At 66.9% G+C, this 57671-nt stretch carries 51 protein-coding genes (2 of these 51 running past the window's edge); 26 read left to right on the forward strand and 25 right to left on the reverse strand.

All coding sequences use genetic code 11. The features are described from left to right. The 4 genes in view from LZC94_42870 to LZC94_42885 are tightly spaced (at most 14 nt apart) and all read right to left on the reverse strand, a layout consistent with a single transcriptional unit that may run on beyond the window. Positions 1–46, reverse strand: partial view of a hypothetical protein gene (locus LZC94_42870; protein WXB14556.1) — the beginning only. Its footprint begins 614 nt before the window's first position; 46 of the gene's 660 nt are visible here — the first part of the coding sequence; the start codon lies at positions 44–46; the stop codon falls past the left edge of the window. Beyond that, entirely contained in the window at positions 43–963 is a 921-nt protein-coding gene (locus LZC94_42875; GenBank protein WXB14557.1) for a hypothetical protein, read from the reverse strand. Before LZC94_42875 ends, LZC94_42870 begins: the two co-directional genes overlap by 4 nt. 14 nt (positions 964–977) lie before the next feature. Then, entirely contained in the window at positions 978–1865 is an 888-nt protein-coding gene (locus LZC94_42880) for a hypothetical protein (protein WXB14558.1), read from the reverse strand. Then, complete coding sequence (locus LZC94_42885) at positions 1862–4513, reverse strand: TonB family protein (protein WXB14559.1); 2652 nt, start codon at positions 4511–4513, stop codon at positions 1862–1864. Before LZC94_42885 ends, LZC94_42880 begins: the two co-directional genes overlap by 4 nt. 109 nt (positions 4514–4622) lie before the next feature. Here LZC94_42885 and LZC94_42890 point away from each other — a divergent pair, with 109 nt between their 5' ends. Together LZC94_42890 and LZC94_42895 are read left to right on the forward strand one after the other, a co-directional pair. Further along, complete coding sequence (locus tag LZC94_42890; GenBank protein ID WXB14560.1) at positions 4623–5153, forward strand: hypothetical protein; 531 nt, start codon at positions 4623–4625, stop codon at positions 5151–5153. Continuing rightward, the gene (locus LZC94_42895; GenBank protein ID WXB14561.1) at positions 5150–6859 is read left to right on the forward strand and encodes a hypothetical protein; all 1710 of its coding nucleotides are present in this window, start codon (positions 5150–5152) and stop codon (positions 6857–6859) included. The genes LZC94_42890 and LZC94_42895 overlap by 4 nt, the downstream gene beginning before the upstream one ends. 8 nt (positions 6860–6867) lie before the next feature. Here LZC94_42895 and LZC94_42900 read toward each other — a convergent pair whose 3' ends face one another. After that, entirely contained in the window at positions 6868–7506 is a 639-nt protein-coding gene (locus LZC94_42900; GenBank protein WXB14562.1) for a hypothetical protein, read from the reverse strand. Between the two features lie 132 nt (positions 7507–7638). Between LZC94_42900 and LZC94_42905 the strand changes: the two genes are divergently transcribed. Continuing rightward, complete coding sequence (locus tag LZC94_42905) at positions 7639–8244, forward strand: hypothetical protein (protein WXB14563.1); 606 nt, start codon at positions 7639–7641, stop codon at positions 8242–8244. Between the two features lie 305 nt (positions 8245–8549). On the opposite strand, the gene gstA is transcribed toward LZC94_42905, so the two are convergent. Continuing rightward, the gene (gene gstA / locus LZC94_42910; protein WXB14564.1) at positions 8550–9164 is read right to left on the reverse strand and encodes a glutathione transferase GstA; all 615 of its coding nucleotides are present in this window, start codon (positions 9162–9164) and stop codon (positions 8550–8552) included. 107 nt (positions 9165–9271) lie between these two features. Then, the gene (locus LZC94_42915; GenBank protein ID WXB14565.1) at positions 9272–10261 is read right to left on the reverse strand and encodes a hypothetical protein; all 990 of its coding nucleotides are present in this window, start codon (positions 10259–10261) and stop codon (positions 9272–9274) included. Between the two features lie 391 nt (positions 10262–10652). Here LZC94_42915 and LZC94_42920 point away from each other — a divergent pair, with 391 nt between their 5' ends. After that, on the forward strand, positions 10653–10997 hold the full coding sequence (locus tag LZC94_42920) for a hypothetical protein (protein WXB14566.1): 345 nt from the start codon (positions 10653–10655) through the stop codon (positions 10995–10997). Positions 10998–11130: 133 nt separating this feature from the next. Here the strand turns inward: LZC94_42920 and LZC94_42925 are convergent, their stop codons facing one another. The 3 genes from LZC94_42925 to LZC94_42935 all read right to left on the reverse strand — a co-directional run bounded on the left by LZC94_42925 (position 11131) and on the right by LZC94_42935 (position 15719). Then, the gene (locus LZC94_42925) at positions 11131–12909 is read right to left on the reverse strand and encodes a HAMP domain-containing histidine kinase (GenBank protein WXB14567.1); all 1779 of its coding nucleotides are present in this window, start codon (positions 12907–12909) and stop codon (positions 11131–11133) included. A gap of 125 nt (positions 12910–13034) precedes the next feature. Further along, positions 13035–14282 (reverse strand): formylglycine-generating enzyme family protein, encoded by a 1248-nt coding sequence (locus tag LZC94_42930; protein ID WXB14568.1) that lies wholly within the window; start codon positions 14280–14282, stop codon positions 13035–13037. Next, on the reverse strand, positions 14283–15719 hold the full coding sequence (locus LZC94_42935) for a sigma-54 dependent transcriptional regulator (GenBank protein WXB14569.1): 1437 nt from the start codon (positions 15717–15719) through the stop codon (positions 14283–14285). A 69-nt stretch (positions 15720–15788) separates the two neighbouring features. Here LZC94_42935 and LZC94_42940 point away from each other — a divergent pair, with 69 nt between their 5' ends. Continuing rightward, the gene (locus tag LZC94_42940; protein ID WXB14570.1) at positions 15789–16370 is read left to right on the forward strand and encodes a Uma2 family endonuclease; all 582 of its coding nucleotides are present in this window, start codon (positions 15789–15791) and stop codon (positions 16368–16370) included. Between the two features lie 81 nt (positions 16371–16451). Beyond that, positions 16452–17588, forward strand: coding sequence for an iron-containing alcohol dehydrogenase (locus LZC94_42945; GenBank protein ID WXB14571.1), 1137 nt, complete (start codon positions 16452–16454; stop codon positions 17586–17588). Between the two features lie 48 nt (positions 17589–17636). On the opposite strand, the gene LZC94_42950 is transcribed toward LZC94_42945, so the two are convergent. Together LZC94_42950 and LZC94_42955 are read right to left on the reverse strand one after the other, a co-directional pair. Beyond that, positions 17637–19469: an outer membrane protein assembly factor gene (locus LZC94_42950; protein ID WXB14572.1), complete on the reverse strand. Its 1833-nt coding sequence runs from the start codon at positions 19467–19469 to the stop codon at positions 17637–17639. Beyond that, on the reverse strand, positions 19466–20539 hold the full coding sequence (locus LZC94_42955; protein ID WXB14573.1) for an agmatinase family protein: 1074 nt from the start codon (positions 20537–20539) through the stop codon (positions 19466–19468). Before LZC94_42955 ends, LZC94_42950 begins: the two co-directional genes overlap by 4 nt. A 52-nt stretch (positions 20540–20591) precedes the next feature. On the opposite strand from LZC94_42955, the gene LZC94_42960 reads away from it, so the two are divergent. After that, on the forward strand, positions 20592–21953 hold the full coding sequence (locus LZC94_42960) for a glutamine synthetase family protein (GenBank protein ID WXB14574.1): 1362 nt from the start codon (positions 20592–20594) through the stop codon (positions 21951–21953). Here LZC94_42960 and LZC94_42965 read toward each other — a convergent pair. Both LZC94_42965 and LZC94_42970 read right to left on the reverse strand, forming a co-directional pair. After that, on the reverse strand, positions 21935–23371 hold the full coding sequence (locus LZC94_42965) for a hypothetical protein (protein WXB20382.1): 1437 nt from the start codon (positions 23369–23371) through the stop codon (positions 21935–21937). The genes LZC94_42960 and LZC94_42965 overlap by 19 nt on opposite strands. Next, entirely contained in the window at positions 23353–23925 is a 573-nt protein-coding gene (locus LZC94_42970; protein WXB14575.1) for a hypothetical protein, read from the reverse strand. The genes LZC94_42965 and LZC94_42970 overlap by 19 nt, the downstream gene beginning before the upstream one ends. Positions 23926–24042: 117 nt before the next feature. On the opposite strand from LZC94_42970, the gene aspS reads away from it, so the two are divergent. The 3 genes from aspS (at position 24043) to LZC94_42985 (ending at position 28037) form a co-directional block, all read left to right on the forward strand. After that, on the forward strand, positions 24043–25932 hold the full coding sequence (gene aspS, locus LZC94_42975) for an aspartate--tRNA ligase (GenBank protein WXB14576.1): 1890 nt from the start codon (positions 24043–24045) through the stop codon (positions 25930–25932). 5 nt (positions 25933–25937) lie between these two features. Next, complete coding sequence (locus LZC94_42980; GenBank protein ID WXB14577.1) at positions 25938–26456, forward strand: hypothetical protein; 519 nt, start codon at positions 25938–25940, stop codon at positions 26454–26456. Positions 26457–26606: 150 nt separating this feature from the next. Then, the gene (locus LZC94_42985; protein ID WXB14578.1) at positions 26607–28037 is read left to right on the forward strand and encodes a VWA domain-containing protein; all 1431 of its coding nucleotides are present in this window, start codon (positions 26607–26609) and stop codon (positions 28035–28037) included. A gap of 175 nt (positions 28038–28212) precedes the next feature. Here the strand turns inward: LZC94_42985 and LZC94_42990 are convergent, their stop codons facing one another. Beyond that, on the reverse strand, positions 28213–29223 hold the full coding sequence (locus tag LZC94_42990) for a hypothetical protein (GenBank protein ID WXB14579.1): 1011 nt from the start codon (positions 29221–29223) through the stop codon (positions 28213–28215). 26 nt (positions 29224–29249) lie between these two features. Between LZC94_42990 and LZC94_42995 the strand changes: the two genes are divergently transcribed. Genes LZC94_42995 through LZC94_43005 form a run of 3 tightly spaced genes read left to right on the forward strand, consistent with a single transcriptional unit; the run spans position 29250 to position 32527 of the window. Continuing rightward, a complete protein-coding gene (locus LZC94_42995; GenBank protein WXB14580.1) occupies positions 29250–30251 on the forward strand; it encodes a hypothetical protein in 1002 nt (333 codons plus the stop codon). Positions 30252–30274: 23 nt separating this feature from the next. Next, a complete protein-coding gene (locus LZC94_43000; GenBank protein WXB14581.1) occupies positions 30275–31921 on the forward strand; it encodes an ATP-binding protein in 1647 nt (548 codons plus the stop codon). Positions 31922–31954: 33 nt separating this feature from the next. Beyond that, complete coding sequence (locus LZC94_43005; GenBank protein WXB14582.1) at positions 31955–32527, forward strand: redoxin domain-containing protein; 573 nt, start codon at positions 31955–31957, stop codon at positions 32525–32527. On the opposite strand, the gene LZC94_43010 is transcribed toward LZC94_43005, so the two are convergent. Then, on the reverse strand, positions 32511–33347 hold the full coding sequence (locus tag LZC94_43010; protein ID WXB14583.1) for an ABC transporter ATP-binding protein: 837 nt from the start codon (positions 33345–33347) through the stop codon (positions 32511–32513). The genes LZC94_43005 and LZC94_43010 overlap by 17 nt on opposite strands. Before the next feature lie 158 nt (positions 33348–33505). Between LZC94_43010 and LZC94_43015 the strand changes: the two genes are divergently transcribed. The 3 genes from LZC94_43015 (at position 33506) to LZC94_43025 (ending at position 35897) form a co-directional block, all read left to right on the forward strand. After that, positions 33506–34171, forward strand: a complete 666-nt coding sequence (locus LZC94_43015) for a polyhydroxyalkanoate synthesis regulator DNA-binding domain-containing protein (protein WXB14584.1) — start codon at positions 33506–33508, stop codon at positions 34169–34171. Positions 34172–34245: 74 nt separating this feature from the next. After that, on the forward strand, positions 34246–35004 hold the full coding sequence (locus LZC94_43020) for a sigma-70 family RNA polymerase sigma factor (protein WXB14585.1): 759 nt from the start codon (positions 34246–34248) through the stop codon (positions 35002–35004). Positions 35005–35009: 5 nt separating this feature from the next. Then, positions 35010–35897, forward strand: coding sequence for a zf-HC2 domain-containing protein (locus LZC94_43025; GenBank protein WXB14586.1), 888 nt, complete (start codon positions 35010–35012; stop codon positions 35895–35897). Positions 35898–36023: 126 nt separating this feature from the next. Here the strand turns inward: LZC94_43025 and LZC94_43030 are convergent, their stop codons facing one another. The 4 genes from LZC94_43030 to LZC94_43045 form a co-directional block, all read right to left on the reverse strand. After that, complete coding sequence (locus tag LZC94_43030) at positions 36024–37385, reverse strand: aspartate aminotransferase family protein (protein ID WXB14587.1); 1362 nt, start codon at positions 37383–37385, stop codon at positions 36024–36026. Then, entirely contained in the window at positions 37382–38308 is a 927-nt protein-coding gene (locus tag LZC94_43035; GenBank protein WXB14588.1) for a hypothetical protein, read from the reverse strand. Before LZC94_43035 ends, LZC94_43030 begins: the two co-directional genes overlap by 4 nt. 4 nt (positions 38309–38312) lie before the next feature. After that, the gene (locus LZC94_43040; GenBank protein ID WXB14589.1) at positions 38313–39767 is read right to left on the reverse strand and encodes an aldehyde dehydrogenase; all 1455 of its coding nucleotides are present in this window, start codon (positions 39765–39767) and stop codon (positions 38313–38315) included. Positions 39768–39837: 70 nt separating this feature from the next. Further along, a complete protein-coding gene (locus LZC94_43045; protein ID WXB14590.1) occupies positions 39838–40641 on the reverse strand; it encodes an acetoacetate decarboxylase family protein in 804 nt (267 codons plus the stop codon). A gap of 81 nt (positions 40642–40722) precedes the next feature. Here LZC94_43045 and LZC94_43050 point away from each other — a divergent pair, with 81 nt between their 5' ends. Then, complete coding sequence (locus LZC94_43050; protein ID WXB14591.1) at positions 40723–41625, forward strand: fumarylacetoacetate hydrolase family protein; 903 nt, start codon at positions 40723–40725, stop codon at positions 41623–41625. Positions 41626–41653: 28 nt separating this feature from the next. Next, a complete protein-coding gene (locus LZC94_43055; GenBank protein ID WXB14592.1) occupies positions 41654–43090 on the forward strand; it encodes a glutamine synthetase family protein in 1437 nt (478 codons plus the stop codon). Here the strand turns inward: LZC94_43055 and LZC94_43060 are convergent. Both LZC94_43060 and LZC94_43065 read right to left on the reverse strand, forming a co-directional pair. Continuing rightward, positions 43072–43596: a MarR family transcriptional regulator gene (locus tag LZC94_43060; protein ID WXB14593.1), complete on the reverse strand. Its 525-nt coding sequence runs from the start codon at positions 43594–43596 to the stop codon at positions 43072–43074. The genes LZC94_43055 and LZC94_43060 overlap by 19 nt on opposite strands. Before the next feature lie 5 nt (positions 43597–43601). Beyond that, positions 43602–45371: a gamma-glutamyltransferase family protein gene (locus LZC94_43065; GenBank protein WXB14594.1), complete on the reverse strand. Its 1770-nt coding sequence runs from the start codon at positions 45369–45371 to the stop codon at positions 43602–43604. Here LZC94_43065 and gshB point away from each other — a divergent pair. The 3 genes from gshB (at position 45370) to LZC94_43080 (ending at position 48951) form a co-directional block, all read left to right on the forward strand. Next, entirely contained in the window at positions 45370–46341 is a 972-nt protein-coding gene (gshB, locus tag LZC94_43070) for a glutathione synthase (GenBank protein WXB14595.1), read from the forward strand. The genes LZC94_43065 and gshB overlap by 2 nt on opposite strands. 22 nt (positions 46342–46363) lie before the next feature. Next, positions 46364–47461: an FHA domain-containing protein gene (locus LZC94_43075; GenBank protein WXB14596.1), complete on the forward strand. Its 1098-nt coding sequence runs from the start codon at positions 46364–46366 to the stop codon at positions 47459–47461. 68 nt (positions 47462–47529) lie between these two features. Continuing rightward, entirely contained in the window at positions 47530–48951 is a 1422-nt protein-coding gene (locus LZC94_43080; GenBank protein ID WXB14597.1) for an aminotransferase class I/II-fold pyridoxal phosphate-dependent enzyme, read from the forward strand. A 6-nt stretch (positions 48952–48957) separates the two neighbouring features. Here the strand turns inward: LZC94_43080 and LZC94_43085 are convergent, their stop codons facing one another. Beyond that, positions 48958–50310: a divalent metal cation transporter gene (locus tag LZC94_43085; protein ID WXB14598.1), complete on the reverse strand. Its 1353-nt coding sequence runs from the start codon at positions 50308–50310 to the stop codon at positions 48958–48960. A 337-nt stretch (positions 50311–50647) separates the two neighbouring features. Here LZC94_43085 and LZC94_43090 point away from each other — a divergent pair, with 337 nt between their 5' ends. Genes LZC94_43090 through LZC94_43110 form a run of 5 tightly spaced genes read left to right on the forward strand, consistent with a single transcriptional unit; the run spans position 50648 to position 55088 of the window. After that, positions 50648–51571, forward strand: a complete 924-nt coding sequence (locus tag LZC94_43090; GenBank protein ID WXB14599.1) for a DUF4202 domain-containing protein — start codon at positions 50648–50650, stop codon at positions 51569–51571. Further along, positions 51568–52746, forward strand: a complete 1179-nt coding sequence (locus LZC94_43095) for a glycosyltransferase (GenBank protein ID WXB14600.1) — start codon at positions 51568–51570, stop codon at positions 52744–52746. The genes LZC94_43090 and LZC94_43095 overlap by 4 nt, the downstream gene beginning before the upstream one ends. A 2-nt stretch (positions 52747–52748) precedes the next feature. Then, positions 52749–53537: a nucleotidyltransferase family protein gene (locus LZC94_43100; protein ID WXB14601.1), complete on the forward strand. Its 789-nt coding sequence runs from the start codon at positions 52749–52751 to the stop codon at positions 53535–53537. Next, positions 53476–54204, forward strand: coding sequence for a TIGR04290 family methyltransferase (locus LZC94_43105; protein ID WXB14602.1), 729 nt, complete (start codon positions 53476–53478; stop codon positions 54202–54204). Before LZC94_43100 ends, LZC94_43105 begins: the two co-directional genes overlap by 62 nt. 14 nt (positions 54205–54218) lie before the next feature. Then, entirely contained in the window at positions 54219–55088 is an 870-nt protein-coding gene (locus LZC94_43110; GenBank protein ID WXB20321.1) for a glycosyl hydrolase, read from the forward strand. On the opposite strand, the gene LZC94_43115 is transcribed toward LZC94_43110, so the two are convergent. Further along, positions 55046–57076, reverse strand: coding sequence for a hypothetical protein (locus LZC94_43115; protein ID WXB14603.1), 2031 nt, complete (start codon positions 57074–57076; stop codon positions 55046–55048). The two genes, LZC94_43110 and LZC94_43115, sit on opposite strands and share 43 nt — an antisense overlap. Positions 57077–57079: 3 nt before the next feature. Then, positions 57080–57671: the 3' portion of a glycosyltransferase gene (locus tag LZC94_43120; GenBank protein ID WXB14604.1), read on the reverse strand. The gene runs 545 nt beyond the window's last position; only the last 592 of its 1137 coding nucleotides appear in the window; its start codon lies off the right edge, out of view — the gene reads right to left on this strand; the stop codon is at positions 57080–57082.

Raw genomic sequence — 57671 nt, forward strand, 5'->3', positions numbered from 1 at the left:
ACGCCGCGAACATCGACGCGGCGGCCAGGGGCAGCGCGCGCATCATAACGACTTCACCGTGCAGAGCCCCAAGCCGTTGACGTGCGCTTGCGATGCCGACGACGCGAGCACGAAGGAGGCGAGCGTGGACGACGCCAGCGGCACGCTGCCCGCGTTGTAGCGGATGGCCTTGCCCGCGTCGTCCTTGAGCGGGGTGCCGTCCAGGCCTCGAAGGTCGGTCAGCGACTGCGATCCGAGCTCGTCGAAGGTGATGTCCGTATCGTCGCGGGTGGCGGCGGCGATGGCGTCGAAGCGCATCGAGGACAGCTCGCTGCCGAGCGAGTCCCAGAAGAGATGGTCGACGTGGACGGTGATTTCGCCCGTGGTCACGCCGTTGTTGGTGACCACGAAGCCGTCTTTGCCGTCGACCCCGTTCGTGCAGTTGGAGTTCTGCGTGGGGTTTCGGAGGCCCCAGCGGAAGGAATACGACTTGCCGCCCTTCTCGGCCGCGCCCTCGATCCAATAGTTGTATTTTCCACGAATCATGGCATCGAGGTCCGCTTGGGCGACGCCGTTCACGTTCACCGCTGCGCCGGTGGGCGGCAGGATGCGAAAGTGGAAGCGGTCCCACCGGCGGACGGCCAGCTCACGGTACGTGGCGAGGACCGCGGGACCCTTGTGGAGATCGGCGACATAGGTTTCGCTGCCTTTGAACGCCTCTTTGCCGTCGGAGGTGTGCAGGTGCAGCGCGCCGACGGACACGATGAACTTCGAGAAGGTGACGCGCCAGCCATCGGCGAACGAGAGCCTGTGCCCGTTCTTGTCGTACGGGTAGCCGACCACGGCGGCGCCTTCGCCGCTCACCTGGATGGCCACCGTCCCCGATCCCGAGCCCTCGGTGCCGGTGTCTTCCCCGCAGCCGCCGAAGACCGAGAGGGCCAGGGCCGCGAGCGCCGCGGACGCGAATGTGCAAGCTGATTTCATGTTCGAAGCGCCTTTCATCGAGGCTCGCCGCCTCGGGTCATGTCCGCTGAAAAAGTTTTGTAAGCGCGGGCACCGGCGAACCACGCGGCCGCCACTTGGCTCTCGGCGGTGATGACGAAGCGGCCATCGGCGTTGCGCTCCGTCAGCCGGTCGAAGTGGGCGTCGTCGAACCATGCGCGCGTGTGCAGGCGCACGGTGATGCGAACGCCGTCGTCGAGCTGCGCGTCGAGGGGGATGCCGTCCACGGAGCGGAAGGTGCCTTTGTTCTCGATGTCGAGCCCTCCTTCGAAGGGGACCGTCGTTTCGCCCTTTCGGGCGGCTCCGCGCGCGTAGGCGTGGTGGCCACGAAGGCACGCCGTGTCTCCACGCGCCGTGGGCCGCGGGGGCAAGAGCAAGAGCGAGAACGAGCGGGCCGGGCCCGCGAGCCCATTGGTCGCACCGAGGTCGATGCCCGCGGGCGCCAGCGCGTCGAACGCCACCTGCTCGACCCACTCGCCGCGAACCTCGCCGCCGTTGTAGTGCGCGTCGCCGCCGTGCGCGAAGGCCGGGGGAACGAGCCAATCCGCTACGCGGCCGAGCGGTCCTCGCCGGTGCGTGGTTTCGGCCGGCGCGAGGAGCGAGGCTTCGGCCGGCGCGAGGAGCGAAGGGTTCGCGTAGAGATAGATCGGCCCGATGGCCATGCAGGCCTCCTCGAGGGTGACGGACCACCCCGTCGTGGTCACGAAGGTCGACACGGACTCGGGTGCCGGGGCGACGCCCATGGAAAAGCGAATCGCCCGGCCACCCGTGCCGCTGCTGCAAGCCGCGCCGAGGACGATGACCGTGGCGCTCATGGCCAAGAAAGAGCCACGCGTCTGCGCGCGTGCGCGTCCTCGATCGATGCGCGGAGGGTGCGCGCTCACGATGCACCTCCTGCGCCCGCGCGCGCGGACGCGTCGTTCGCACCTGTTGCACCGCCCGCGCCCGTTGCACCTCCCGCACCTGTTTCACCGCCCGCGCCCGTTGCACCGCCCGCATCGCTCGCACCGGTCGCGTCGTTGGCGTCGAAGTATACGGTGAGGGTGCCGAAGAACGTGCGCGGTGGGGCTGCCGAGAAGTGCTGCTGCGTCAGGTACGACGGCAGCGCGTCGGGGCCGCGGAAGTTCGAGGGGTAGTTGAAGATCGCGAGGCGGTTGCGGCGATCGAACAAGTTCGTGATCTCCAGGCCGGCCTCGAAGGCGCGCCATCGCACGCGGAGCGCGGCGTCCACGGTGAAGAACGAGGGGCTCTCCTGCTCGAAGGGGAGCGGCCGCGGCGCCACATAGGTCGCGCCCAGGGCCACGTTGTATTGAAAGGACTGTCCGCCGATGCGCAGAGGGCGCCGGAGCGAGCCATCGAAGCGGGTGACCCAGCGGGGAATGTACGGGAGCCGCGCGCCCGCGCCGATGTCGGTCCACGATGCGCCCGATGGCGGGAGGCGAGCCTCCGCATACGTGACGGCGAGCTGCATATCGAGCCCCCATGCCGAGGTGAATCGCGCGGTGGCCAGCGCTCCATAGCGGTTGGAGACGCCGGCCAGGACGTTGCGCCCGGCCTTTTCGTCGAACACCAGATCGCGATCGACGCGGGTGTAGTAGGCGACGGCGCGCGCGGTGAGGGTGCTTCCGTCGTCCCACCCGTGCGTCGCGACAACCCCGCTCTCGACCGCGCGCACCCGCCCGAACGGCGCGAACTCGCCGGCGGAGAGGGCGTGTGCATCGCTCGAGCGGGTCCCCACGCCAAAGCTGGTGATGAGATGAACGCCGGGGAGGGCCGCCACGTCGACCGACGCCTTGGGCTGCACGGCCACCCCGTACGCCTCGAGCGCTTCGGACGTTTCGCGCGAGCCCGAGCGATCGAGCGCGGGCCGGTTGCGATCGACGGTGGCGAACGCAAACGTGTCGACGCGCATGCCGCCGCGCAGGACCAACCACGGAAACAGCTTCACCCGCGCCGCGGCGTAGGCGGCGAGGTTGCTGATCCGGAGCTTGTCGTCGAAGTCGGTCCGATAGGGCGCTCCGCCTCCGAACCGGAGGCGTCGCTGTTTGGAGGCGCCCTCGTCGTAGCGGGCGAAGTAGCCGATTTCGAGCTCGTGTTTGCGCTCGAACGCGTCGAACGGCAGGGTGACACTGCCGCGGGCGCCCAACATCACCGTGTCGTAGATTTGCTCGACGCCGTCGCCGCGCTGTTCCTGCCCGGTGGTGCTCACGTCCGAGAGGTAGCCGGTGAAGTTTTGCCGGAGCCGAAGCTGCCGCACCGTGACGAAGGCGAGCTGCTCCAGGTTCGCGAGCTTCGTTCGGCGCGTCAGTCGCGCGGACACGCCATGGCGCGCGACACCCCCGCCTTGGTTGCCGTCGTAGTAGCAGAAGAACTGGCTGTCCTCGTCGGCGGGGCACTTGCTCAGCACACGGTTCGTGAAGTCGTCTTGCCGGATGACACCGGCCGAGTCGAACCGCGCGGCGTAGCTCGCGGCGGAGAGCGAGAGCGTGGTGCGCGCGTCGAGCGGGATCTCCACCTGCCCCATGACCCGCGCCGACGCGTGGGAGCGGTTTGGCCCGAAACCCGAGCCCTCGCGAAAGTCGACCCCCGCAAAGGTGCCGCTGGGGGTGCCGGCCGGTCCCCACAAGACGAGGAGGCGCTTGGTGTCGAAGGATCCGTAGCCGGTGGTGATCCGCACGCCGCGTTGGGGCAGGGCGAGCTTGTAGTCCACGCTGCCGGCGACGGCGAAGTCGCCCTGCCGGGGGTCGAAGGGGCCTTCGGTGAATCGAAGGCGGTGCACGAGCTCGGGGATGATGAAATGCGTGTCGGCGTAGCCATGTCCGTGCGCGTTCGAGGGCTCGTTCAACGGGATGCCGTCGAGGCGAAACTCGATGTCCTGCCCTTCGCCTGCGTCGAAGCCTCGTAAGAAGACCGCCGAGGCGTGGCCTTCCCCGCCGTGGTTGGTGAGCATCACGCCGGGCGCCAGCTGGAGTAAGTCTTCCGCGCTGCGCCGCGGGACGTCGTGCAATTGCCCCACGCGGATGTCGAAGTCGCTGGCCGCGACGGTGGGCGCGGGTTTCTCTCCGCGGACTTGCACTTGGTCCACCGGTGCCGGCGCCGGGGCGGCCGGGGGCGATGCGGCGGGCGCCGGGGCGGCCGGGGGCGATGCGGCGGGCGCCGGCGACGTGATGGTCGCGGGAGGGGGCGGCGCGGGGGGCTCGAAGGTGACCGCGACTTTGATCTTTGCCGGTACGGCGACGCCATCGCGCCGAGCCGGCGCAAAGGTCCATCGCGCGACGGCGGCCACCGCGGCGGACGCCAGCGCGGGAGGCGCACCTTCCTCGGCGGCGATCTCGCTCGGGGTCCCATCGGCGCCCACCACCAGGGTCACGGTGACCGACGCGCCATCCTGGCGCGGAAGCTCCGCCGGCCAGGTGGCAGGCGCGCCGCTCGTCTTCTCCGGGGGCGCGACCGCCGGCTGCGAAAAGGCCGGAGACGCCACGAGGAGGAGCGAAAGGACGAAGGCCGCCGAAATGCATCCGCGCAACTGCACGAGGTTACACGTAATTCAATTGCAACTGGTTCTCAACACTTAATGCAATTTGATTGCAACAATTTCTTCCGCGTGATAGGCGTCGCCCCTCATGACGTTGGGTGCTCGCGTGGCTCTCGGATGGGTATGTTTGGCGACCGCGGCGGCGGCCGGCGCCGCGTGCAGCGGGTCGGAAAGCAACAACGGCGGCGGCGGCGGCGCGTGCCCTCCGCCGTCGCAGAAGTACCCGCTCACGGCGGCGTACGCCGATCATGCGTGCCTGCACGTGCTCCATGGTCCATGGGAGAAATTTCCGGCCGATGCCGATCCCGCATCGACCAAGACGGAGCTGCGCAACACCCACTACGCCTACACTGTGGAGCTGCCATCGACGGCCGACGGCGCGCACGCAGGCGCCGTCTATTTCGAGCCGCGGAGCACCGAAGGTTTCGCGTTCTTCCGCACCAGCGATACCCCGTTCACCCTGCAGACGCGGGATGGCGCGCAGATTTGCCCAGTGGCGAGCTACGAGGTGAAAGCCTCGTGCTCCGAGCTGCGGAGGGTCGACTTCTTCGATCTCACCCGCAAGTCGGAGTACCCGCTGCGTTTGGGTCCCACATCGGAGTCTTCGGTCATGGTCATCGTCGAGGCTGCCCCATGAAGCTCGTTCACACGATCGGTTGCGCGCTCGTTGCGATGTCGGCGCTCGGTACCCTCGCCGTCGCCTGCAAAGACGATCCCTCGTCTTCCGGCAACGGTCCGCCGTCCGACGGCCCGCTTCGCCACACCTCGTGGCGCCGCGCGCGGTTGCTCATCTCCGACGCCAATGAGCGCAAGGTGCATATCTTCGACGTGGAGGACGACGAGGTGATCGGCACCTTGAACCTCGACGATCTCGGCCCGATCTCGGACGTCGCGTCATCCGAGAGCGGAAATCTCGGCATCCTTCGCGCCAAAGGTGGCACCGTCGCGGCGTTTGTCACATCCGGCGTGGCCATCATCGATCACGTCGATCACATCCATATCTACAAGTCGGCCCCCAAGCTCTTACCCTCCCGCCTCGAGGCGGAGCTCTCATTGCGCATCGTCGCGCGCGACGGTGCCCTGGGCGTCTTTCGGGAGAACCGCGATCAGGCGGTGCTCGCGCTCCTCAAAGAGGACGACGTCCTCGGCAACCGCGACGCATCCGCGCCCGACGCCTCCGATGCGGCCGACGCCTCCGATGCGGCCGACGCGGCCGATGCGGCCGATGCGCCCAACACGCGCAACGCGGCCGACGCCACCGATACGTCCAACGCGCGCAACGCCGCCGACGCCACCGATACATCCAACGCGCGCAACGCGGCCGACGCCACCGATACGTCCAACGCGCGCAACGCGACCGACGCCACCGATACGTCCAACGCGCGCAACGCGGCCGACGCCACCGATACGTCCAACGCGCGCAACGCGACCGATGCGTCCAACGCGCGCAACGCGGCCGACGCCACCGATACGTCCAACGCGCGCAACGCGACCGATGCGTCCAACGCGCGCAACGCGGCCGAGGCACCCAGCACGACCGATACGTCCAACACGCGCAACGCGACCTATCGCTCCCCGACCCAACTCGAGCCGCGCCATCGAGGCATCGTCGTCCCCATGCGCGGCGGTGCGCTGCGGACGAAACCCACTACGGAGGGCGCTCCCGATCGCGTATCCATCGAGCTGCAGTCGGCATCCGGAGCACCGGAACGAACCCTTGGCACGTGCACGTTCACGGGCGGAGCGGCGGCAACCCGCGACCACGTGATCTTCGCCTGCGCCGACGGCCTCCTTCGCCTTTCTTTCGCCGGCGACACGGGAGCCCCCGAACCCTCACGGCTCGCGTACCCGGCGGGCATGAGCAACACGCCGCACACCTTGCTGGCGCACTACGAACGGGGCGTAGCCATCGCGCAAACGGGCCCCCAGCAGTGGCTCCGAATCGATCCGGCAGGCGGCGCGACCGCCTTTTCGCTCCCCGCTGGATCCGGGGACGTGTGCACGATGGCCATCGAACCAGGGCGCGGTGAACAGGTGCTTGCCCTTACGACCGACGGCACCTTGCGCGCCATCGACATCGCCACGGGCAACGCCGTGCAGTCGCTCCTCGTCGTCGCCCCGTTTACCTGCGAGGCGGGCAGCATCCATCCGCACCTGGCGCTGGCCCCCGAACGCGCCTATGTCACGTCCCCGAGCACGGGCGAGCTGGTCGACATCGATCTGCGCACCCTGCGCATCGCCGCACGAAAGCGGATCGCGGGCGCGCCGAACGCCATCACCGCGGTCGGCCTCGACGTGAAGAACCTGAATGTCGCACCGGGTGCGGCGCACGACGGGTTCTAACGTCGAGGCTACGCGCGCAGCTCGTTGCGCAATGTCGCGTCCACGGCGATGGCGTGGCGCAAGGACGCGACGAGGGCTTCCGGCTCGTCGACGAAGAGCCGGATCTCGTCCGCGACGTACGGCACGTGAAAGATGCGACGAAGCACGACGGGGCGCCGCAGGTGAAGGACGACATTGGGCGCGTCCAGTGGGATGGGGGTAACCTCGGCCGCGCTCTTGCGCGGAACGAGCTCGCCCGAGGCGCGCGCGACGTAGGCAATCGCGCCGTAAGGCACCATGCCCTTCCAGCGTTCGCCCAAGGCGAGGGAGAGCCCTTCGGGCTCGAGCGTGTGCGCCGACTCACGCATGGCCCGCGCATCACCAATGAGCCAAACGCCGCCATAGACCGCGAAGACGAGGAGCACGCGCTCGAAAACCGTCTTCCAGCCGCCGGTGCCGAGCCACTTGGCCAGGAGCATGTGAGCGACGGGAACCTCGATGACGATGAGCATCACCAACACGAAGAGGATCGTTCCGTATTGACTCGTGCGCCGGATGGTCGCGGCGCTGTCATGCGCGTTCGCCGGCCGCTCGGGGATGGGGCGAAGTGCGATGGCGCGAACGAACGCTCGTACGATTCGGAGCTCGGAGTGGAGGAGCCGAATCATTCTCGACGAGCCTCCATCGTCGATGGCCTCGATGCAGCCGGACAGAAGACGACGACGATTTGGCGTAGACAGCGGAGCATGTAGCGCGTTCGCACGAGAAGGATCCGCGCGCACGCAGCGTACGAATCCCCCATGACATACCTTTTCAAATTCGCCCCCTCCTTCATTGCCGTCGCATCCATCTTAAGTATCGGCTGCTCCGCGACCGATGTTGCGTCCGACAATGAAGGCGCCTCCGTCGAAGATGGAGTCGCCGAAACATCTTCGGCGCTCCAATCCATCGACAGCAAGTTCACGAGCATCAAGCCACAAGGATGCACGAAGCTCGAAGAGGGGCCGGCCTACGTCAAGTTCGACTGCGGTGGGCTAGCCGGCTACCGCATCATCACGGAGGACGCCGATCTTCGCGCAAATGTGCAGGTCGCCACCGCCACGAAGGAGATGGATCTCAATGTTTGGAGCGGCAAAATCGGCAACGGCGGGTTCACGTCGTTGGGCGACACCGTCGACTGGCGCGGCGTCGTGAACGGCACGACGTTCACCCCATTTGCGATCACCTTTCGCGTAACCAGTCAGAACGTGCAGTACCTGGTGGTCTCCAAGATCTCGAAGACGCAGTCCTGCCAATTCAAGGTCTTCAACGCGTCCAAGCACCCCGACGCGAACACACTCGCACGCCAAACCGCCGACGCCGCGCGCACGGCCGCGTGCCCCACCAGCATCCCCGATCCAGAATAAGCGCTACGTCACCACGCATTTCGTGCCGCCGGCCACACGCAATATCCGCCGGCGGCACGAAGCCTTTCGCACGGCCGCTTTTCGTTTTCACATCTCGAGCCCGAATCAGCGAAATGCCGCTTCGGCATCCAGCGCCGCGCGAACCGCGGGGCGAGCGGAAATGCGCGCATCGAAGGCTTGCAGCGACGGCCACTGCGCGATGTCCAACGCGGGACCCTTCATCTTGTTCCACTCGAGGAGTTGAAGAGATACGCATCGGCGATGCTTTCGCACGGCCGTTTTCGTTTTCACATCTCGAGCCCGAATCAGCGAAATGCCGCTTCGGCATCCAGCGCCGCGCGAACCGCGGGACGAGCGGAAATGCGCGCATCGAAGGCTTGCAGCGACGGCCACTGCGCGATGTCCAACGCGGGACCCTTCATCTTGTTCCACTCGAGGAAATTGAAGAGGTATGCATCGGCGATGGTGAAGCGATCGCCGACGAGGTACGGCCGCTCGTCGAGGTGGCGGGCTGCGAGACCGTAGTTGTGAACGATGGTCTCGATGGCGGTCTTCTTCGTGGCCTCGGGGGAGTCCGGCCTCCAGAGCGGGTTGAATTGCTTGTGAATCTCGGTGGCCGTGTAGTGGAGCCACTCTTGAAGGCGAACGCGCTCCCAGCTTCCGGCTTTGGGGATCAGGTTCGCCTCCGGCTTCAGGTCCGCAAGATATTGGAGAATGACGGCGGCCTCGGTGAGCACCTCACCGTTGTCGAGGCGCAGCGCGGGCACCTTTCCCTTTGGGTTGATGGTGTAGAAGTCCTCGCCGCTGCGCGTCTTCTTCGTGCCGAGGTTGACGGTCTCCGTCTCGAACGGGATCCCGAGCTCGCGAAGAATGATGTGAGGGGCGAACGAGCATGCCTTCGGTGCGAGATAAAGTTTCATGCCCCATACTTTGGGAGCAGCTCACCTTTCGTCAAGTTGCTTCCCAAAAAGAAGCGATCACGGTGCGCGCGGCTATCTTGATGAGCTCGATAGCGATGGGCAGGTCTTCAACCCACGGTAAACATGGCGGCCGCCACCATGATGAGGATGATGGCCACGGCGATCCAAATCGCGATGGCGACGTCCGACCCCGCCAAGGCAAAGCTCACGGCGTGGAGTTGATCACTCGAATCCGCATTCGGGTTCTTGAACGATGCCGGCGCGGCATCGCGCGGCGGCCGTCCAAAGTGAAGTGTGCCGGGCTCGGGCAGACCCGCGGCGCGTGGCACCGGCCGTGCCCCGCTCTCCACATGCGATGCGGACGGTACCGGCATGGATGACGTGAGCGACTTGGGCGGCGCGGGCGACGGCGGCGCGTCGAGCACGGGGACGTTCCAGATCCCGGCGCCTTCGACGGGCTCCCGCGCCAGGCCGGTCGACCCGGGCAACGGAGGCGCGGGAGGCGGCGGCGGCAACGCGAGTGAGGCTTTGATGACGGGCGACGGCGGCGGTTTCACCGTGGCCGGGAGATTCGCCTTGGCCGACGCTCCGAGCTTGGCCGCCAGGGCGGAGCGCTCGCGTTCGTCGGCGAGGGCCATCACCTCGCGCACCTTGGATTCGGGGAAGACGGGCGTGATCGACTCGAGGAACACGGGCGTGATGCGATCGCCCTCGTTCGGGTCGGTGGTCTGCTCGATGGGCACCACCCGCGATGGCTCGAACGTCGCGTTGAGGGCCGATTCGGCCCACCATTCGACGTCGCTCGCCGAGAGCTCCGGGCGCTCCGGCAGCGGCCTGCGGAGCGACTGCCGCCCGAGCGCGCGACCGAGCTCGCTCGGCGCAACACCCGATTTGTGCGGACTTTCGAGCCGATCACCCGGAGGTTTCGGCAATGTTTCGTTCGTGGGCAGCGGCCGCGCGAGCGCTGCGGCAGCCAATTTGACGCCGCTCGGTGTGGCGTCGCGCAGACGCGAAGCATTGGCATCGGGCGGCACGCGTCCGGCGTCCGTCAACGGCGGCAGATCGAATCCATTGTCCTGCTTCTTCACCATACTCATTACTTCGCCCCTCGAGCGCACCACCAAGTGACCCTGCAAAACGATCCTTCTTCGAACCATCCACACACGAGACGAGCGGTCGGCCCCACCGCACGAAAACGTATGCGCAAACTGCTTCGCGCGGCACGCGCGGGACGGTTACGAATGGGTATCGTCCTGCCGAATCACCTCCCCCAGATAGAATAGCGCGCGCGAACAAAAATCGCCCAGTTGATGAACTTTTTCTATCAAATCCCGCAAGGGGTCCGACACAGCTTTTTGCTGCCATCGGCGCAGATCGTGCTGCCAACCCGCCGAGAGGAGACCTGCCCACATGATGGGCGGATTCGAATCGGCCACCCGCGGCCTCGCGTCACACCGCGCGGCACGCCGTCAACCGCGATCTGGACGATTGTCGCAATCGCAGTTGCCGCACGATGTAGCGCGCGAAGGGGTTTGCGCCTTTGCTATCGGTGCGCCCCTGTCCGCGAAGGTGAGCGCATTGCGACCGTTGATATGCGAAGGACAACGCTTTGCGCAAACGCATGCATTCGGCGAGCACGGCCTCGACATGCGTCGTGACGGGATAACACCTATTCGACAATCACCGGGCGATGCTTCGCGCCGTCTTCGGCCATCGCCGCCGGTGATGCTTCACGTCGCCTCCGACAATCGCGACCGGGCGATGCTTCACGCCATCTTCGGCCATCGCGACCGGGCGATGCTTCACGCCATCTTCGGCCATCGCCGCCGGTGATGCTTCACGTCGCCTCCGGCCATCGCGACCGGGCGACACTTCACGTCGTCTTCGGCCATCGCCGCCGTCGTCTCCGACGATCGCCACCTGGCGACGCCTCACATCGTCATCGGCCATCGCCGACGGCGATGCTTCACGTCGTCGATTTGCGAATCTTCACCACGCGACTGAGCACGTCGCCGGTATCGTTTTCGGTGAGGCGCGGACCGCTGTCCGCCTCGAACTTCACGGGCAGCCGCACCCAGAACGTGGTCCCGCGGCCCGGCTTCGACATGACCTCCAAGGTCCCGCCGATGCGCCCGAGCAGGTGCACCACCACCGAGAGCCCCACGCCGTAGCTGTTCTTGGCGCGCGTGTGCGGATCGGAGCCGCCCGCGTGGAACGTCTTCACCAGATCTTCTTGCTTGATACCCCGACCGGTGTCGCTCACGCGGATGACCAAGAAGCCGCGCGTGCCGTCGACCTCCACGGTGATGGCCCCGCGATCCGTGTATTTTGCAGCATTCGTCAGGAGGTTGTCGAGGACGCGGTCGAGCAGGAGCGGATCCATCTCGATCGAGACCGGCGCGGCGCGGGTGGCCACCACCGAGGCGCGCACGTTCTCGCGGCCGTGCACGAGCGCGCGAACGCGGCGGCGCAAGCGCTCGACCAGGCCCGCGATTTCGATCGTCTTCGGCGCGAAGGTCATCAGGTTGCGCTGGGCGCTCGCGACCACCATCAGCTCGGCCAGCATCGTGCGCATGTGGGACGTCGCGCTCTGGAGGTCCTGCACCACCAGCTTCCCCTCCGAGTCGAGCATGTGCACGTTGTCGCGCAAGTAGTCGGCCGAGAATTGAATGGCCGTCAGCGGGTTGCGCAGATCGTGCGAGAAGCCGAGGAGCGTCTTCTCACGCGCGTGCTGCAGGTGCTCCACCCGCTCGGCGATCTGCGCGAGGGTGGCGGAGCGCTCCGCGTTCTCCTCCTCGAGCATGCGCGTCCACTCGCGCTGGCGTTGATGCAGCAGCACGATCTCGAGGCGCGCCTCGGCTTCCTCGGTGACCAGCCGCCTGAGCGCATCGGTGGTCTCTTCGCGCGTGGTGCGGTCGGCCTGGTCGCTTCGGTACATCTCGTACATGTGCGCGAGGGCGCCGGCCAGAAGCGGAAGCGTCCACCCGATGGGGGTGCTCAGCAGCCCCGGCGCCGCTTGCATGGTCACCAGCGCCACCAGCGCAAACGAGGTGACGCTGAACAGACCCGAGCGAGGGCTGTACCAATAGTAGTGGTACTCGCAAGCCTTGTCGCCTCGCGCAATGCACGAGTGCTCGCGCACCATGGCGGGAGGCAGCCCCCAGAACGTGGGCATCTTGCAGCCGTGCGCCTGCCGGGAGAGGCACATCAATCGGCTCTCCGGCCGCGACGACGTCCAGCGCAGGCGCGCGAAGTTGCGGCCGCGATCGACCAGCTCGAATTTTCCGACGGTGGAGAAGAAGCGGCTCGCGCTCTCGGTGGTCTTGAACATGAGCGCCGGAGAGGCCGCCCAAAAGAAGAAGCGTACGGGCCCGTAGGTCTCCTCCAGCCGATGCGCGCACGCCACCTTGAAGGACTCGTCGTCTCCAAGGATCTCGCGGGCATTGGCGAGAATCAGCTCGAAGGTCTCCCAGGAGATCCACTGGTTGGTGCGCTCGAAATCCTCGGCGGTGAGGTGAGCCATCTTTGCGAAGGCGTCGAGCTGTTCGCGACCGCCGCGGTCCTCCATGTAACGGGCCAAAGGCCAAAGGATCCGCAGGTTGAACTCGGGTTCTTCCGTTCGATTCTGAAGTGGCTTGGTCGCAGGCGCGACGACACGCTCGGGGCCTCGTTTTTCCCCCAAGGAGTGCGCCCTATTTGGTGTGGGGACGATCTCCGCCATGTGCTTCTGCCCTTTGTGCTGCAAGCGCGAATCGTATCACTGCGGCACTCGTTCCGGTGCCGACCCGTGGGGATCAGACATCCTTCCCGATTTTTGTGTCCTACGTTTCCTCCCTGGACGTGTTTCACAGCCTCACTTGGTATTTCACCTCAACGCTTTACGGGACCAACGTCGACTCGACCGTAGGCATAAAGGATCTCGCGGAGGAAGCTCCCCTTCAGGTCCAAACCGCGCATTCGCAGATGACGTGCGTCGCCAAATAGAACGACTTCGGCGGCGTCGCGCCCCGACTCGATCGTGGTTAAAATCACGGGATCGGCGCTCGGTACCGGCGGCGGGCGGCCGATGATGACGCCGCATCCGCCAGCTCCTCCGCTCGCACTGCTCATACCGCTCACGCTCGCATCACTCGCACCAGCAGCCGCGTCTGCGCGCGCGCATCCCGTGACGATCAAGAGCTCTTCATTGGCAGACGGATGCCACGTCCAACCTTGGCGCGGCACGAAGGTCGCCGACTCCGACACGGCCCACTTCTTAGTGGCCAATCCCACGAACGGCAACCCAAGGTCGCCGGGTTTCACACTTCGCTCCAGCGGGACGCCGGGTTTGACCACCAGATCGTTCGTCTGAGCATTTCGCGTACCGGCGCAACATCGAAATCCCATGGTGGGTCCCTTCGAACCCACCGGGCGCCCAATGGCATTCGCGCAGCGTCCAACCAGCTCACCTGCAAGCGCATTGCCTCCACGCAAAACACCGAGATTCGGCTGACTCGAGCTGCGTGCCCATGGGCTATCGGTCCATTCCCATACGCCGCCGTGCATGTCCATGGTGCCGAAATCGCTTTTGCACGCCACCCGCTCCCCGCTGGGCCTGCGCGCGGCGTGCTCGATGGCTGCGCCCGTGCCGCAGGAGGCTGCGCGGTACGCGTCGCCGTATTCGTACGTGGAGTTGCCCTGGCCTTTGCACGCGCGCTCCCATTCGAACTCGCCGCACAGGCGCTTTCCCTTGGACTCGCAGAGGCGCGCGGCCTCGTCGCGGGTCACGTTGGAAGTGGGAATCGCGCCGGCCTCGTTGGGATAAGGGAGAATATCGATGTAATAGCCACCAAGGACCATCTCGGTACCGGGCAACTCCTCGTCGGCCACCCGAGGAACGCGGTCCGGGGGTGTGCCCGCGCGGAGCACGCCAGGCGGAATCCAGATCATCCCAGGACGCGGTACGCCCGCGGGCGGCGATGCGCTCGCCGCGATCGAGCCCGTCGCACTCGCCCCCGAGCCCGCGAAGCTCGAGGAGCTCGAGGATGAAGGCGCTCCGGTGTCGGCCGGCGCGGGCGCGTCGTGCTTCGAGCACGCGGCCGCGGCGGCGAGGAGGACCCAGCCGGTGGCGGACTTCAACTAATCCCCTTTCTCGCCTGCTCCGCCTGCACCTTCACGCAGCCCAAGCTCCTTCATCTTGAGCTGCAGTCCTTTGCGCGAAATCTTCAGCAGCCGCGCGGCATGCGTGACGTTGCCGCCCGTCTGCATCAAGGCGCGGCTGACGAGCTCACGCTCGAGGCGGCTCATCGCCACCTTCACATGCTCCTTCAGCCCCCCTTCGCTCGAGAGCGCCGCCTGCAAATCGGCCTCCCCCATGGGAATCGGCGATACGGCCTGCGATCCCACGCGCAGCTCCGGGGGCAGATCTTGCACGCGCAGCTTGGGCGCGTCGGAGAAGAGCACGGCGCGCTCCACCACGTTCTCGAGCTCGCGGATGTTGCCGGGCCAGGAATAGGCGGTGAGAAGGTCCATCGCCTCGGGCTCCACCCCGACGACGGACTTTTTCAATCGTTCATTGAACTTGGTGAGAAAGTGCTCGATGAGCAGCGGAATGTCCGTCGCGCGCTCGCGGAGCGCTGGTAGACGAATGCCCACTACGTTGAGTCGATAAAACAAATCTTTGCGGAAGGCGCCCTGGGCGATGAGCTTTTCCAGATCCCGGTTGGTGGCCGCCACCAGGCGCACGTCGACCCGGATGGTCTTGATGCCGCCGACCCGCTCGAACTCGCTCTCTTGCAGGGCTCGCAGCAGCTTCACCTGCATCTCCACCGGGATCTCGCCGATCTCGTCGAGGAAGAGCGTGCCGCCGCCGGCGAGCTCGAAGCGACCCGGCTTGGAGGTGACCGCGCCGGTGAAGGCGCCGCGCTCGTAGCCAAAGAGCTCACTCTCGATCAGCTCTTTGGGAATGGCCGCGCAATTGACCTTGATGAACGGCTTGTCGCGACGCGACGAGTGATCGTGCAGCGCGCGCGCCACCAGCTCTTTGCCGGTGCCGCTCTCGCCCGTGATGAGCACAGTGGTGGGTGTGTCCGCGACACGCTCCAGAACGGCGTAAAGCTCGGTGAGGCCGGGCGAGCTGCCGATGATCCCAAAGCGCGCGCCGGCACCGGGCTCGGTGGGCGAGGCTTCTTCGCCGGCGAGCTGGCGCGTCTTGAGGGCCTTGGCGACGATCTGACGGACTTCGTCTTTGTCGAAGGGCTTCGTCAGGTAGTCGAAGGCGCCGAGCTTGAGCGCTTCGACCGCGGTGTCCACGGTGCCGTGCGCCGTGATCATCACCACTGGAAGATCGGGATCTTCGCGCAGCGCCTCGCGGAGCAAGGTCATACCATCGACCTTGGGCATCTTGAGATCGGTCACCACCAAGTCGATGTGGTGCTCGCGCAAGAGCTGAAGGCCTTGCTCGCCGTCTTCGGCGGTGAGGACGTCGTACCCATCGCGTGAGAGCTGGGCGGAAAGGATTTTCCGCAGGTTTAGCTCATCGTCGACAATGAGTACCTGCTTTCTTTCAGGAAGCATTTGGCGCAGAGCTTACCATGGTAATTTACAAGCATGGGAACCGGCGCCCCAGCAAACCATCGGCACCGGATGACCATCGAAGAATGGGCCAACCTCGACGAGGACGTCGGGGGGGAATTCGTCGATGGTTACCTCGAGGAAGAGGAGATGCCGAGCTTCCTTCATGGTCTGGTGAACGGCTGGCTCACGGAAAATCTGCGGAAATGGGCGCGGCGGCGCGGGGGGTTCGTGGCCAGCTCCGACGCGAAATACGCGGTTTCTCCCACCCGAGGCCGCAAGCCCGACCTTGCCGTGTACCTGGACGGGCGCAAGCCTACGGCGGAAGGGCTGATTCGGGAGCCGCCGGATTTGGTCTTCGAGGTGGTGTCCCACAACCCGCGCGACGCGCGCAGGGACCGCATCCACAAGCTCCAAGAGTACGCGACCTTCGGGATCAAGCTCTATGGCCTGATCGACCCGGCGCTGCGGTCGCTCGAGGTGTTCGAGCTGGGGGCCGACGGCCGTTATGTGCGCGCGGTGGGCGCCAGCGAGGGCTGCGTCTCGAACATACCGGGGTGCGGCGTGCTCCTGCTCGACCTCGACGAACTCTGGCGGGAGGTCGACGATCTTCTGGCGACGGAAAGAGACAGTACCGCGGGCGATGACAGCTGACGCGATGCGAGGTGGCGCACGCGGCTCCGTCTCGTTCTTTCGCGCTTTCGAGGCACGCCGCAGGCATGATAGCCCGAAGACATGAGCGATCTGGTGACCTGGAGCTTTCCGACGACGGTTGTTTACGGTAACGGCGCGCTTTCGACGCTCGGGGACCACGTCAAACGTATCGGCGCCAAGCGCGCCTTGGTGGTGACCGATGCCGGTGTGGTCAAAGCCGGCCTGGCCGCCAAGGTGGCCGACGCGCTCAAGGCGGCCGGGATCGCGGCCGCCATTTTCGATGGCGTGGATCCGAACCCGGTCGAAAAAAACGTCGTGGACGGCGTGGAGGCTTACCGCGCGCACCGCGCGGACATCATCGTGTCCGTCGGGGGCGGCTCGCCGCTCGATACGGGTAAGCTCATCGCGCTCAAGACGACCCACGAGCGCCCGCTGGCGGACTACGATGACGCGGCCGGGGGCGATCAGTACATCACGGCCAACGTTCCGCCGACGATCGCCATCCCCACCACCGCGGGCACGGGCAGCGAGGTGGGCCGCTCGGGGGTGGTGACCTTGCAGGCGACCGGTCGCAAGACCGTCATTTTCAGCCCGCACCTGCTGGCCAAGGCGACCTTGCTGGACCCGGCGCTCACCGTGTCGATGCCGGCCTCGGTCACCGCCGCCACGGGCTTCGACGCGTTGACGCACTGCCTCGAAGCTTACTGTTCGCTGGGCGACCATCCGATGGCCGACGCCATCGCCCTCGGCGGGCTGGAGCTGGTCGCCAAGTACCTGGCCCGCGCCGTGCGCAAAGGCGACGATCTGGAGGCGCGCGGCGGCATGATGAAGGCGGCCATGATGGGCGCCGTCGCCTTCCAGAAGGGCCTTGGCGCGTGCCACTCCCTGGCGCACCCGCTCTCCAGCGAAAAGGGCCTCCACCACGGGCTCGCCAACGCGCTTTGCCTTCCGGCGGTGGTCGAATTCAACCAGACCACCATTCCGGACAAGCTGGAGCGCGTTCGCGTCATCGTCGACCCCCGCGCCGAGAGCGCCGCCGACGCACTGCGCACCCTCCGCTCCGACATCGGCCTTCCCGGCGGTCTCACCATGCGCGGCGTCACCACGGCGGACATCCCGAAGCTGGCCGACAAGGCGATCGCCGACGCGTGCCACCGCTCGAATCCCCGCCCCACGACGCGCGACGATCTGGCGCGCCTCTACGAAGCGTCGCTGTAGCGGTGGCGGTGTCGTCTTCGCGTCCTCGCCACGTCGTTGCGACGGCATTCAGTCCCACGTGCCCGTAGGTGCCGTCATCGCCGATGGGACGCCGAGGAGGCCGTTGGTGGCGTTGCCGGGGGCGGAGGGTTTGACCACGGGGAAGGATTGCTCGAGGGCGATGAAGAAGCTGACGGGGTTGGCGCCGGCGACGCGCGCGCTGTCGGGGAGCGGGGCGCCGAGATCGAGGCGGATGACTTTGCGGTCGAGGGCGGGGATGGCCACCCGAAGCCCGCCGCCGAGGGAGTGCTTGGGGCGCGGGCGGGCGCCGTCGTAGGCGTCGCCCGCGTCGTAGAAGAGGACGGCGCCGATTTGGAGGCTGGAGATGCGAACGGGGCGCGTGCGCAGCTCCAGGTTCATGGCGAACATGTTCTCGCCGATGAGCGCGTCGCTCGGGTAGCCGCGGAGACGGGTGTTGCCGCCCAGGGTGGAGCGCAGATTGAGGCTGTTGCGCCAGCGTTGCAAGGTGACGGCGTCGAACACCACGCGGCCGAGGAAGAACGACGGTGTCACGATCGTTCCGCTCACGGCGAGCGCGCCGTCGTCGATCTTCTGCGCCGAGCCCTCGGTGAGCGACTCGACGGACGCGCGCACGATGCCGTTGCCGGCGATCCACGTGTAGGCGGCGCCGGCGGCGAGGCCGAACAGGTCGCGCGACGAGCCGAGGGCGCGCGTCACGGGGTAGCCGCGGAGGCGGAATTCGTAACCGCGCCGGAAGTCCTCGGCGAGGCCGAGCGTGTCGACGTTGTAGAGGCGCACGAGGGCGCTCTCGTAGGCCTGCACCTGGAGAAAGGGCGCGCCGCGGTTGTCGCTGCGCGGGAGCCGCGCGCGCTCGAACGAGGCGACGGCCTCCGGATCGTAGCGCTCCTTTTCGGGCATGCGGTACTGGCGCACGGTGAGCTCGGCGCCGAACATCACGTCGAGCTTGTGCGCGAGCCCGAAGGAGCGCACCGCGTGGGCGGTCTCCGTCACCTTGCGGGCGCGGTACATGTCGGGGATGCCGTCGCGCCCCGGTGTCTCCGGCGCGTCGTACTCGGCGACCTTGGCGTCGACATAGCGGCGCACCATGCGATCGCTCCACTCCGAGTCGAAGCCGAAGCCCCAAGGCGACCGGCTCGAGAACAGAGGTCGATACGCGGCCAGCTGCCCGTAGGAGCCTTCGACGGCGCCGCGATCGCGGTGGATGAGCGCGTTGGCCTCGGCCACGACATAGAGCCGCGTGCCCTCGAAGCGCCGCACGAAGTAGCCCGCGCCCAGCATGTACGTCTCGGGCTCGAGCGCAAAGCGGCCCACCACGGAGTGATGCGTGCCCGCGACGTTGCGCTCCAGAGGCTCGATCAAGAGCCGCTCGAAGCCGCCGGGGCCCGCGCGGAAGTCGAGCGAGGGGCGCAAGCTCCACACGTCCTTGGTGACCACCAAGAGCCGCACCCGCCCGGGCGCGCTCCCTCGCAGCGGCACCACCACCACCAGCGACAGCTGCCGCACCTCCCGAAGGTTGCGCGCGGTCTCGTCCACCAGCACCTGCTGGTACCGGTCGCCCGCGCGCAAGAGCACCTCGCGCTCGATCACGTAGCGGTGCGAGGTCGTGTGGAGCGCGTTAAGGATCATGGGCGCCGGATCGCGCGGCTCGATCACGTCGAGCGTGCGCACCTGCACGTCCTCGACGATCTTGCCCTCGGGCGCCTCGTCGATGGAGGCGAGCGAGGCGCCGAGCTCCTTCAAGCTGGGGGCAATCTCGTCCGCCTCGTACGACGAGAGCGCCGGCGCCGCGCGCGCTCGCCCTCCCCCGAGCGCGACCGCGAGCGCCAAGAGGGCGCCCCATCGCGCGGCGCGGAGCTTCATCGCTGCGGCATGGTGCCGATGTCGATGCCGTGCGAGGCGTGCGAGCGAAGGGTCCAGCCGATGAGCTTGTAGAGTACACGCGCTCCGACGTTGCCGTCCCACTCGTCCTTGGAGTCGGGCGCCGGGGAGACCTCGTTCAAATCGAAGCCCACGATCTTCTTGGCCTCGGCCACCACCCGAAGAAGGGTCGACGCCTCGTGGAAGGTGAGACCGCCGGGGACCGGGGTGCCGGTGCTGGGGCAAAGGACCGGATCGAGCCCGTCGATGTCGAACGACACGTAAACCTCGCTGGGCAATTCGTCCACGATGCGCGCGATGTGCTCGTCGAGCAACCCGCGGCGCCGCGCGGAGGCCCAGTCGACGTCGTAGAAGGTGCGGATCCTCCCCTCGCTGGCCGCGATGCGATCGTGCTCCTCCTCGCACAAATCGCGGATCCCCACCTGCACGAGGCGCGATACGCCGGGGAGCTCGCGGGTCACGCACTCCATGATGGAGGCGTGCGAATAGGAGAAGCCTTCGTACGCGTGGCGGAGGTCGGCGTGCGCATCGATGTGGAGGATGCCCATGCCGGGGTACGCCTCGGCGTGCGCGCGGATGGTGCCGTAGGGCGTGGAGTGATCGCCGCCCACGAGCCCCACGATTTTCTTCTGCGCGATCCAGCGGCGGGCGGTCTCGTACACGGTGTCGTTGAGCTTTTGGCTGGTGGTGTTGACCCGGGCGAGCTTCTCCTCGAGCGCCGCGTCGCCATCGATGCGGCCGCCGGCGGCGATGACGGCCTCCGCGTCCACGCGCGCGTCGCGGTTCCAGCGGCGGATTTCGCTGCTCTCGTCGAGCATGGCAATTTTTGCGAGGTAAGGCCGGCCCGTTTCGATGTCGAAAAGGTCGACCTGACGGGACGCCTCCAGGATCGCTTGCGGGCCGTCGCTGGTGCCGGCGCGGTAGGACGTGGTCACGTCCCACGGGACCGGGATGAGCACCACCCCTGCGTCCTCGGGCGGATCCGACAGGCCAAAGATGCCGGAATCGGGGGAGGCTGCGGCGTTGGGATCGAAAGGGCGCTCGAACGTCATCGCGCTCGTTTAGCACGCTGGATGCGAGGCATGGATACTGTAGCCTCCGTTTATGCGAGACGGAACCTTGAGGGCGGAGTTCGACGCGCGCGGCATTCGCAAAGTCAAACTGGGCGGTTTCGACGTCGACGGCGTACTTCGTGGCAAATACGTGTCATTGGAGAAATTCTGGAGCGCGCTGGAGCATGGCTTTGGCTTCTGCGACGTGATTTTCGGCTGGGACATCGGCGATGTGCTGTACGACAACGCCAAAGTGACCGGCTGGTCCACCGGTTACCCCGACGCTCACGCGCGCATCGATCCGGACACGTTCCGCGTGATCCCCTGGGAGCCCGACACAGCGGCCTTCCTGGTCGACTTCGTACAAAAAGACGGCACGCCGCACCCGGCGTGTCCGCGCTCGCTCTTCAAAACGGTGCTCGCGCGAGCGCACGCGCGCGGCTTCGATCCGATGTTCTCGGCCGAGTACGAGTTCTTCGTGTTTCGCGAGACGCCGGAGTCGCTGCACGAGAAGGGCTTTCGCAACCTCACGCCCATCTCGCCGGGCATGTTCGGCTACTCGTGGGTCCGCGAAGGGCAGCACGCCGATCTCATGCACGACATCCTCGATCGCATGAGCGCGTTCGACATTCCCATCGAGGGGCTGCACACCGAAACGGGCCCCGGCGTCTACGAGGTCGCCCTCCGCTACGACGCGGCCCTTCGCATGGCCGACAAGGCCGCGCTCTTCAAGACCGCGCTGAAGCAGCTGTGCGCGAGCCGCGGATTGTCCGTGACCTTCATGGCCAAGTGGAACGCCGATCTGCCGGGCGCGAGCGGGCATTTGCATCAATCGCTCTGGCGCCGCCACGGCGACACGACGAACCTGTTCTACGATCCGAGCGATCCGCAAAAGCTGAGCAAGATGGCGCGGCACTACGTCGGCGGCCAGCTCGCCACCATGCCGACCCTCACCGCGCTCTACTCGCCGACCATCAACAGCTACAAGCGCTATGTGCCCGGCGTGTGGGCCCCGCTCACGGCATCGTGGGGGATCGAGAACCGCACCTGCGCCGTCCGCGCCATCCCCGGCGACGAAAAGTCGACGCGCCTCGAATACCGTCAGACGGCCGCCGACATGAACCCGTACATCGCCATGGCCGCGTGCCTCGGCGCGGGGCTCTGGGGCGTCGAGCACAGCATCGAGGCGCCGCTCGAGGCCAAGGGCGATGCCTCGGGCCCGGACTCCGGCTTCGAGCCGCTCCCGCGCTCCCTGCGGGAGGCGACCCATCTGCTCTCGCGCTGCAGCGAGGCGCGGGTCATCCTGGGCGATGCCTTCATCGATCACTACGTGCGCACGCGCGAGTGGGAGGTGCGGCAGTACGAGCGCGCCGTCACCGAGTGGGAGCTTCGCCGCTATTTCGAGGCCGTATAGGCCGTCGGCGGATCGGCCGGCGCAAAGGCGTGCAGATCTTCATCGGCGCGCGCCACCAGATCGCGATCGTGGGCCGCCGCGATGGCGATCGCGCGCGCGCGGAGCGGGACGGCGGTCAAGGCGCGCAAATCGGGGTTGTCGGGGTTGGCCATCGCCTTCCCCAGCTCGATGCGCGCCGGTAAGAACGCTTCGAGCGCGCGTTTTCGCTCCAAGTTGCTGCGCGGCTCCGGGTGAAAAAGGTCGAAGGGGCCGCGCGCCACCAGGTGCCTCGCCACCGTGCGATCCCAATTCGGCTGAAAGACGAGCGCCAGCGGGCGCTCGGTGGCGAGCACCGTAAGCCCCCACTCGCTGGGAACGCCCGCCAGGGCCATATCCCGAAAGAACGGCGCCAGCTTGGGCTCGCGCGCGAGCTCGCGGGTGGCCGGGCGCGCGCCCACGCTGCCCACCGATACGATGGCCAAATCGGGCCGCAACAACCCGCCCACCCGAAGCGCCACCAGGTGCGTGGCAAATCGATCATCGGGCGCGAGGAGCACGGTGCGCGCGGGCAGCTCCCCAAACAGCGCCTCATGCCGCGGCATCCGCGCCGCACGCGCGCGCTCCTCGCACCGCATCGACGTTTCATCGAGCATCACCACCGGAAACGCCACCTCGAGCAGCACGATCATGGCCGCGCTCACCGACGCCCCCGGCAACCGCGCCGCCGACACCATCCGCACCAGCGCCTGCATCGTCACCGCCGCCAGCGCGGCCAACACCACCACGCCCGCCAACGTCACCGCCGCATAGCGCGTAGGCCCCGCCTTCACCCCCAGCTCGAGCGCTCCTGCCGCCATCGCCCCCACGGCCACCAACGCCGCCACCAAAGGCCGCGCCGCACGCGAAAACAGCGCGAGCACCAGCCCCGCCCCCGCCAGCACGAGCGCCAGCCACCCGAGCTGCTCATACGCAAACACCGCCGGCCGGACCTCGGCTCCGCGTTCCCCCCACCACGACCAAGCCCCACCGACCCAAAACGGCGTCCGCCCTCTTCGGAGCATCGCCGCCGCCAATGGGGCAAAAACCGCCGCAACCCCCGCCACGAGGACCAGGCGCCCCGGTAGCCCCAACCCCAAGGAACCAAGCCGCCTCGAGCCCTTCCCCGCCCGATAAAACCAAGCCACACCATTCCCCGCCGCACACGCCGCAACCGCCGCAGCCCCCACCCAAGGCTCGTACACCACCGCCGCCCCGCACGCGATCCACGCCCAAATCCCCCACCCCGGCGCAAACACGACCGCCCCCACGGCGAACATCACCAACAGCGCCCCCAGCACCTCCCCTCCCGGCGCCATCGCCTCCGTCTGCCAAGCGATGGACACCGTCGCCATCAGCGACCCAATCGCCGCCACCGTCGCCGTCAACTTCCCAGCCCCCACACCCGATCCGGCCGCACCCGCTGCGCCAGCTGCAGCCCCAAGCCCCGCACCCGCACGCCCTCCCGCACCTGATCCGGCCTCACCCGCCGCACCCGCACCCGATCCGGCGTCACCTGCCCCCGCCCCAAGCCCTGCACGCAGCCCCGCACCCGCACCCGCACCCGCACGCGGCCCGACCCCACCCCCACCGCCACCAACAACCCCCGAATCACCGCATACACAACCCCGCCCGCCACCCCACAAACCACGGCCGACGCCACCCCCGCCCGAAACGTCTGCGTCCCCACCGGCAGCACCAAAAACACCGCCGCCACCACCGCATCGAGCGCCCGCGACGGCCCGTCCCACCCGAGCCCCACGGTGCGAACGACCCCGCCGTCGTGCGCGACGTCCGTCAAGTTTTCCACGTGAAACACTGCCGCCAAGGCGGGCACGGCCACAGCCACCGCGAGCATGAGCCGGTCGTAAAATGCCCAATTTCCTGCCGCGCGCGCCGCGCCGGCTTCCTCTTCGTGCTCTTTGTGCTCGCCTCCCCCGGTCTGCCTCGTCCCCATCGGCTCGCCGAAGTAACCCTAGTTTGCGAAAGCTTTCCAACTTTCGCGAAGTTCGCAAAGAACGAACCCCCATAGCGTAGAATGCCGGCCTCACAAAACTTCGAAGCGAGGTCGGCCTTGGCCAGGTTCATCGACGAGCTGAAACGCAACGCCCATTGTGGCGAACTCCGTGCACAAGACGAAAACAGGGAAGTGGTCCTCTTTGGCTGGGTCGCCAGCTACCGCGACCACGGCGGCTGTGTCTTCGTCGATTTGCGCGATCGTGAGGGTATCACCCAGCTCGTCTTCGATCCCAATCGCGAAGGCCATGGCAATCTCCCCCGCACCGCGTACGAGCTGGCGCAAACCCTCCGCTCGGAGTGGGTCATCGGTGTGCGCGGACTGGTGGTCGGTCGCGGCGCCAATAAGAATCCGCGCCTCGCCACCGGCGAAATCGAAGTTCACGTCGTCGAGCTATCGGTCTTCAACAAGGCCGAAACCCCGCCCTTCGAGATCCTCGACGAGCTCGACACCTCGGAGGAAAAGCGCCTTCAGTACCGCTACCTCGACCTTCGCCGCGCCCCGCTCCAGCGCACCTTGCGCACGCGCCATCGCATCCACCAAACGACGCGCCGCTATTTCGACGACAAGGGGTTCCTCGAGCTCGAGACCCCCTTCATGGTGAAATACACGCCGGGCGGCGCGCGAAACTTCCTGGTGCCCAGCCGCGTTCACCCGGGCAAAGTGTATGCGCTGGCCGAGAGCCCGCAGCTCTTCAAGCAGCTCTATATGATCGCGGGCTTCGACCGCTATTTCCAGATCGTCAAATGCTTCCGCGACGAGGACCCGCGCCTCGATCGGCAGCCCGAGTTCACCCAGATCGACGTGGAGATGTCCTTCGTCAGCCAGACGGACGTCTTTCGCACCATGGAAGGGCTCATCTTCCGGTTGTGGAAGGAGGTCCTCGGCATCGATCTGCACGACCTCTATCCGTCGGGCCGCTTCCCGGAGATGCCCTTCGAAGAGTCGATGAAGCACTACGGCAACGACAAGCCGGACCTTCGCTTCGAGCTCCCGCACACCGATCTCACCTCGCTGGTCATCGAGCACGGCGGCGGCGGCATCCCCTTCTTCAAGGACATCGCCGACAAGTTCCGCGACGGCACGTACCGCCGCGATCTCCCGGCGCAAATCGTCAAGGCGTTGCGGGTGCCGGCGCAGGTGGCGGGCCAGTCGCTCTCGCGCACCGAGGTCGACAAGCTCGAGGACTTCGTCAAAGGCATGGGCGCCAAGGGGCTCGCGCGCGCCAAGGTCGACCTCGAGGGCAACTGGACGCAGTCGCCGCTGGCGAAGACGGTCACCCCGGAGATGCGCCGCGCCATCAACCAGGCCGTGGGCGCCGGCGACGGCGACTTGATCCTCTTCCAGTTCGGCAAAGAGAGCGTCGTGCAGACGGTCATGGCCAACCTGCGCGTGCACCTCGCCAAGAAGCTCAAGATGATCCCCGAGGTCGGTCACGGTGGGCAGTTCAAGTTCCTCTGGGTCGTCGACCCGCCGCTGTTCGAGTACGACGACGACGCCAAGACCTGGGTGGCCGCGCACCATGCCTTCACGCGCCCGCACGACGAGCACGTCGGCCTCATCGACAAGGATCCCGGAAAGGTCCTCTGCCACCGCTACGATCTCGTCCTCAATGGCTTCGAGATCGGCGGCGGCTCCATCCGCCTCCACGATCCCGTGGTGCAGGCCAAGGTGTTCGCCGCCATGGGCATCGCCGATGAAGACGCGCGGCAAAAGTTCGGCTTCTTGCTGGACGCGCTCCGCTTCGGCGCCCCGCCGCACGGTGGCATCGCCGTGGGCATGGACCGGCTTGCCATGTTGATGGCTGGGGCGGAAAGCTTGCGCGACGTCATTCCGTTCCCCAAAACTCAAAAGGGTACGGACCTCATGACCGACGCGCCCACGCGTCCCACCGCCGACCAACTGGCCGAGCTGCGCATCCGCGTGATCGAGCCACCCACGAGTTAGCCGGAATGAACCACCGCCCCCGCGCACGACGCGCCCACCTCGCCCTGCTGACCTTGCCTCTCGCCGTGGTGGCCCTCGTCGTCACGGCGGCGTCGTGCGACGACGGCTCGCACCCGTACAATGCGCAGCAGTTCGATCGGCAGCGCCGTTGCCTGGGGCCCGCGGTGAGCCTCGACGTCGTCACGGGGAGCGATCCAGGCGCAGGATGTGCCGTCAAATGCCTGGTTCCACGCTCGGCCTCGGGAAAGGCGGACACGCCGCTCTACGTGAGCACGCAGTGCCCGCCCTATCCCGCGCTCTTCGACACCAGCGGAACGCAACCCGGTTGCGACGAAGCCATTGCCGCCATGGAACGCGGCGATCATTGCCTTGCCGACGGTGGCTCGAGCCATCCAGGACCGACGGATGGCGGCGGCAATCCGCGGCCCGACGGCGGCGGCCAAGCCCAGGATGCGGCGGGTGATTCGGCAAGTGATGCGACATTGCAGGACGCGAGCCTCGATGCCGATGCATCGGATACGTGAGAACGTGTGTCGTGGGGTGAACCCGCGGCGCACCTCTTAAGCGGTTGGTCGGGCCAAAGAAAGAAACACCACGCCACCACCCAGCCAGCCCGCCCGGCATCTCGCCATCCCCTTCTTAGCCAGCCGCTTTCGTCATCCAAGGAGGGTTGCATGCTTCGGCGCAGAACTTGGCTCATGGCCGTGCCCGCGGCTTACTTCGCTGCATTGGGCATCGCGCAAGGTTGCGGTGGTGACAATGGTGCCACCGTGTTTCCGGAGCTCGACTCCGGCGACAACCGCCCCGACACCGCGTACCAAGAGCCGGACGCGCAATTCTCCGCGCGACCGCGTGAGGACGGCAGCAGCTCGCGCGGCGATGGAGGCTGGGAGGGCGCCGCCTGCGCCACATCGAACGCCGTCGCGTTTCGGCTGCCCATTTACATGCAGATCGTCCTCGATGGCTCCGGCAGCATGGACGGCATCGGCGACAATGGGTTCATCCCGGGCAGCCGCGAAATGGATCCGCTCAACAACGAGCGCATCACCCGAGACGACCAAGGCGTCACGCAGCCCAATGGTCTCACCGGCAAAAAGTGGCTGGCCGCGCGCGGCGCGCTCGGAGCGTTTTGGCATCGGGTGGCAGGGCAGAACAGCACCACCTTCGGCGTAGGGCTGTATCTTTTCTCGAGCACGGACGCGAAGCCCAGCGACCAAATCGACGTCGCGCTCAAATCCGTCAACGCGGCCCAAGAAGCGGCGCTCAACACGCGGGTGGTCCCCCAAACCGGCGGCCTCGGCGGCGATCCTCCGCCGCGCGCCAGCCGCGTTTACCCATCGGGCGGCACGCCGCTGCTCGATGCCATCTCCGGACAGGGAAAACTCCTGGCGAAGTTCGATCCGACGGAGTCGTCCACGGGCCTCGAGAAAGGCGGCAAGCGCGTGCTCGTGGTCATCACGGACGGGGTCCCGACCCCCGGACGCAACGGCGACGCGGGCGGCGCGGATCGAACGCAGCAACAGGAGAACGAGCTCGTCAAAGCTGCGGCCGCAGGCTTGAGCAACGGCAACCCGTCGGTCACCACCTTCGTCATCGGCGTGGGCAACCCCACCGATGCGGTGACCGACTACGACGAGCGCTTCCTCGCCCAACTGGCCATCAAAGGCGGCGCGGCCGACCCATCGAAGTGCAACCCCAACTGGGGCGACGGGGACATGAGCGGCGAGCCGTGCCACTTCCAGATCACCCCCGGCTCCAAGAGCGCCGCGGAGCTGGCCGACGAGTTCAACGCGGCCATCACCAAGATCCGCGATGTGGTGGTCCCGTGCGAGTTCGCGCTCGAGCGGCAGCTCGACGCGGGCCAAGTCGATCCGGACAAGGTCAACGTGGTCTACACCCCCGGCGGCGGCGGGCCCGACACGCAAATCGGCAAAGACACCAGCAACGGCTGGACCTACGACGGCTACAACTCCGACGCCGGCGGACTGCCGAGCAAGGTCATCTTGAACGGCAACGCCTGCAAAACCTTGAAGAACGACGCCGGCGGCAAGGTGCGCATCGTCTTGGGGTGCAAGACGGGCGATCCGGTCATCAAGATTCATTGAAAGCGACCCGTTGACGCGACGGCACTGGGATCCACCGCAAGGGCGCCAGGATCGCCCGCGGCGAATGACATTTCAACGCCCCTGCAAGGCGCGCAAAAAATCGCCATCGGGTCGAAGCCGAACGCGCGGGGATCCACCGCAAGGGCGCCAGGATCGCCCGCGCGAATTTTTTCGTTCAGCGCCGCAGTAAGGCGCGCAGGACGGCCATCGGGTCGAAACCGAACGCGCTCGGAACGAGATCGTCGCGCGTGCCCGCGCCCAGGCGTTTGCGTAAGCTCTGCACGACCGGATCGAACCAGCCGATGCGCGAGGCCAAGTTGCGCAGGCCTTCCAGCGCGTAGCGCGACACGTCGACGCCGAGGGCGAGGCCCACGGCGCTCGGGATGGGCGTGACGACCACGTCGCGAAGGGCCACCGCGCGACCCCACGCGCCCGGGCGCGGATCGATTTGAAGCTCGCGGAAGCGCTCCACCTCGGCGAAGAAGCCGAGCGAAAGGGGACCGTAGTGATCCTCGACCGCGCGCACCAAGTGACGGTAGTCGCGGCGCCACTCGCCGGAGAGGAGGCCCATGGCGGGCCGGAGCTCGTCGGGACCCGCGAGCACATCGAAGCCCCGGCCGCGGCGGCGGGCGACGAAGGCGGTCCAGAGCTCCTCGTCCTTGAACATGCCGAGCACGATGGCGTGGCCGTCGGCGCAGATGGAGTTCATGGTGCGCTCCATCATCACGGGGGTGGGCACGGGGAAGCCGTGCAGGCGGCGCGGCCAGCTCTCGATGGCGCCCTCGCGGATCATCTCGCGCACGATGCCCACGAGCAGAAGCGACTGCTGCGTGAGATCGTCGCTGCGGTGCACGCGCGCGCCGAAGCGCTCCATCACCTCGTCGAGGGCACCGCGCTCGGCCGCGACCACCCAGCTCGCGTGATGCGCCAGCGCCAGCTCGGAGAGGGAGGCGCGGGCGAGCGCGTCCGTGCGGGCGGCGGGCGCAGCGGCCGCGGGGAGCTCCAGGCGGCCCTTGCGGGTGTGAACGAGCTTGTGGATGGCGCCTTTTTCGACGATGGCGACTACGCCGCCACGCGGGCGGGTAGGCTCGGCCGCCGCGCGCACGGCGCGGGGTTTCCATAGATCGAGGAAGCGCGACCAGTCTTCGGTCTTCCACCCTTCGAAACGGACATCGGCGGTCAGCACGGCCGGCGAGTGTAGACTACGCGGCCATGCCGGTAACCGCGGAAGGGCTTTTTTTGACTCACTTCTTGCCCCTGTATCCAGCCGATGCGCGCGATGACCTCGCTCGCGCGCGCACGGTGGACGCAAATCCTGGGCAAAATCCTGCTATTTTGGCGCACCTGGAGGAGGCGGCCCGCATCTTCGCCGCCCGCGCCCCCGCCCTTCTGGAGCTCTCGGACGACGAGCTCCGGCTCGACTTCTCCGACGCGAGCGTGCACCGCCTGAGCGCCGCGCTCACCCCGAGCCGCCGCGATCGCTGGCTCGAACGTGGCGAGCCGGGCACGGCCGACAATGAGCTCTTCAACCTCGTCGTCCACGGCGCCGCCTACGTCGGTGTGTGCATCCTGCACGATTCGCGGCGCCGAGCGCGCTGGGCGGTGCGCAGGCCTTTGTGGGAGAGCGTGATCGAGCTCGCGTCCCCGGCGGGCGAAGCGCACCTCGCCATCTTCCAATGGTGGCTCAAGTCGCTCAGCGACGACGCCCTCGCCCCGTCGAGCGAAACCGCCAGCCCCACCGTCTATGCCGGCACCCTGGCCGATCGCTACCGCACCCACGTGGAGGTCCCCACCTCGCGCGTCGACCTCCTCCCGCCCATCGCCCCCAAGGACCGAAGGCTCCCGCGCATCGCCAAGGTCCGATACGATGTACTTTACAAGCATCTGAAAGCGCACCTCCCCGAGCTGCGCGATCTGGGCAGCGACTTTCCCCGCGCCGAGCGCTTCGCCGACATGGGCCTGAAATGGCTCGATTTTCTGCTCCTCGGTGAGGGCGGCGCGGACAATCCGGCGCGCATGCTCCTCATGTATGGGCCGGGCGAGGGCGGACTTCACCTCATTTGGCTGGATTTGGGCGGGTTTCACAAAGCGTCGTTCATCCCGGCCGACGCGTTCCCCGAGCCCATCGTCAAGCTCGAAGGCGACCAGCTGGTGGCCATCGTATCGTGGGAGGGAAAACCGGTCGCGCACCACATGCTGTGGTGGGGCCCTTGAGCGTACGGCGCTAGAGTGTAGCCGTGCGTATCCCCGGAAAGACCGAGCGGCGGCTGGCGCTCGCCATTCTCGTGTCGGCGATCCTCCCGCTGCTCATGGCGATGCTGCTCGCGAACTCCCTGTTCAAGCAGGCGGTGGCCATCTGGTTCAAGCCCGAGTGGGGTCAGCAGCTCGATCGCGGGGTGGACATCTACAAGGATTACGTCAAAGCCATCCGCGACGACATGAAGCACCAGGCCGCCGCCATCGCGGCCGACGAGGTGCTCCGCGAAGCCGCCACGCACCGCAACACGGAGCTGATCGAGGCGCAGCTCGACGCGCTCTTTCCGCGCTTCCCCTCGCTGGTATCGCTCCAAGTCCTCGACCCCGATCACAAGCTGCTCGCCACCCGCGATCGCGGCCGCCCGGTGGACGACACCGCCGAGTTGAGCCTCAAGGTCCCCAAGCCCCTGTCGAACGATCCGGCGCCGCCGTCGCTCGAGGCCGTGTTCGTGATCGATCGGCACCGCATCGACGAGCTGGCGCAGGCCGGCGAAGTCGTCGCCAGCTACCACCAGGTGGAGGCCTCGCGCGGGGAGTACTACGCGGGCTACCTGAAGGCCTTCGCCGCGCTGCTGGGCATCACGTTCCTGGTCACCATTTTGCTCGGCACCTTGCTCGCGCGCGGCGTGACATTGCGCATCAACCGCCTGGCCGCGGCCATCAACTTGGTGGCGCAAGGCGATCTCTCGGTGCGGGTGCCGGTCACCGGCTCCGACGAGCTCACCGATCTGGCGCGCACCTTCAACCGCATGATCACGGAGATGGGCCAATCGCGCGCCCGCATCGAGTTCCTCCAGCGCATGGGCGCGTGGCAAGAGATGGCGCAGCGCCTGGCGCACGAGATCAAAAATCCGCTCACCCCCATCCAGCTCGCCGTTCAAGAGTGCCATCGCAAATACGCCGGCGACGACGCGCGCTTTCGCGCCCTGCTCAATACGACCTTGGAGATCGTGGAGGAGGAGGTCGGCACATTGCGGCGGCTGGTGGGCGACTTCTCCAACTTCGCGCGCCTCCCCAACGTGGACTTGAAGGAGTCGAGCCTGCGCGAGTTCTTGCGCGAGTGCTCGGAGCAGCTCACGCACCTGGAGGAGACGAGCTTCCCCGGAGAGGGGGTCGACGTGGAGCTCACGGCCAACGTCGACATCTCGTGGGATCTGCCCCAAGAGCCGCTGGTGGCGGCCATCGACCGGCAAATGTTGCGGCGCGTGGTGGTCAACTTGGTGCGCAACGCGGTGCAAGCCATCCGCGACGCGCACTACGGCCCGGGCGACAAGCCGCAGGTACCGGAGGGCACGAACATCGGGCATGTGCACGTGAGCGCCATCCGGGGTGAGAACGGCGGCGTCTCGATCATGATCGACGACGACGGCCCGGGCGTCCCCGAAGCATCGCGCACCCGCGTGTTCGATCCGTACTTTACGACCAAGGCCGATGGCACCGGGCTCGGCCTGGCCATCTGCAAAAAGGTCGTCGTCGAGCACGGCGGGGCCATCGACGTCGCCGAGAGCCATCTTGGCGGCGCGCGATTCATCGTGCACCTGCCGCCGTCGGCGCAGCAGATGACCGAACGCGCACGAACGGCGCGCGATCTGGCCATCTCTCAGGGAGTTTCGACCGCCAGCCGCTAACGGCCCCCGCGGGGACGTGCTAGAGCCAATGCCATGTCGATGACTGCCGAACCATCCCAGACTTCCCGCGACGGCGGCGGCGTTCTCTACACGGTGGCCATCGTCGTGATGGTGCTCGGCGTCGTCTTCGGGTTCGCCGTTCTGCCCCGCTGGTTTCGCGGCTCGGAGGGCGGCGCGCTCGCGGGCAAGGCGGGGCCGGAATTTCAGCTGGAGCTGGTGGCGAACGCGCCGCAGATCGGCAAGCGCACCATCGCCCTCAACGAGTACAAGGGCAAAGCCGTCATCCTCGACTTTTGGGCCACCTGGTGCGGCCCCTGCCAGGCGCAATCGCCCGTGCTCGATCGCCTCGCCCATCGTTACGAGAACGATGTCGCCGTCCTGGGCGTGAACACCAGCGACGCCCCCGGCGCCGCCGCCCAGTGGATCAGCGATCATAAAATTTCCTACCCCATCGTCTACGACGACGACGGAGACGCGGCGCGTCTTTACAGCGTCGTCAACCTGCCCACCTTGGTGATCCTCTCGCGCGAGGGAAAGATCATCGCCGTCCGAGAAGGCTTCACCGCCGCCTCCGAGCTCGAGTCGCTCATCAAGCGCGCGCTTTAGCGCCGCGCCCGCGCATCGGTAGGAAAAAGCGGGCCCCGGTGAGCTCGTTCATGCCGGCGTAGAGATCCGTATCGAAGGTGGCGCAGAGGTTCGCGTACGTCATCACCTCGTCCACCGGCCCCACGGCGAGCAGCCGTCCCGCCTTCACCAGCGCGACGCGCGTGGCGTACTGCGTTGCGATGTTGATGTCGTGCATCACCACCACGCACGCCAGCTTGCGGCGCGCGGTCTGCTCGGCGAGCAGGTCGTAGAGCGCAATTTGATGGCGCACATCGAAAAATGCCGCCGGCTCGTCGAGCAAGAGCACGCGCGAGCGCTGCGCCAGGGCGCGGGCGATGGCCACCCTTTTTTGCTCCCCGCCGCTCAGGGCGGACACAGGGCGATCCGCCAGTGCGGCCAGGTCGCAACTTTCTATTGTCTCCTGAACAATCGAGACGTCCTCGTCGGTGGCCCGCATCCAACCACCTTGGTGCGGGGCACGTCCCATCATGACAACATCCCGGACACGGAAACCAAACGCCACGTCCTCGGTTTGCCCAACGACCGCCATGGTGCGGGCGATGGCACGCCGATCGTGGTGCATCAACGGGGTTCCAAATAGCCGAACCTGCCCGGAAGACGGCGCAAGCGTGCCGGAAAGCACACGAAGCAGCGTGCTTTTGCCCGCTCCATTGGCGCCGAGCAAGGCGACGAGCTCTCCCTCGCGAACCGCCAGGTCGATGTTATCGAGCACGAATGTAGCCGAAGCCTCGGTCTTCGCTCCGCCCGGGGGTGCGTAGCTCGCTCGCACCCCGACGGCCTCGAGCGCCTCCAACGTCAATTCTCGCCCCGACTGGTTCGCATCAAGGTACGCTCTAAAGGTAAGCTTAACCTAATACCAGCACCCGAGCTCACCCCGCGCCCAACCTGCAGGGCCCAGGTGAGACACGAGGGACCCACGTTTTTCTTTTCGAACCGAAGACGGAGGCAGCGTCAATCGTGGACACCAAGCCCGAGACAAGCTCGCAGACCGCCGACAACGCGCAATTGACTTCCGAGCGTCAGCGGCGCGTGATCAAGCGGTACTCAAATCGCAAACTTTACGACACCAAGGACAGTCGCTACGTCACGCTGCTGCAGATCGCCGAAATGGTGCGCACAGGTGAAGATGTACAGATCATCGACAACACATCGAAGGAAGATCTGACGGAGGTCACCCTCGCGCAAATCATCTACGAGGAGCAGAAAGCTCACTCGCGGAACGTGCCCCTGCAAACGCTCAAGGAGCTGATTCATTCGCGCACGGAGAAGGTGCTCTCGGACCTGCGCGAAGGTCCCATCGGCCGGCTCATCCCGGTCCCCAAAGGCAAAACGGAGGGCGAGGTCGAGGCGGCAGAAACCGTCGAGGTGGTGCGCGAGGAAGCCCACGCGTCGAAGCCGAGCCTCGTGGACCAAGCCAAGGAAACGCTCGAAGATTGGCAGCACAAAATCGACGAGCGCATTCGCAGCGTCCTACCGAGCTCGACCCCCTGGGAGGCGCTTCAGAACGAGGTGCGCCGGCTGGGAGTCCGCATCGATGAGCTCGAGAAGAAGTTGAAGGCGGCCAAGGGAAACAGCGAAGAGAAAGAGTCGACCAACCAAGGACACGAGGAGGACGTAAAATAGCGTCTGGGGTGGAGCGCCGGCTCGCGTTCGGATACAGCTGGGCCCGTTATCCGTGAGTTAAAACGGCGGGCGCGTTGGAGGAGGATGCGTATCGTTCTGGGGAATACCTGCTCGATACCCTCTGTTGGCTGCCAGTGAAGGGACGCTCCACCATGTCGGCTTTCGTTGCGGAAGACGAAAAGATCAAAGATTCCGATACGTTCACAGAAGAGACCCTGTCTCATCTGGACGCCATGTACGCTGTGGCGTGTCGGCTGACCCGAAATCCGACCGAAGCGGAAGACCTCGTTCAAGACACGATGGTGAAGGCCATGCGTGCCCGCGATCAATTCCGGGCCGGCACGAACCTCAAGGCGTGGCTCTTCCGAATCCTCACGAACACCTTCATCAACAAGTACCGTAGAGGCGGACTGGAGCGTTCTCTCTTCGACGGGCCGGACGCCGATCCGCTCGCCGACGGCTGGGTGAGCGCATCGACCATGCGGCAGCTTCGCGATCCGGAGCAGATTGCGTTGATGCCCATCGTCGAGGGCGAAGTTCGCTCCGCGCTGGACAAGCTCCCCGCCGAGTTCCGGCTGGCGGTCGTCCTCTGCGACGTGGAAGAATTTTCATACGAAGAGATTTCCGAAATTATGGGCTGCCCGATCGGAACGGTCATGAGCCGGCTGCATCGGGGACGTAAGCTTCTTCAACGTGCCCTCTATGGACACGCGCTCGCTTTGGGTATCGTCAAGGGTGAGGACAATGTCGGGAGCTCCAACGAGAGCGCGCAGCGCGACTCCGAGCCCACCGACATCGCCGCGTATCGAGCGAAGAGGCGAAAAGTCGGATGATCAGCATGAGCCCCCGCAGCATCAACAGCACGTGCACGCACTATAGTCATCTGCTCGGTGCGTACGTCGATGGTGAATTGGAGCCATCCCGTGTGCTCGAAGTGGACGAGCACGTGGCCGGTTGCGAAACGTGCCGTGAGCGAGTGCAGCTCGATCACGCGGTGCGCGGTTCGCTGAAGCGCACGGTGAAGACCACGGCGCCCGAGGGACTGCGCCTGCGCGTGGTCGCCGCCATGGCCGCCGAGCACGAACGCGGTGAGCGCCGCGCCGATGCGCAAGCAGGCTTCTTCAGCGCCCGCCGCACGGGCAAAGCCCAAGAGACGGGCTTGATGTGGCGCGCGATGGTGCCGCTGGCGAGTGCCGCTGCACTGGCCATCGTATGGGGCACCGCCACGCGCGGGCCGATGAGCAAGAGCACGTCGAGCGACCGCCGCGCAGCGGGCCTGGCGAGCGACAGCTTGATCCAAGATTTGGTGGCGGAGCACTCGCATCCCCTCCCGCCCGAGCGCACCGATCCCAAAGACGTGCGCGAGCTCGAACGCTATGTCGGCGTCCCCGTACGTCCGACCAGCTTCGAGAAGCGAACGGGCGCCCGCCTCGTCGGCGGCCGCGTCCTGCCGATGGTCCACCACGAGCGCGCCGCGATGCTCCAATACGAAATCGGCTCCGGCGCCGAAATGCGGCGGGTCAGCGTCTTCGTCTACGATCCGCGCCACATCCAAGTCGACGACGAAGGCCTCGCACCCCGCGCCGTCGGCACCGCCCAAGTCCGCGTCGCAGAGGTCAACGGCTATCGACTGGCCGTCACCCAACGCGCAGGCGTCGGCTACGCGGTCGCAAGCGACCTCGATGCCGATCGCAACGCCCAACTCGCAGCCTTCGCCGACGAATAGCCGTCCTCGCCGCTCGCGCAGCGGCACCTGCTACACCCGGTAGCTGCCGGCTCCCGCCTTTCGGCTCCTTCTTCCCCAGGACGAGGGTCGAGGTGGGGGCGCCGGCCGGAGAAACGACGGCAACGCCTACGCGCTGAGCGACGCCTGAAAGGCGCCCTCCAGAATCGCCAAAGCGCGATCGATGTCGTCACGCATGGCGTTGAGCGGCGGCAAAAAGCGGATCGCATTTTTGTGCGGACCGCAGCGTAGGAGCAGCAGCCCGCGGGCACGAGCCTCGTCGAGGATACGCTGCGTGAGCTCCACGGCGCTCTCGCCCTCGCTCGAGAGCTCGATCGCCAACATACACCCGAGACCGCGCACCTCGGCGACGCGAGGAAACCGCGACTGCAGCCCCGTGAGCCCCGCATGCAATTGCGCGCCGAGCGCCTGACTGCGCTCGAGGAGCCCCTCTTCTTCGAAGACGTCCAGCACCGCCAACGCCGCCGCACACGCCAACGGATTCCCCGAGTAGGTGCCACCCAGCCCGCCCGGCGCCGGCGCGTCCATGATCTCGGCTTTGCCAACGACCGCCGACAACGGAAGACCGCCCCCCAGGCTCTTGGCGAGGGTCATCAAATCCGGCTCGATGCCAAAGTGCTGAAACGCAAACATGCGCCCCGTGCGCCCGAAGCCCGTCTGGATCTCGTCGAGCACCAGCACGATGCCGTACGCCGTCGCGAGCCGGCGTAGCTCCTTTAGAAACTCCGGCGGCGCCGGCACGAAGCCCCCCTCCCCGAGCTGCGGCTCGACCAGGAACGCGGCGACCCGATCGCGCGGAACGCGCGTGGCAAAGAGATGCTCGAGCGCACGGAGCGCCGCCTCGGTGCTCACCCCGTGGAGCGCGTGCGGAAAGGGCGCGTGGTACACCTCGGGCGCGAACGGGCCGAAGTTTTGTCGGTAGAGCGATCCGGTCGCCGTGAGGGTCATGCCGAGCAAGGTGCGACCGTGAAAGCCGCCGTCGAAGGCAATGACGGCCGGCCGGTTCGTATACGCCCGCGCGATCTTGACGGCATTCTCGACCGCCTCGGCGCCGGTGGTGAGCAACAACGTCTTGTACGCAGCGCGCGACGACGAAGGCGAAGGCAGCGGCTGCGAGAACGCCCCGCGCGAGGAGGACAGCGGCTGCGACGACGACGCCCGCGACGAAGGCAGCGGCTGCGACCGCGCACCGGAGACCAGCGCATCGAGCCGCTCTGCGAGCTCCACGTACGGCGCGTACGTGGCGACTTGAAAGCACACGTGCGTGAATCGCTCCAGCTGCAGGCGCATCGCGCGGACCACGCGCGGGTGGTTGTGCCCCACATTCACGACCCCGATGCCGCCGATGAAGTCGAGGTACTCCTTGCCGTTCGCGTCCCAAACACGCGCCCCCTCGGCGCGGACCACCTCGATGGGGTGCGCGGTCGCAACACCGCGCGCGACGCTCGCCTGCCTTCGCTCGATCGTCATGGCCTTACCGTAGCTCGACTTTCCGAATGAATTTCCTGGGGAATGGACCAGGAGCCACCTTCCGGCCGCTCGAACCACACGTGGGCTTGGCCGGTTCCCACCGAGTTCTCGTAGGCCGAGAACGGGATCCCCCTCGCCTTGCATGCATCGCCCCCGAGCGCCCCCACCATCATCAGATAATGGCCGAACTTACCCTCGGGTGCGTGCTTTTGGTACTCCGGCGCAAAATCGATCACCTTCCGATGCTCGCCGGCCCGCAGCCATGCGAGCACCTGCTCATCGGCCGCCCGCGCCTCGGCGCTGAAAATGTGCTCCGGGCTCGAGGACTCGCAGTGGCGCAGGGCCTTGAACGGAACCATGCGGTGGCTCAGCCCTCCCGACGCGAGGAGCACCACCCGCCGATCCGCGAGGCCCGCGATGGCCTCGGCGATCAGCTTGCCGAGCAGAAGAAAGTCGTCCGCCTCGCACGTCTGGTTGACACCCACGGAGACCCAGCGCTCGCCGCCATCGAGGTACGTCCAGAGGTTCACGGTCCCGTAGAAGATGGGCAGCAGCGGATCGTCGCACGCAAGGGCCCATGTATCGTTGCGCGACTTGGCCAGCCGCTCCACGGCAAAGGCCAGCTCGGGATCGCCCGGCATGTCGTAAGCGATGTCCTTCATACCGCGCGGCAGCTCGTGCGACGTAAAGCGTCCGTGGCGGCGCGCGTGGGCTGTGAGGATGTGCTCGAAGGTGACGATCCAGTGCGTATCGAACACCACGAAGGTGTCGGCCTTCAGGCGATCGAGCACCTCGGTGCGCAACCGGCGAAGGCCGGGCACGAGCGACGTGTCCTCGCCCCCGTTGAGCGAACGCCGCACCGGCTCCGGAAGCATGATGCCCGGCGCGTGCGACACGATGGCCGCGCCCACGATTTCTCCCATGTCGTCAACTCCAAGGGGCGGTGCAGACGTTCTTCACGTCGGCGTAAAAGTCGAAGCTCCACGTTCCCCCCTCGCGCCCGATGCCCGATTGGCGTGCGCCCCCGAACGGTGCGCGCAGATCGCGGACGAAGAAGCAGTTGACCCACACGGTCCCCGCGACCAGCCGCGCCGAAACACGCTCCGCGCGGGCTCGGTTCGAGGTGAACACCACGGCGGAGAGCCCGTAGCGGGTGCCGTTCGCCAGGGCGATGGCCTCTTCTTCGTCGTCGAACCGCTGCAAGGTGAGCACCGGACCGAACACCTCCTCGGAGAGGATCTCCGCCCCCGGAGGCACGTCGACGAAGAGCGTGGGCCGGTAGTAAAGGCCGCCCGCCTCGCGATTCGGCTCGCCGCCGAGCACCGCGCGGGCGCCCTGCTCGCGCGCCGTGCGGACGAAGCGATCGACGCGCTCCAGGTGCTCGCGCGTGATCTGCGGACCGATGTCGCTCCTCGGATCGCGTGGATCGCCTTGGTGCAGACCGCGCGCGCGCTCCAGAAAACGCGGAAGGAACGCGTCGTACACGTCACGGTGCACCAGCAGCCGCGTGGCCGCCAAGCAAACTTGGCCGGCGTGATCGTATTGCCCCACGGCCTGTTCGACGGCGCGATCCAGATCGGCGTCCTCGAACACCAGGAGCGGCGACTTTCCGCCGAGCTCGAACGATACGGGCGTCAGGTTGCGGGCCGCCGCCTCGGCGATGAGGCGCGCCGTTTGCGTGGAGCCGGTGAACGAGATGCGGCCGACGTCGGGGTGGCGAACGAGCGCAGCCCCCGCCTCTTCGCCCAACCCTTGAACGACGTTGAAGGCGCCGGGCGGCAGCCCCGCCTCGTGTGCGATGTCGGCCAGAAGCGAGGCGGTGAGCGGCGACCACTCGGCCGGCTTGAGGACCACGGTGGCCCCGGAGGCGAGCGCCGGCGCGATCTTCCACGTGGCCAGCATGAGCGGCGCGTTCCAAGGCGTGATCAGGGCGACCACGCCCGAGGGCTCCCACCGCACATGGTTCATGTGGCCGCGCGTCTCGAAGTCGGGCGCGCCGAGCGCCTCGAGGTGCTCGGCAAAAAACCGGAAATTGTGCGCGGCGCGCGGCACGACATTGCGCTGCATCGACCGAAGGAGCGCCCCCGCGTCCCGCGTCTCCACCGCCGCCAGCTCCGGGATGCGGCGCTCGATGCCCGCGGCGATGGCACGCAGCACACGCGCGCGCGCGGCGGGAGGCGTTTGGCCCCACGTGCCAAACGCGGATCGTGCAGCGGCCACCGCGCGATCGACCTCGCGCGCGCCACCGCGGGCGACCTGCGCGATCACCGCCCCGTCGATGGGCGAAATGTCGTCGAACACGTCTGCGGAGCCCGCGCGCTCGCCCGCGATCCAATGCTCCGTCGAAACTTCGACCCCTTCGACCGTCGTTCGGTTCCCCACGTGCATCTCCTTTAGAGTCGCTTTGATTCGCTCTTCGTCCGTTCTCGACCTGTTCGCGCCCTCGCGCGCTTCATTCGCCGCGCGCGGCATCCAACGTCGTTCCACCCTCGAAGGTGACGCCCACGCTGCGAAAGTATCCGGCGATCATCTCCCGCGGCCCGAGCGCGCTCAGCTCCTCGGTGGGCGACGAAAAGACATTGAGCTCCGCCCCACCGGTCCACGCCGGCCCCAACTCCACATCGCGCCCCTTCATCGTCACCAGCTCCTTCATCGAGGGCGGCGCCCCCGCCTCGATGGACGGCCAATCGCGCGAGTGCAGCATCGGAAGCGCATTGACGAAGCCCGCGCCTTCCGACGGTCCCGTGATCGTAAAACGCGCCTCCGCCAAACGACGGCCCTGCGCGGAGAGCGTGGCACCAAAACGGCCGCCCGGCTCCAGCCGCGGCCCCGCGCGCCCCACGGTAACAGGGCGCGTCATATGAATGGCCCCGAGCTTCTTCGGGTAGCCCTGGTGCCAACCGCGGGCCAGCGCAAAGTCGGTATCGACCCAAATGTATACGCAGCGGGAGTAGTGCTGCCCGCGCCATTTGCAGCGCACCACCACGAAGCATTCTTTGTATTGTGCACGCACCGGATCGTCGAGCTCCTCGAACGAGTCGGAGCATGACTGCCAATCGGCCCAGAGAATGGCCACCGCGCCGGGATCGTCGTCCGCGAGGTCGATGCCGTCCGGTAGCAAGGCGGCGACCCTCGAAGGATCGGTTCGATATTCGATGGTGACGATGTCGCCGGAGTAGTGCCACGGCGGAGGGCGAACGATGGAGGCCCGACCTTCGGGCGTTCGAGGCGGCAAGAAGCCTTGAAGCGGAGCCATCGCTCGCAGTATAACGCCAAATAGTTTGGTACCAAATCAATTTGCCGGGCGGGCGGGCGACGGCAAGGACGAGGTGGGACAATGGAGACGCGACGCATTCTCGTGGACGGAGCACCGCTCGCGGTGCGCGTGGACGGCGGGGCAAACGATGGGGAGCTCGTGGCGGCCGACGGAAGACGCTTTCGAGCCGATGCGGTTCGGCATCTTCCGCCGTGCGAGCCCACGAAGATCCTCTGCGTGCACCTCAACTACGAGAGCCGGCGCGCGGAGTTCGGCGCGACCCTGGCGGACGCGCCCACGTATTTTCACAAGCCGGTGAGCTCCCTCAACGCGCACCTCGGGGATGTGGTTCGCCCGCCGCCCTGCCGTTATTTGAACTACGAGGGCGAAATCGCCATCGTCATCGGACGCACCACCAAGAACATCCGCCCTTCGGAGGCGGCCGATTGCATCGCGGGCTACACCATCGCGTGCGACTACGGCCTCCATGACTTTCGGGACACCGACGCGGGCTCGATGCTCCGCGTAAAAGGCTCCGATACTTTGTGCCCGCTCGGTCCGGGGTTGGTCACCGAATGGAACTTTCGCGCCAAGCGAATTCAAACCTTGGTGAACGGCGCCGTGCGCCAGGACGGCACCACCGATGAGATGATCTGGGATATGCATTATCTGGTGGCGGATCTCGCGCGCACCATCACGCTTCGACCCGGTGATGTGATCCTCTCCGGCACGCCGGCGAGCTCGCGACCGGTCCAGCCGGGGGACGTGGTGTCGGTCCGCGTGGAGGGACTCGGCACCTTGACGAACCGCATCGTGGAAGGCGAGGCGCACGTTCGCGATGACGTGGGCGCGCAACCTTCCGACTCGGAAGAGGTGCTCTCCACCGCGCTGGGTGGCGATTGGGAGTTTCGCGGCATTCGCGCGCCACGGAAGACACAGCCAGCGCAGCCAACACCGACGACACCGAAGTCGCGGCGCTCATGAATCCAATGGCCAACGAGGGGATGAAGCCATGACCAACAACTTCGCCGGAAAGCGTTTGCGCCTGCTTTGGTCGGATTTGCTCGGGCTCGAACGCGGGAAGTACCTGTATGGGAAGAAGGCGGAGTCGGGTCATACCAACTTTGCCATCACCACATTCGTCACCATGCTCGACAAGACGATCTTGTCCGTGCCCGGCCTGGCGTACGACGTGGGCTTGGCCGATATGCAAAGCCGTTGCGACACGGGATCGCTGCGGCCCGGGTGGGAGCCCGACACCCTCGTGGCCATGTCGGATCTCGCGCGCGATGGATCGCCGCTCCCCATCGATCCGCGTCAGGTCCTGCGGCGCGCGTGCGTCCCTTGGCTGGAGATGGGGCTCTATCCGCAATTGGCGTTCGAGCTGGAGTTCTACCTTCTTGCGCCCGCGGTCCCCGGCGCGCGCGATATTCGCGACGTTCGTGATATTCGCAAATTCCAGCCCATCGAGGCGCCGGCGCCGCGCGTGTATGGCACGGGCCCCGCGGTGGATCCCGACGGGGTGCTCGATGAGATGGCCCGCGCGGCGGTGGCGTCGGGGTTCCCCATCGAGGGGTTCAGCACCGAGTTCGACGACGCGCAGTTCGAGATCAACCTCGGCTACCGCGACGCGCTGGCCGCCGCCGACGATGCGTTCTTGCTTCGCGTTCTGGTGCGCGAGGTGGCCATGCGCCTCGGCCATCGCGCCACCTTTCTCGGCAAGCCGTTCGCGGAGCGCGCGGGGAGCGGGATGCACGTCAACCTGAGCTTCCGCACCACCTCCGGCGAGAACGCGCTGTGGGATCCGAACACCGCCGATGGGCTCTCGCTCAAGGCGCAACGTTGTGTCGGCGGGCTCCTGGCGCACCACGATGGATTGGCCGCCATCTTCGCGCCCAATGTTTACGCGTACCGGCGGCTGCGCCCGGGGCAGATGAACGGCTATTGGGCCAACTGGGGCTACGACGATCGCACCGCGGCCGTGCGCATCCCGCCCGAGCGTGGCGCGGGAACGCGGCTCGAGCACCGCACGCCCGATGGTGCCTCCAATCCGTACTTGGTCGCCGCGGCCATGCTGCACGCCGCGCGCCTCGGCGTGGAGCAAGGGATCGCGCCGCCGCCGCCGCAACGGCTCGGCGGAAAATCGAAGGCGTCCGCCGGCGCCGGGGTCGGCGCAGGCGTCTGCATCCCCGATTCGCTCCCCGCCGCGCTGGCCGCGCTCGCCGCCGATACGCCGCTCTGCGCGGCGCTCGATCCGGAGCTCGTGCGCGTCTTCACCGCCGTGAAGCGCGCCGAATGGGAGCACCACAAAGCGGCGTTTCCGGATGCCGCGCCCGCGCCGATTTCGGCAGCCGCGCCGACTTCCACGGCCGCGCCGATTTCGGCGGCCGCGCCGACTTCCACGGCCGCACCCGACGAAGCGCGCGCGTTCTACTTATCGTTCTTCTGATTCTTCGGATCGACCCCGCGCAGCAACGAACGCAGCAACCCCGCCAGCTGATCTTGCTCCGCCGGCGCGAGGCAGCTCGCCACCGCCGCTTCTTCGGCGTTGAACGAGGGGAACACGCGCTCGATGGTGCGCCGCCCCTTGGTGGTGAGCTCCACGAACACGGTGCGGCCATCGTGCTCGCCCGGGCGGCTCTTCACCAAGCCGCGGCGCTTCAAGGTGGCGACCACGCCGGTGGCCGTGGGCCGGCTGATGCACACGGCGGACGCGAGATCGCGCACCTCCATATCGCCCCAGACCCAGAGCACCCACAGCGAGGAGAACGACGTCCACGAGAGCCGGTCGGACGCGAGCACATTGGCCTCCAGACGCCGGCGCACGGCCATCGACGCGCGGAACAAATTGGAGATGGCCGCCATGGCGCGGAAGTCGAGGGGCAAGCCCCCGAGCTTCTCCATGACCTTGCTCTCCGCCGGCAGCAGCTCGGAGCGAACGGCTCGCTTGTCCACGGACTTCACTGCGCGATCGCAAAGCCGTGCTTGCGCGGATCGGCGGTCGCCAGGAGGCGCGGCTGCGGCCCGCGGCGATCCCACGCGACCATCTGCACGCTGCTCGAGAGCATGCGCTCCTCGCGCACTTGCTCCCCGCGGGCGCGCATGCCGGCGCGGACGTCCTCGGCGATTTCAGGGTCGACCAGCACCTCGGGCGATGCGCCGTGCACGAAGATGCGCGGGGAGCTCACGCAGGCCCCCGGATCCATCTGGAACACCAAGCGCGCCAGGGTGGCCTGCATCACGTTGCTCGCGATGCGCATGCCCCCCGAGCCGCCGACGGCCAGAATGGGCGCGCTGTTCTCGAGGACGATGGCCGGCGTCATGCTCGAAACCGGCCGCGCCCCCGGACGCGCGCGGTTCGGTCCGAGACCGATGACGCCGAAGCCGCTCACATCGCTGGGCGACGAGAAATCGGTCAGCTCGTCGTTGAGCAAAATGCCGGTGTCGCCGGCCACGATGCGCGCCCCAAAGGGACCGTTGACGGTGGTGGTGAGCGAAACGACGTTTCCTTCGACGTCGGCGACCACGATGTGGCTGGTCCCCTGCTCTTGCGACTTGAACTCGGGCGCCGGGTGCGTCTTGTACGGATCGAGGCGCTGGCGGCGGGCGGCCATGCGATCGGCCGAAAGCGCGCGCTCGTACGCCTCGTTCACGGAGGTCTCGAGATCGGGATCGCCGGCGACGCGGATGCGATCGGCCAGCGCGCCGCGCATCACCTCCGCCAGCATGTGCAGGTACTCGCTCGACCCGAAGCCCAGCTTCCCCAGCATGCTCGACGGATCGGCGCCGAAGATGCTCAGCGCCTCGAGCAGCATGAGCCCGCCCGCCGAGGGCGCCGGCATCGCATAAACGGTGCGCGATCCAAAGGTGCGGGTCAGCGGGGCGCGCTCCTTGACCCGGTAGGCCGTGAGATCGCTCTCCTCCAAGGTGCCGCCCGCGCTCTTGGCCGCCTGCACGATCTTCTTGCCGATGTCGCCCGCATAAAAGGGACGCGAGCCCTCGGCGCCAAACCGGGTCAAGGTGCGCGCCAGCTCCGGGCGGCGCACCAAGGACCGGAAGCCGAGCGGGTGATCGCCCGGAAAAAAGACGCGCGCCAGATCGGGCGAGACGGCGATGTACTCCTGGAGCTTGGCGATCGAGTCGGTCATGTGCCGGCCGAGCGCAAAGCCGCGGGCGGCCAGATCGGCGGCGGGCAGCGCGTCGGCCGCCAAGGAGCGCTTGCCGTAGCGCAAATTGAGGAGCTCGAGGCCCGCCGGCTCGCCGGGGACCCCCACCGCGTGCCCGCGTTGCTCGCGGGGCGCGTTCGAGCCACTTTGGGCGAGCAGGCGCTCGACGTCGATTTTCTGCGGCGCCGTCTCCCGGAAGTCGAAGGCGAGCACCTTGCGCTCCTTCTTCAAGTAGACGAGCGCGAAGCCCCCGCCGCCGATGCCGCTCGAGATGGGATTGACGACCCCGAGCGTAAGCGCCGCCGTGATGGCGCCATCCACTGCATTTCCGCCTGCGCGAAGGGTCTCGAGCGCAGCGTGGGTGGCGTCGGCGTTCTCGGTGGCCACGGCCGCCGAGGGCCCTTCGGCCGCGGCCGGATAGGCCGCGTTGCTGCGCGAGGCTGGAAAAGCCAGCAGCAAGACCGCGAAGACCGCCACGAAGACGATCGGCAGCCGAGCGCCTTCGGCTCGGGGAATACGGCGTGGTAGGCTGCGTGCTAGGAAGGCGCGAAAAGAGGCGTTCATGCGATTCGTGTTCGTGATGGATCCGATGCAGCGGGTGCTGCCGGACAAGGATACTAGCTTTGCCCTCCAACGGGCCGCCCTGAAACGCGGTCATCAGCTCCTGCACGCGGAGCTGCGCGATCTCTTCGCAAAAGACGGAGATGTGTTCGCGCGTGTGCGGGGTCTGACCGTCCAGAACACCGCCCCCTTCTTCGAGTATGGGGCCGAGAGCGACGTCCGCCTTGGCGAGGTGGACGCCATCTTCATCCGAAAGGATCCCCCGTTCGACTCCGAGTACCTCTATGCCACGTTGCTGCTCGAGCGGGCGCGCGGAAAGACGCTCATCGTCAACGATCCGCGCGGGCTGCGCGACGCGAACGAGAAGCTATACCCACTGCATTTTTCGCGTCACATGCCAAAAACGCTGGTGGCGACCGACCGTGAGCGCATCCTTTCCTTCGTGGACGAGGTCGGGGGTGATGCCGTCATCAAGCCGCTCCACGGCGCAGGCGGCGCAGGCGTGCTCCTCCTGGCGCGGCGCGATCAGAACGCCCGCTCGATCATCGAGACCCTGACCCGCGAGGGCGCAGTGGCCGCGATGGTCCAAGAGTACCTCCCCGCGGTGCGTCAGGGGGACAAGCGCGTGCTCCTCCTCGATGGCGAGGTGCTGGGGGGAATCAACCGCGTACCCCGCTCCGACGATCTCCGCTCGAACATTCACGTGGGCGGGCGCGTGGAACCGTGTGAGGTCACCGCACAAGAACGCGCCGTGGTCGCCGATATCGCACCGCGCCTCCGAGCCGATGGCCTCTACTTCGTGGGGCTCGACTTCATTGGTGGGAAGCTCACCGAGGTGAACGTCACCTCTCCCACAGGCATTCAAGAGCTCAGCGCGCACCAAGGGCGCGACGTTTCCGAAGATGTGATCGCGTGGGTCGAAAAGCACGGAACTTCGCTGGCAGCGGGGACGAAGGAGACTCTGCGATCCTGACGCCACGCAAGCCGAGGCTTCCATGCCGCTGACCATCGTCGTTCGCACGCCCGACTCCACCCCCTCGACGGCCTCCACGCCGCCGAGCAAGGAGGCCAAGGGCGCGCCATCCCAAGCTGCGCCCGCCGAAGCATCTTCATCACCTTCGCTCACCTTCGACGGGCCGCGCATCGTCATTGGCCGAGGCACCGGGTGCGATGTGCGGCTCCCAGACGTGAGCGTGAGCCACCGCCACGCCAGCCTTCGCATCGACGCGGGGGTGCATACGCTCATCGACGAAGGGAGCCTCAATGGCACCTTCGTCGGCGGGGTTCGGCTCTTGCCCCAAGTGCCCCGCGTCATTCAGTCGGGCGATCTGGTGCGCGTGGGGCGGGTGTGGCTCGAGCTCAAGATCGATCAGCGCCCCGCCACCCGCGATCTGTCGATGGCCACGCGCGATCTGGCGCTGCGGCTGGTCTCGCAGGCCATGAGCTCCCTCGGCGACAGCACGGTCGCCAAAATCGTGGTGGTCGAAGGGCGCTCCTCGGGCGCCTTTCTGCATTTGGAGGAGGAAGGGCGCCTCTACATCGTGGGCCGCGGCGACGCCTGCGATCTGACGTTGGACGAACGCGACGCGTCCCGCGAGCACCTGCAAATCGTGCGACGGGGCAGCGTGGTGCTCGTGCGCGATCTGGACTCGAAGAACGGCGTCTTCATCGGCGAAATACCGCTCGAGCGCGATCGCGACATGGTGTGGAAATCATCGTCGATGGTGCGCGTAGGCACCACGGTGCTGGCGCTGCACGAGCCGGTGGCCGACGCCCTGGCCGATCTCGAGGCGGCCCCCGACGAAAAGCTGGTCCCAGCCGACGTCCCGCCGCAACCGCTGCGCGAAGGCCACAAAAGCGACGCCCCCATCTCCGAAATCCCCGCCTCATCCTCCTTGCGCGCCGAGGACGACCGCAGCTCCGCCCCCATCGCCAGCGTCGCCAAAATCGACGAGCCGGCCCCCACCAAGAAAAAGCCGTCCCCCCTCACCCCCGGCTACGCCTTCGTCGTCATCACCGCCTTCGCCGTCATCGTCGCAAGCTTGCTCGGCCTCGTCTGGCTCCTGCGCTCCTCGGAAGCTGGGGGCATGTAACCCCCTCCCCAGGCCCGTCCCGAAAATCGTTTGGTACCAAATCAATTTGAACGCCGTAGACTGAGCGTATGACCCCCGATCAATTTCGCGCTCTGGGCTACAAACTGATCGACTGGATCGCCGACTACCGTGAGACGGTCGAGGAGCGAAGAGTCATGTCGAACGAAGCGCCGGGCGCCGTTCGGGCGAAGCTCCCACCCTCCCCGCCGGAGGAGCCCGAGTCGTTCGACGCGATCCTCGCGGACTTCGAGCGCATCGTGGTGCCGGGCGTCACGCACTGGAACCATCCGCGCTTCTTCGCGTATTTTCCCAGCAACACGACCTTGTCGGCCGTGCTCGGCGATCTGCTCGCCTCGGGCCTCGGCGCGCAGTGTATGAGCTGGCAAACGAGCCCCGCCGGCACCGAGCTGGAAGAAGTGGTGATGGATTGGCTGCGGCAGATGCTCGGCCTCCCCGACCTATTTCGCGGCGCCATTCAAGACACGTCGTCGGGGGCGACCTTGGTGGCCATGCTCTGCGCGCGCGAGCGCAGCACCAAAGACGCGCGCCTCGCGGGCGGCCTCCAAAGCTGCCCCGCGCCGCTCGTCGTTTACGTCTCCGATCAAGCGCATAGCTCGGTCGACAAAGCCATCGCCCTCGCGGGCATCGGCCGCGATCAGGTGCGCACCATCGAGACGGACGAGCGCTACGCCATCCGCGTCGACCGGCTCCGCGCGCGCCTCGAGGAGGACGTGCGCGCGGGCAACAAACCTTGCGCCATCGTGGCCACCATCGGGACCACGGCCACCACGGCCGTCGATCCCCTCGAGCCGCTGCGAGAGCTCGCGCAACGATACGGAGCGTGGCTGCACGTCGACGCGGCCATGGCGGGCATCGCCATGATCGCCCCCGAGTGCCGCGCGCACTGGAGCGGCATCGAAGGGGTCGACTCCATCACCGTGGACCCGCACAAATGGCTGGGCACCGGCATGCATTGCACCGCGTATTACGTGCGCGATCCCGCGTACCTCACGCGCGTGATGTCCACGCAGCCGAGCTACCTCCGCACCGCGGCCGACGACAAGGTCACCAACTTCCGCGACTGGGGCATCCCGCTCGGCCGCCGTTTTCGCGCGCTCAAGCTCTGGTGCTTGCTCCGCGAACAAGGGACCAGCGGGCTCCTCGGCCGCATCCGCCGCGATCTGGCGAACGCCCAATGGCTCTCGGCCCAGGTCGCAAACGAACCGGGCTGGGAGGTGGTGGCGCCCGTCCTCTTTCAAACCGTGTGCGTGCGCCACGTCCCCGAGGGCCTCCGCACCGACGCGGAGATCGATGCGCACAACCAAAGTTGGGCCGACCGCATCAACGAGGACGGCCGAGCGTATTTGACGTCCACGGTGGTGAACGGCCGGCGCATCGTGCGTGTCTCGATCGGCGCGGAGCCAACGGAGCTCGAGCACGTCGCGCAGCTATGGGATTCGATGCGCGCGACCGTCGCACGACGGCCATGACCTGGCTCATAGGATCCACGTGTACACGAGGCCGGCGGTGGCCGAGAAAATGGCCACCACCGTGGTCCAGCCGAGCACGTTGAGGGCCTTTCCGTTGACGCGATGGCCCATGATGGCGCGGTTGTTGGTCATGAGCATGATGAGCAACAAGAGCGGCGGCGTGGAAAATCCCTGCACGATGCCGGAGAGGACCAGCGCGCGCAGCGGGTTGATGCCGAGAAAATTCATCGCCATCCCCACCAACGTAAAAAAGGTGATGGCGCCATAGAATCGCCTGGCCTCGTGGGGCTTCATCCCCAGGCCATGCTTCCAGCCGAGCACTTGGCACAAATCGTACGCGGCGCCGGTGGTCATGACGGGGACGGCGAGCACCCCCACCCCGATGATGCCCGCCGCAAAGAGCCATTCGGCCGCGCCGCCCGCGATGGGGCGCAGCGCGCGGGCGGCTTCGGCGGCCGAGTCGATGTCGGTGACCCCTGCGCGATACAAGGTCGATCCCGTCGCCAGAATGATGAAGTACATGACGAGGTTCGAAAAGAACATCCCGAGCAAAATATCCCACTTGCTTTGCGCCAGCCGCTCGTCCGACGTGCCCCGGCGCTCCGACAGCCGCGTGCGCCCCTCGGCGATCTTCTCTTCGACCTCCTCGTTCGACTGCCACGTATAGAGGTACGCGGAGAGGGTCGTACCAATCACGGCCACGAGCAGCGAAAGAAACTCGCGATCGAAGCGAATGCTCGGCACGAGCGTACCGCGAACGACCTCGCCGAGATCGGGCTTGGCGAGAAAAGCAGCCCCGACATAAGCCAACAAGGAGAGCGCCAGCCATCGAAACACATTGCGAATGAGCTGATAAGAGCCCCATATCTGAAGACAAAGAATCGCCGCGCTCACCACCACCACGATGATCGGGCGCGGCACGGGCACGAGCAGCTCCACCGCGGCCGCCATGCCGCCGATGTCGGCGCCGGCCTCGATGGTGTTGCCGATCAGCACACCGATCAGGGCGGTGTGGAGTATCCAGCGCGGATAATGATCGCGGATGACCGCAAAGAGCCCTTTGCCGGTGACCTGGCCCAGCTTGGACGAGAGATAGACGACCGCGAACATCATGGGAAATGTCACGGGCGCGGTCCACAAGAACGAGGGACCGAGCTTGGCCCCGGCGCTCGCGTAGGTGCCGATGGCCGAGGGATCGTCGTCGGCGGCGCCCGTGATCAGGCCCAATCCGATGGATCTCCAGACCTTCTTTTTTGGCTTCTTTGGCGCCGTCGACGTCCCCGTGCTCCCCGGCTTCTCCGGCTGCGCGGATTGGCGACGTCCAACGGCGGATTGGTGACGTTCGACGTTCGTGGTCATCCGGCGGCGTGGTCATGCAAGCCGTTGGCCCCGAGCGCGCAGCGGCGATACGAGCAGGCCCGGCCGACTCCGTGGCACGCGCAGTGCTCTACTTACGATCATGGACCACGACGCGGACGCTCACTCACGGATCGCGCGCATCGCGCACACCGCCGGACCACCCGAGCATCGAGGCGCGCGGTGCCACGCGTTGGGCCGGCCTTTGGGGCCTCGGTCGGCGCGCGCACCTCGGAACGTCCGCAAATTCCCTGTAAATCGTTGGTCGCGAGCCAATGCGCCACAGCGGGGTATTCCGCGACGCAACGACAGGTTGCGTGCCAATTGGAGGACGTGAGCCATGTTGGCCGGCCTTCGATTGATGGGGGGATGCAAGCGCGAGGTGGTCGTGCGTCTCATGCGCGCGTTTCCAACGGCGAAGATCGCCGTTGGACCTTCCCGGCCGTACGGGCTCTGCGCCTACTCGGAGATCGTCGTTCACACCGAGGCTTGGCAACAGAGCCCATGGAACGCGGGCTACTTCGACGAAGCCCTCGTACCGGCGCTCGAACGCGATCCGGTGATCCTGGACATCAACGGCGATCCCCGCGACGGCGACACGCCGATGCAGGTGCTGACCCGATACCAGCGCTTCCTCGATTGGTCGACCCGCGCGCCACGTGACGCGTACTGGAAAGACCTCCTCGAGGCGCATCGCGCGCTGCACGATTCGAGCAAGCCGCTGGTCCGCGCCGATTACGATCACGCCATCGATGCTTGGGCCTGGATGCTCCGGCTGGATCCGAACGCGACACCGGAGGCGCAATTGGCCATTCTCTTCCACGATATCGAGCGGCTGGTCAGCGAAGCCGATGCCCGACACGAGCACCATGCGCGCGACTACCGCGCCTTCAAAGAGGGCCATGCCCGCGAGGGCGCACGGCTCGCGTCCACCATCTTCGCGCGCTGCGGCATCGCGCCGGAGATGCGCGAACGGGCCACCCGATGGATCGCGCGGCACGAGTCGCCCGAGGGCGGATCGCACGAGCTCGCCCTGTTGAACGACGCCGACGTTCTATCGTTCTTCTCGCTCAACAGCCCGGGCTACCTTCGTTATTTCGGGCGCGAGCAGACCCGACGAAAGGTCGAATATTCCTTTCGGCGTTTGAGCCCGCAGCGGCGCGCGGTGCTCCTGGGGCTGCGGCTGGTGGACGATGTCGAGGAGTTTCTGGACGAACAGCTCGCCCGTGAAGCTCGTGAGGCGCGCGAGGAGGTGTTCGCATGAAGCTCGTCGTGTTCGGATTGACGATTAGCTCGTCATGGGGAAATGGGCACGCCACGCTCTGGCGGGGGCTCTGCCGGGCGCTCGCGCAGGCCTCGCACGAGGTGACGTTCTTCGAGTGCGACGTCCCCTACTACGCGATGCACCGCGATCGGCCCGATCCCGTTGGGTGCACACTGCACCTTTATGAAAAATGGGAGGACGTGCTGCCCAAGGTGCGCGCGACCCTGGCGAACGCGGACGCCGCCATCGTCACGTCGTATTGTCCTCACGCGCGCGCGGCCACGGAGAGCGTGCTGTCGGCGCGCGTGCCCATGCGGGTCTTTTACGATTTGGACACCCCGGTGACCCTCGAGCACTTTCTGCGTGGTGAGACGGTTCGGTACCTGCCGACGGGCCTCCTCGGCGATTTCGATCTGGTGTTGAGCTTTACCGGCGGCGCCGCGCTCGACGCGCTGAGGTACGAGTTGGGCGCGCAGGTGGTCGCGCCGCTCTATGGCAGCGTGGATCCCGAGACGCACCACCCGTGCCCGCCGTCGCGCGCGTACCGCTCCGATTTATCCTATTTGGGAACGTACGCCGAGGATCGGCAGGCCGCGGTCGATCGGCTCTTCCTCGATGTCGCGCGAAAGCTCCCGTCGCATTCGTTCTTTCTCGCGGGCTCCCTCTACCCCGAGGACATCGCATGGCCTCGAAACGTGCGTACCCTTGCGCACTTGCCGCCAGGTGATCACGCGACGTTCTTTGCGTCGTCCAAGCTCACCCTCAACGCCACCCGGGGCGCGATGGCCAAGTGGGGATACTGCCCGTCGGGCCGTCTGTTCGAGGCGGCCGCCTGCGGTGTGCCGATCCTGAGCGATGCGTGGGAGGGGCTGGACCAGTTCTTCGTGCCCGGATCGGAGATCCTCTTGGCGAACGATACCCCCGACGCCGTCAGGGCCATCCACACCGATCCGGGGCACCTCGCGCGCATCGCGGCGCGCGCGCGGGAGCGCACCTTGGACGAGCACTCCGCGGCCGTGCGGGCGCGCGAGCTGGTGCGCCTCTTGGAGTTTCCACCGGAGAGCCAAGCCACGCCGCGGCGTTCGCCGCTTTCGGGGCCCGAAGTTCGCACACCTTCGAGCCTACCTTCCACACCTTCCGCGTCGGGCGGCGCGGCTTCGATGATGAGGAGCTGAGCATGTGGGGCATCGTTCCGGCCGCGGGGATGGGCACCCGCATTCAACCGCTCGCCTTTTCCAAGGAGCTGCTCCCGGTGGGGAGCCGCCTCGACGGCACCATCGAACGGCCATGCACGGTGAGCGAATACCTCATTCGGCGCATGGTCCGCGCGGGGGCCGATAAAATTTGCATGGTCATCTCGGCGAACAAGTCCGATATCGTCGCGTATTATGGCGGCGAGGTCCCAGGGGCGAGCCTCGCGTACGTGGTGCAGCCGGAGCCTGCCGGCTTGTGCGACGCCATCTTCCGCGCGCTTCCCTTGCTCGGACGCGACGAGGACGTGGTCGTGGGGCTCCCGGACACCATTTGGTTTCCCGAAGACGCCCTGACATCGGTGCGCGTGGGCGACCGTGAAATTGGGTTCGTCCTCTTTCCCGTCGAGCGCCCCGAGCTGTTCGACGCGGTATCGTTGAACGAGGCGGGCGAGGTCCGCGAAATCCAAGTGAAGCAGCAGGGGGCCCGATCGAATTGGATCTGGGGGGCGTTTCGCCTCAAAGGGTCCACGTTGCACGAGCTCTACGAACTGTGGTGCGAGCGCGACAAAGCGGATCCCTATCTCGGGACCTTGGTGAACGCGTACCTCGAGCGCGGCGGCCGCGCCTACGGTGCGCGCATCGGCAAAGCCTATGTGGACGTGGGGACGTTGCACGGTTACCGCGAAGCACTCGAACTACTAGGAGGAGTACATGGGAGCCTCAATGGAGCTGGATCCGACCCAGATCGCTCGGCGCGTGCGGGATCTCGGTGATTGGTTTCACAATCTGGATCTGCGCGGCGTCAAGACGGCGCCCCATCACTTCCTCGGAGATTACCCGGGCGATAAATGGCGGCGCTTCGCCCACGCGATCCCCGCCGATCTGCGCGGCCAGAGCGTGCTCGACGTCGGTTGCAACGCCGGCTTTCACGCGCTCGAAATGAAGCGCCGGGGCGCAGGGCGCGTGCTCGGCATCGACAACGACGAGCGGTATCTGGCGCAGGCGCGCTTTGCGGCGTCGGTGGTCGGCGCCGAGATCGAATTTCGCAATATGAGCGTCTACGACGTGGGCAAGCTGGGCGAGCGGTTCGATTGGGTGCTCTTCATGGGTGTCCTCTATCATCTGCGGCACCCGCTCCTGGCGCTGGATCTTTTGCACGAGCACGTGGTGAAGAACACGCTGGTGTTTCAGACGATGATGCGCGGCAGCAGCAAAGAAGCATCGTGGGAGTCCGATTACCCCTTTTCGGAGCGGGCGATCTTCGATGCGCCCGAGTACCCAAAGATGCACTTCGTGGAGCAACGGTATTCGGACGACCCGACGAACTGGTGGATACCCAATTTGGCGTGCGCGAAGGCGATGCTCCGAAGCGCCGGCTTCGTCATCCTCGATCATCCGGAGGAAGAAGTGCTCATTTGCCAGCGAGGGGAGGTCCCGTGAGCGTCGAAGCCGTGATGCTGTGGAACGAGCCGAACAACATGTCGCACTGGGACGCGCAGCTCGATCCCGATTGGGCCATCTACGCCAAAATGACCCGCATGGCCGGCGAAGCCATCCGCGCCGAGGCGCCGTCGATCACCCGGGTGCTCGGGGGCATTTCGCCCATCGACCCGGAGTTCATTCAAAACATGGCGCGCCGGGGCACGCTCGAAGCCGTCGACGCGGTGGCGATCCATGGGTTTCCGCTCGATTGGAACCACTGGCAACTCGACGAGTGGCCGGACAAGATCGCGTCGGTCGCGAATGTTACGACGCACCCCGTCTGGGTCTCGGAGGTGGGCGTCTCGACCTTCGGCGCCGAGGAGGTCCAGGAGTTTGGATTGCGGCGCACGGCGGAGCTCATTTTGAACAAGGCGCCGCGCGTGCATTGGTACAGCCTGTACGATTTGCCGCGCGCGTGGCCGGCGACCACCCGGCACCGGGAGGCGGAGGGCTCCTCGTACTACCGCCATTTCTATATGGGCCTTCTGCGCGAGGATGGCACACCGAAGCGGGCGCTCCGCCACTTTACCGATTACACGCCCGCCCTGGGCATTTGCCAATGGTTCCATTTCGAAGATCATCGCCTGGACGACGCCGTACAGTGGTTCCGAAAGCTGGGGGTGCGCAAGGTGCGCACGGGCCTGAGCTGGGCAGATAGCTTGCGGCCGGGCGCAGAGGCGTGGCTGGATCGGCTGGTGCGCGCGCTCGATCCCTTCGACGTGACCTTGACGTATTGCTTTACGCCCGATTCGTGCGGGGTGCGGGCCGATCATACGAGCCCCCCGCAGCGGATCGAGGACTATGCGGAGTTCTGCGCGCGAATGACGCGGCGGTATGCATAGGCGGCGTAGCGGGCGCACGCCACGTCGAGCCGGCGGTGCTCGGGGTGGGCCTGGGGGAGCGATTGGCGCTCGAGGGCATGAAGGGCCCATTGGAACGAGACATAGGCGAGCTCGTAAAAGGCGAGCGCGATGCGCGGGTGGGTGCGCGCGGTTTCGCGCGCCATTCGGCGGATGAGGGATTCGTATTCCGTGTCGGATAAGTCGAGCTCGACCCGGGCGGCGGCCATATCCCATCCGATATCTTGGGCGCCAATGAGGTCGTGGGCCGCATGGTGGTCGAGCGCGTCGGTTTTGAGGATATGGCCGGCGGGGTCGATCAACCACTCCCACGCGTGCATTTTATTGTCGCTGCGAACGGGGGTGTGGTGGGCGTCGAGCTCGGGGAGATGTGCCGCCCATCGGGCGTGCGCGTCGCGCGCGAGCTCGTCGCCGAGGGCTTCGCGGAGGTTGCATACGAGCATTTCGAGCAGCTGCGGCGGTCGTGCGCCGGGGGCGTCGGGCGCGGGGTAGGTGCGGGATAAAAACGACAAATGGCGGGCCACCGCGTCGAGGAGGGCGGCGCGGTCGATTTGTCGGCCGCGCGAGGCGGCGGCCGGTAATGGGATGTAGCGCGCCAGCCATTCGCTGGCGATGAACCCATGGCGAAAGGCGGTGGCGGGGGGGATGAGGCCCGCGGCGGTCAAGGCGCGGGCGCGCTCCATGGCGGCTTCGCCGTAGTGGCCGAGCCCTGCGAATCGGAGGAGCCATGCTTTGCCTTCCGAGCCGGCGTCTGCCGAATGGCTCGCACTGTCCGAACCGCCCGGGCGCACGAGGAATTTGCGGCGTTCGCGCATGGCGATGCAGGGCGGCCAATCGCTCTCGCGGTCGAAACGATGCGCGCGCCAGGCGCCGCCGCTCAGGTCTTGCCAATGGGCGCTTGGGTCGGCGCCGCCGAGGGTGCCCGCAGCTGGCTCGCGAAGGGCCGGAAACCAATTCGCAAAGCGGATGGAGGGGGGAGCATGGGGTCCGAAGATGGCGTCGAAATCGGCCATATGGCGCGCGCACCGCGCCCAGCGCGCCCGGTGGCGCGCGCTACCCTGCGGTCCGATATCGCCGGCGTGGCTGGGAAAGAAGTGAATACGGGATGCGCGGCGATCCTCGAGCCAATCGGAGACGCTCCCAAAGGAGCTGCCCGATAAGCCGGGCCCTTCGTCGACAATGGCATAAGCGCGCCGGTCGCGCCCGTCGAGGATGCGTTCCGCCAACGCAGGATCGAGCTCCAGGGTCCGCGCAAACGGGTGCCCTACGGGCCGGACGCTAAAGACATCCGTCAACGACGTGTTCAAAGCCGCCGCGACGCATGCCGCCAGGCTGACGCCGATGCTGCGAATGCCGATGACGCTCCACGGCCCTGTGTGCACGCGCTGCGCGCGGTCCGCCGCGATGAAGTACGTCTCGGGATAGAGCGCATAATGCGCGTACCCCTCGAGGGCGCGCGCGTGAACGCACTCCGGGAGCGGCATGGCGAGGAGCTCGTCCACCATGGCCGGGTCCAGCGCCTCCTCGCCTCCGACGAGGCTCGATCCTTCGCCTCCGACGAAGCTCGAACGAAGCGCACGCGCCAAGAGCACGGAGAGCCGCAACGCCGCGCTTCCGAGCGCATGCGGCCGATCGCGCCCCGTGCGGCGAAAATCATCGTCGAGCAACCCCTGAACGATCTCCGCCGCGTCGATGAAGAGCGCCGCGATCGCCGCATGACGCTCAATCCACGCCCGCGCGTCACCGCCACGCACGACACAGTCGCCGCCACGCACACTGCCATTGCGGAGCTGCGCGTCGCCGCCACGCACGACACAGTCGCGACGCTGCGCAACGCCGTCGCGACGCTGCGCAACGTCGTCGCGGCGCTGCATGACGCCATGGCCCACCATCGCGCCCAAACGCGCCCGCAGCTGAACGAGTGCAGCCCGCGGGTCGCGCAGCCGTTCCGCATCGGCGAACACCAGCATGGATCAACACGAAATGCGCGCACGGCGCGCCGCCGGTTTGCGCTCGCGTGCGGCGCGGAGGGCGAGGACTTCGGCCGTGTAGCGCTCGAGCGACTCGGCGCGGTGAGCCGCGGTGTGCTCCGCCAACGCCCGCTTTCGCGCGCGCTTGGCCATGGCCAGCCGGGCCGGCTCCTTAACATCGCGCAAATATTGAAGGATCTGAGACGGCGTCTCCACCAAGGCGATTTCCCAACCCGGCTTGAAGAACGTCTCGATCCCGCTCCAGCGGTCGCTGAGCACCGGGGTCTCGCACGCCGCGGCCTCGAAGAGGCGCACGCTCGGCGAATACCCCGCGTCGATCATATCGCGGCGCGTGATGTTCAGCGTGTATCGTTGCGAACCGTAAAAGGCCCGGTGCTCCTGCGGCGAGAGGTGCTCCACCCGCTCGACGTTCCAGGGCCAAGCGATCGTGCTCGGATATTGCGGGCCCGCCACGATGTAGCGGCCCTCGGGCCATGCCCGCGCCGATTTGAAGAGCAAGTTCTCCATGGTGGGGTGGCGATCATCGCTGTACGTCCCCAAATATCCCAAATCCCAGCGCAGCTCCGCGTCACGC

Source organism: Sorangiineae bacterium MSr11954, from assembly GCA_037157815.1.
GTDB lineage: Bacteria > Myxococcota_A > Polyangia > Polyangiales > Polyangiaceae > Pendulispora > Pendulispora albinea.

Coding starts and splice junctions, on each gene's coding strand:
- LZC94_42970 (WXB14575.1), bottom strand. CDS start 23,925: ATGGGGACGAGGCAGACCGGGGGAGGCGAGCACAAAGAGCACGAAGAG.
- LZC94_43115 (WXB14603.1), bottom strand. CDS start 57,076: ATGCTGGTGTTCGCCGATGCGGAACGGCTGCGCGACCCGCGGGCTGCA.
- LZC94_43050 (WXB14591.1), top strand. CDS start 40,723: ATGGAGACGCGACGCATTCTCGTGGACGGAGCACCGCTCGCGGTGCGC.
- LZC94_42950 (WXB14572.1), bottom strand. CDS start 19,469: ATGAAGCTCCGCGCCGCGCGATGGGGCGCCCTCTTGGCGCTCGCGGTC.
- LZC94_43005 (WXB14582.1), top strand. CDS start 31,955: ATGTCGATGACTGCCGAACCATCCCAGACTTCCCGCGACGGCGGCGGC.
- LZC94_42945 (WXB14571.1), top strand. CDS start 16,452: ATGAGCGATCTGGTGACCTGGAGCTTTCCGACGACGGTTGTTTACGGT.
- LZC94_42980 (WXB14577.1), top strand. CDS start 25,938: ATGAACCACCGCCCCCGCGCACGACGCGCCCACCTCGCCCTGCTGACC.
- LZC94_43085 (WXB14598.1), bottom strand. CDS start 50,310: ATGACCACGAACGTCGAACGTCACCAATCCGCCGTTGGACGTCGCCAA.
- LZC94_43110 (WXB20321.1), top strand. CDS start 54,219: ATGCTGTGGAACGAGCCGAACAACATGTCGCACTGGGACGCGCAGCTC.
- LZC94_42960 (WXB14574.1), top strand. CDS start 20,592: ATGCGAGACGGAACCTTGAGGGCGGAGTTCGACGCGCGCGGCATTCGC.
- LZC94_43080 (WXB14597.1), top strand. CDS start 47,530: ATGACCCCCGATCAATTTCGCGCTCTGGGCTACAAACTGATCGACTGG.
- LZC94_43055 (WXB14592.1), top strand. CDS start 41,654: ATGACCAACAACTTCGCCGGAAAGCGTTTGCGCCTGCTTTGGTCGGAT.
- LZC94_43035 (WXB14588.1), bottom strand. CDS start 38,308: ATGGGAGAAATCGTGGGCGCGGCCATCGTGTCGCACGCGCCGGGCATC.
- LZC94_43065 (WXB14594.1), bottom strand. CDS start 45,371: ATGAACGCCTCTTTTCGCGCCTTCCTAGCACGCAGCCTACCACGCCGT.
- LZC94_42940 (WXB14570.1), top strand. CDS start 15,789: ATGACCATCGAAGAATGGGCCAACCTCGACGAGGACGTCGGGGGGGAA.
- LZC94_43025 (WXB14586.1), top strand. CDS start 35,010: ATGAGCCCCCGCAGCATCAACAGCACGTGCACGCACTATAGTCATCTG.
- LZC94_43105 (WXB14602.1), top strand. CDS start 53,476: ATGGGAGCCTCAATGGAGCTGGATCCGACCCAGATCGCTCGGCGCGTG.
- LZC94_42935 (WXB14569.1), bottom strand. CDS start 15,719: ATGCTTCCTGAAAGAAAGCAGGTACTCATTGTCGACGATGAGCTAAAC.
- LZC94_43075 (WXB14596.1), top strand. CDS start 46,364: ATGCCGCTGACCATCGTCGTTCGCACGCCCGACTCCACCCCCTCGACG.
- LZC94_43090 (WXB14599.1), top strand. CDS start 50,648: ATGTTGGCCGGCCTTCGATTGATGGGGGGATGCAAGCGCGAGGTGGTC.
- gshB (WXB14595.1), top strand. CDS start 45,370: ATGCGATTCGTGTTCGTGATGGATCCGATGCAGCGGGTGCTGCCGGAC.
- LZC94_42995 (WXB14580.1), top strand. CDS start 29,250: ATGCCGGTAACCGCGGAAGGGCTTTTTTTGACTCACTTCTTGCCCCTG.
- LZC94_42955 (WXB14573.1), bottom strand. CDS start 20,539: ATGACGTTCGAGCGCCCTTTCGATCCCAACGCCGCAGCCTCCCCCGAT.
- LZC94_42985 (WXB14578.1), top strand. CDS start 26,607: ATGCTTCGGCGCAGAACTTGGCTCATGGCCGTGCCCGCGGCTTACTTC.
- LZC94_42915 (WXB14565.1), bottom strand. CDS start 10,261: ATGAGTATGGTGAAGAAGCAGGACAATGGATTCGATCTGCCGCCGTTG.
- LZC94_43095 (WXB14600.1), top strand. CDS start 51,568: ATGAAGCTCGTCGTGTTCGGATTGACGATTAGCTCGTCATGGGGAAAT.
- LZC94_42895 (WXB14561.1), top strand. CDS start 5,150: ATGAAGCTCGTTCACACGATCGGTTGCGCGCTCGTTGCGATGTCGGCG.
- LZC94_43045 (WXB14590.1), bottom strand. CDS start 40,641: ATGGCTCCGCTTCAAGGCTTCTTGCCGCCTCGAACGCCCGAAGGTCGG.
- LZC94_42905 (WXB14563.1), top strand. CDS start 7,639: ATGACATACCTTTTCAAATTCGCCCCCTCCTTCATTGCCGTCGCATCC.
- LZC94_42875 (WXB14557.1), bottom strand. CDS start 963: ATGAAATCAGCTTGCACATTCGCGTCCGCGGCGCTCGCGGCCCTGGCC.
- LZC94_42900 (WXB14562.1), bottom strand. CDS start 7,506: ATGATTCGGCTCCTCCACTCCGAGCTCCGAATCGTACGAGCGTTCGTT.
- LZC94_43030 (WXB14587.1), bottom strand. CDS start 37,385: ATGACGATCGAGCGAAGGCAGGCGAGCGTCGCGCGCGGTGTTGCGACC.
- gstA (WXB14564.1), bottom strand. CDS start 9,164: ATGAAACTTTATCTCGCACCGAAGGCATGCTCGTTCGCCCCTCACATC.
- LZC94_43100 (WXB14601.1), top strand. CDS start 52,749: ATGTGGGGCATCGTTCCGGCCGCGGGGATGGGCACCCGCATTCAACCG.